The sequence below is a fragment of the Nocardia sp. NPDC052112 genome, assembly GCF_040680135.1.
Taxonomy (GTDB): Bacteria; Actinomycetota; Actinomycetes; order Mycobacteriales; family Mycobacteriaceae; genus Nocardia.
Window position 1 is genome coordinate 1 of record NZ_JBFAWD010000001.1, and the last position, 57,671, is coordinate 57,671.

The 57,671-nt window shown below is 64.0% G+C and carries 49 protein-coding genes and 4 pseudogenes (1 of these 53 running past the window's edge); 29 read left to right on the forward strand and 24 right to left on the reverse strand.

Translation table 11 applies throughout. The features are described 5' to 3' along the window. Nucleotides 1-438: 438 nt before the first annotated feature. Entirely contained in the window at nucleotides 439-1,227 is a 789-nt protein-coding gene (locus tag AB0L58_RS00005) for a lysophospholipid acyltransferase family protein (protein ID WP_364378392.1), read from the forward strand. A gap of 50 nt (nucleotides 1,228-1,277) precedes the next feature. Here AB0L58_RS00005 and AB0L58_RS00010 read toward each other — a convergent pair. Further along, nucleotides 1,278-1,916 (reverse strand): annotated as a pseudogene (locus AB0L58_RS00010) (TetR/AcrR family transcriptional regulator); the annotation flags it as partial. Between the two features lie 207 nt (nucleotides 1,917-2,123). Between AB0L58_RS00010 and AB0L58_RS00015 the strand changes: the two are divergent. The 6 genes and pseudogenes from AB0L58_RS00015 to istB all read left to right on the forward strand — a co-directional run bounded on the left by AB0L58_RS00015 (nucleotide 2,124) and on the right by istB (nucleotide 6,817). Further along, a complete protein-coding gene (locus AB0L58_RS00015; RefSeq protein ID WP_364378395.1) occupies nucleotides 2,124-3,041 on the forward strand; it encodes a hypothetical protein in 918 nt (305 codons plus the stop codon). A 6-nt stretch (nucleotides 3,042-3,047) separates the two neighbouring features. Then, the gene (locus AB0L58_RS00020) at nucleotides 3,048-4,034 is read left to right on the forward strand and encodes a hypothetical protein (protein WP_364378397.1); all 987 of its coding nucleotides are present in this window, start codon (nucleotides 3,048-3,050) and stop codon (nucleotides 4,032-4,034) included. A 120-nt stretch (nucleotides 4,035-4,154) separates the two neighbouring features. Beyond that, nucleotides 4,155-4,310 (forward strand): annotated as a pseudogene (locus tag AB0L58_RS00025) (TetR family transcriptional regulator); the annotation flags it as partial. A 35-nt stretch (nucleotides 4,311-4,345) separates the two neighbouring features. Next, the gene (locus tag AB0L58_RS00030) at nucleotides 4,346-4,645 is read left to right on the forward strand and encodes a hypothetical protein (RefSeq protein WP_364378400.1); all 300 of its coding nucleotides are present in this window, start codon (nucleotides 4,346-4,348) and stop codon (nucleotides 4,643-4,645) included. A gap of 142 nt (nucleotides 4,646-4,787) precedes the next feature. Further along, nucleotides 4,788-6,020: an IS21 family transposase gene (istA, locus tag AB0L58_RS00035; protein WP_364378403.1), complete on the forward strand. Its 1,233-nt coding sequence runs from the start codon at nucleotides 4,788-4,790 to the stop codon at nucleotides 6,018-6,020. Next, complete coding sequence (gene istB, locus AB0L58_RS00040; RefSeq protein WP_364378406.1) at nucleotides 6,020-6,817, forward strand: IS21-like element helper ATPase IstB; 798 nt, start codon at nucleotides 6,020-6,022, stop codon at nucleotides 6,815-6,817. Before istA ends, istB begins: the two co-directional genes overlap by 1 nt. A gap of 279 nt (nucleotides 6,818-7,096) precedes the next feature. Here istB and AB0L58_RS00045 read toward each other — a convergent pair whose 3' ends face one another. Continuing rightward, entirely contained in the window at nucleotides 7,097-10,372 is a 3,276-nt protein-coding gene (locus AB0L58_RS00045; protein ID WP_364378409.1) for a protein kinase, read from the reverse strand. A gap of 991 nt (nucleotides 10,373-11,363) precedes the next feature. Here AB0L58_RS00045 and AB0L58_RS00050 point away from each other — a divergent pair. The 10 genes and pseudogenes from AB0L58_RS00050 to AB0L58_RS00095 all read left to right on the forward strand — a co-directional run. Then, nucleotides 11,364-11,636: pseudogene (locus AB0L58_RS00050) on the forward strand (transposase); the annotation flags it as partial. A gap of 445 nt (nucleotides 11,637-12,081) precedes the next feature. Beyond that, complete coding sequence (locus AB0L58_RS00055; protein WP_364378412.1) at nucleotides 12,082-12,939, forward strand: ABC transporter permease; 858 nt, start codon at nucleotides 12,082-12,084, stop codon at nucleotides 12,937-12,939. Further along, nucleotides 12,939-13,790, forward strand: coding sequence for an ABC transporter permease (locus AB0L58_RS00060; RefSeq protein WP_364378415.1), 852 nt, complete (start codon nucleotides 12,939-12,941; stop codon nucleotides 13,788-13,790). The genes AB0L58_RS00055 and AB0L58_RS00060 overlap by 1 nt, the downstream gene beginning before the upstream one ends. A 4-nt stretch (nucleotides 13,791-13,794) precedes the next feature. Further along, nucleotides 13,795-14,847: a mammalian cell entry protein gene (locus AB0L58_RS00065; RefSeq protein WP_364378418.1), complete on the forward strand. Its 1,053-nt coding sequence runs from the start codon at nucleotides 13,795-13,797 to the stop codon at nucleotides 14,845-14,847. A gap of 47 nt (nucleotides 14,848-14,894) precedes the next feature. Beyond that, nucleotides 14,895-15,851: an MlaD family protein gene (locus tag AB0L58_RS00070; protein ID WP_364378421.1), complete on the forward strand. Its 957-nt coding sequence runs from the start codon at nucleotides 14,895-14,897 to the stop codon at nucleotides 15,849-15,851. Continuing rightward, nucleotides 15,839-16,873, forward strand: coding sequence for an MlaD family protein (locus AB0L58_RS00075; protein ID WP_364378424.1), 1,035 nt, complete (start codon nucleotides 15,839-15,841; stop codon nucleotides 16,871-16,873). Before AB0L58_RS00070 ends, AB0L58_RS00075 begins: the two co-directional genes overlap by 13 nt. Nucleotides 16,874-16,875: 2 nt before the next feature. Then, complete coding sequence (locus tag AB0L58_RS00080; RefSeq protein ID WP_364378427.1) at nucleotides 16,876-17,976, forward strand: MlaD family protein; 1,101 nt, start codon at nucleotides 16,876-16,878, stop codon at nucleotides 17,974-17,976. After that, nucleotides 17,973-19,073: an MlaD family protein gene (locus tag AB0L58_RS00085; RefSeq protein WP_364378430.1), complete on the forward strand. Its 1,101-nt coding sequence runs from the start codon at nucleotides 17,973-17,975 to the stop codon at nucleotides 19,071-19,073. Before AB0L58_RS00080 ends, AB0L58_RS00085 begins: the two co-directional genes overlap by 4 nt. Further along, nucleotides 19,070-20,026 (forward strand): MlaD family protein, encoded by a 957-nt coding sequence (locus AB0L58_RS00090; RefSeq protein WP_364378433.1) that lies wholly within the window; start codon nucleotides 19,070-19,072, stop codon nucleotides 20,024-20,026. The genes AB0L58_RS00085 and AB0L58_RS00090 overlap by 4 nt, the downstream gene beginning before the upstream one ends. Before the next feature lie 47 nt (nucleotides 20,027-20,073). Further along, nucleotides 20,074-20,679, forward strand: a complete 606-nt coding sequence (locus AB0L58_RS00095) for a hypothetical protein (protein WP_364378436.1) — start codon at nucleotides 20,074-20,076, stop codon at nucleotides 20,677-20,679. Nucleotides 20,680-20,789: 110 nt separating this feature from the next. Here the strand turns inward: AB0L58_RS00095 and AB0L58_RS00100 are convergent, their stop codons facing one another. Genes AB0L58_RS00100 through AB0L58_RS00110 form a run of 3 tightly spaced genes read right to left on the reverse strand, consistent with a single transcriptional unit; the run spans nucleotide 20,790 to nucleotide 22,633 of the window. Beyond that, a complete protein-coding gene (locus AB0L58_RS00100) occupies nucleotides 20,790-20,936 on the reverse strand; it encodes a DUF1059 domain-containing protein (protein ID WP_364378438.1) in 147 nt (48 codons plus the stop codon). 54 nt (nucleotides 20,937-20,990) lie between these two features. Beyond that, a complete protein-coding gene (locus AB0L58_RS00105; RefSeq protein ID WP_364378441.1) occupies nucleotides 20,991-21,509 on the reverse strand; it encodes a TetR family transcriptional regulator in 519 nt (172 codons plus the stop codon). 11 nt (nucleotides 21,510-21,520) lie between these two features. Next, entirely contained in the window at nucleotides 21,521-22,633 is a 1,113-nt protein-coding gene (locus AB0L58_RS00110; RefSeq protein ID WP_364378444.1) for a diacylglycerol kinase, read from the reverse strand. 117 nt (nucleotides 22,634-22,750) lie between these two features. Here AB0L58_RS00110 and AB0L58_RS00115 point away from each other — a divergent pair, with 117 nt between their 5' ends. From AB0L58_RS00115 to AB0L58_RS00130, 4 genes are all read left to right on the forward strand, one after another. Then, nucleotides 22,751-23,491, forward strand: coding sequence for a glucose 1-dehydrogenase (locus AB0L58_RS00115; protein ID WP_364378447.1), 741 nt, complete (start codon nucleotides 22,751-22,753; stop codon nucleotides 23,489-23,491). 69 nt (nucleotides 23,492-23,560) lie between these two features. Continuing rightward, nucleotides 23,561-24,646 (forward strand): S-(hydroxymethyl)mycothiol dehydrogenase, encoded by a 1,086-nt coding sequence (locus AB0L58_RS00120; protein WP_364378450.1) that lies wholly within the window; start codon nucleotides 23,561-23,563, stop codon nucleotides 24,644-24,646. Beyond that, nucleotides 24,643-25,296: an MBL fold metallo-hydrolase gene (locus AB0L58_RS00125; RefSeq protein ID WP_364378453.1), complete on the forward strand. Its 654-nt coding sequence runs from the start codon at nucleotides 24,643-24,645 to the stop codon at nucleotides 25,294-25,296. The genes AB0L58_RS00120 and AB0L58_RS00125 overlap by 4 nt, the downstream gene beginning before the upstream one ends. Nucleotides 25,297-25,315: 19 nt before the next feature. Then, nucleotides 25,316-25,993: a class I SAM-dependent methyltransferase gene (locus AB0L58_RS00130; RefSeq protein ID WP_364378456.1), complete on the forward strand. Its 678-nt coding sequence runs from the start codon at nucleotides 25,316-25,318 to the stop codon at nucleotides 25,991-25,993. Nucleotides 25,994-26,047: 54 nt separating this feature from the next. Here the strand turns inward: AB0L58_RS00130 and AB0L58_RS00135 are convergent, their stop codons facing one another. The 13 genes and pseudogenes from AB0L58_RS00135 to AB0L58_RS00195 form a co-directional block, all read right to left on the reverse strand. After that, entirely contained in the window at nucleotides 26,048-27,073 is a 1,026-nt protein-coding gene (locus tag AB0L58_RS00135; RefSeq protein ID WP_364378459.1) for a prenyltransferase, read from the reverse strand. After that, a complete protein-coding gene (locus tag AB0L58_RS00140; RefSeq protein WP_364378462.1) occupies nucleotides 27,060-27,791 on the reverse strand; it encodes a class I SAM-dependent methyltransferase in 732 nt (243 codons plus the stop codon). Before AB0L58_RS00140 ends, AB0L58_RS00135 begins: the two co-directional genes overlap by 14 nt. Before the next feature lie 40 nt (nucleotides 27,792-27,831). Continuing rightward, entirely contained in the window at nucleotides 27,832-29,088 is a 1,257-nt protein-coding gene (locus AB0L58_RS00145; RefSeq protein ID WP_364378465.1) for a glycosyltransferase family 4 protein, read from the reverse strand. Beyond that, complete coding sequence (locus AB0L58_RS00150; RefSeq protein ID WP_364378468.1) at nucleotides 29,079-30,701, reverse strand: GMC family oxidoreductase N-terminal domain-containing protein; 1,623 nt, start codon at nucleotides 30,699-30,701, stop codon at nucleotides 29,079-29,081. The genes AB0L58_RS00145 and AB0L58_RS00150 overlap by 10 nt, the downstream gene beginning before the upstream one ends. A gap of 21 nt (nucleotides 30,702-30,722) precedes the next feature. Next, nucleotides 30,723-31,967: a cytochrome P450 gene (locus AB0L58_RS00155; protein ID WP_364378471.1), complete on the reverse strand. Its 1,245-nt coding sequence runs from the start codon at nucleotides 31,965-31,967 to the stop codon at nucleotides 30,723-30,725. Between the two features lie 50 nt (nucleotides 31,968-32,017). After that, the gene (locus AB0L58_RS00160; RefSeq protein WP_364378474.1) at nucleotides 32,018-33,367 is read right to left on the reverse strand and encodes a cytochrome P450; all 1,350 of its coding nucleotides are present in this window, start codon (nucleotides 33,365-33,367) and stop codon (nucleotides 32,018-32,020) included. Nucleotides 33,368-34,017: 650 nt separating this feature from the next. After that, the gene (locus tag AB0L58_RS00165) at nucleotides 34,018-34,611 is read right to left on the reverse strand and encodes a TetR/AcrR family transcriptional regulator (protein WP_364378477.1); all 594 of its coding nucleotides are present in this window, start codon (nucleotides 34,609-34,611) and stop codon (nucleotides 34,018-34,020) included. 73 nt (nucleotides 34,612-34,684) lie between these two features. Continuing rightward, nucleotides 34,685-36,310, reverse strand: a complete 1,626-nt coding sequence (locus AB0L58_RS00170; protein ID WP_364378480.1) for an acyl-CoA synthetase — start codon at nucleotides 36,308-36,310, stop codon at nucleotides 34,685-34,687. Between the two features lie 158 nt (nucleotides 36,311-36,468). Beyond that, nucleotides 36,469-37,107: pseudogene (locus AB0L58_RS00175) on the reverse strand (hypothetical protein); the annotation flags it as partial. Beyond that, nucleotides 37,101-37,652, reverse strand: a complete 552-nt coding sequence (locus AB0L58_RS00180) for a nuclear transport factor 2 family protein (RefSeq protein ID WP_364378483.1) — start codon at nucleotides 37,650-37,652, stop codon at nucleotides 37,101-37,103. The pseudogene AB0L58_RS00175 and the gene AB0L58_RS00180, both read right to left, overlap by 7 nt. 31 nt (nucleotides 37,653-37,683) lie before the next feature. Further along, nucleotides 37,684-37,884 (reverse strand): ferredoxin, encoded by a 201-nt coding sequence (locus AB0L58_RS00185; protein ID WP_364378486.1) that lies wholly within the window; start codon nucleotides 37,882-37,884, stop codon nucleotides 37,684-37,686. After that, entirely contained in the window at nucleotides 37,881-38,678 is a 798-nt protein-coding gene (locus AB0L58_RS00190) for an SDR family oxidoreductase (RefSeq protein WP_364378489.1), read from the reverse strand. The genes AB0L58_RS00185 and AB0L58_RS00190 overlap by 4 nt, the downstream gene beginning before the upstream one ends. Next, nucleotides 38,678-39,883 (reverse strand): cytochrome P450, encoded by a 1,206-nt coding sequence (locus AB0L58_RS00195; protein WP_364378491.1) that lies wholly within the window; start codon nucleotides 39,881-39,883, stop codon nucleotides 38,678-38,680. Before AB0L58_RS00195 ends, AB0L58_RS00190 begins: the two co-directional genes overlap by 1 nt. A 221-nt stretch (nucleotides 39,884-40,104) precedes the next feature. Here AB0L58_RS00195 and AB0L58_RS00200 point away from each other — a divergent pair, with 221 nt between their 5' ends. The 5 genes from AB0L58_RS00200 to AB0L58_RS00220 all read left to right on the forward strand — a co-directional run bounded on the left by AB0L58_RS00200 (nucleotide 40,105) and on the right by AB0L58_RS00220 (nucleotide 44,692). Further along, complete coding sequence (locus AB0L58_RS00200) at nucleotides 40,105-41,574, forward strand: aldehyde dehydrogenase (RefSeq protein WP_364378494.1); 1,470 nt, start codon at nucleotides 40,105-40,107, stop codon at nucleotides 41,572-41,574. Between the two features lie 36 nt (nucleotides 41,575-41,610). Then, a complete protein-coding gene (locus AB0L58_RS00205; protein ID WP_364378498.1) occupies nucleotides 41,611-42,360 on the forward strand; it encodes an SDR family oxidoreductase in 750 nt (249 codons plus the stop codon). Nucleotides 42,361-42,410: 50 nt separating this feature from the next. Further along, nucleotides 42,411-42,800 (forward strand): carboxymuconolactone decarboxylase family protein, encoded by a 390-nt coding sequence (locus tag AB0L58_RS00210; protein ID WP_364378501.1) that lies wholly within the window; start codon nucleotides 42,411-42,413, stop codon nucleotides 42,798-42,800. A gap of 26 nt (nucleotides 42,801-42,826) precedes the next feature. Continuing rightward, complete coding sequence (locus AB0L58_RS00215; protein WP_364378504.1) at nucleotides 42,827-43,681, forward strand: LLM class F420-dependent oxidoreductase; 855 nt, start codon at nucleotides 42,827-42,829, stop codon at nucleotides 43,679-43,681. Nucleotides 43,682-43,813: 132 nt separating this feature from the next. Continuing rightward, nucleotides 43,814-44,692, forward strand: a complete 879-nt coding sequence (locus AB0L58_RS00220; RefSeq protein ID WP_364378507.1) for an SDR family oxidoreductase — start codon at nucleotides 43,814-43,816, stop codon at nucleotides 44,690-44,692. 36 nt (nucleotides 44,693-44,728) lie between these two features. Here the strand turns inward: AB0L58_RS00220 and AB0L58_RS00225 are convergent, their stop codons facing one another. Both AB0L58_RS00225 and AB0L58_RS00230 read right to left on the reverse strand, forming a co-directional pair. Continuing rightward, nucleotides 44,729-46,399 (reverse strand): FAD-dependent oxidoreductase, encoded by a 1,671-nt coding sequence (locus AB0L58_RS00225; protein ID WP_364378510.1) that lies wholly within the window; start codon nucleotides 46,397-46,399, stop codon nucleotides 44,729-44,731. A 47-nt stretch (nucleotides 46,400-46,446) separates the two neighbouring features. Beyond that, nucleotides 46,447-47,307, reverse strand: a complete 861-nt coding sequence (locus tag AB0L58_RS00230) for an SDR family oxidoreductase (RefSeq protein WP_364378513.1) — start codon at nucleotides 47,305-47,307, stop codon at nucleotides 46,447-46,449. A gap of 340 nt (nucleotides 47,308-47,647) precedes the next feature. On the opposite strand from AB0L58_RS00230, the gene AB0L58_RS00235 reads away from it, so the two are divergent. The 3 genes from AB0L58_RS00235 (at nucleotide 47,648) to AB0L58_RS00245 (ending at nucleotide 51,113) form a co-directional block, all read left to right on the forward strand. After that, nucleotides 47,648-48,643, forward strand: coding sequence for an alpha/beta hydrolase (locus AB0L58_RS00235; protein ID WP_364378517.1), 996 nt, complete (start codon nucleotides 47,648-47,650; stop codon nucleotides 48,641-48,643). Between the two features lie 675 nt (nucleotides 48,644-49,318). Continuing rightward, nucleotides 49,319-49,822: a hypothetical protein gene (locus AB0L58_RS00240; protein WP_364378520.1), complete on the forward strand. Its 504-nt coding sequence runs from the start codon at nucleotides 49,319-49,321 to the stop codon at nucleotides 49,820-49,822. After that, nucleotides 49,722-51,113, forward strand: a complete 1,392-nt coding sequence (locus tag AB0L58_RS00245) for a Mur ligase domain-containing protein (protein ID WP_364378522.1) — start codon at nucleotides 49,722-49,724, stop codon at nucleotides 51,111-51,113. The genes AB0L58_RS00240 and AB0L58_RS00245 overlap by 101 nt, the downstream gene beginning before the upstream one ends. Nucleotides 51,114-51,154: 41 nt before the next feature. On the opposite strand, the gene AB0L58_RS00250 is transcribed toward AB0L58_RS00245, so the two are convergent. The 4 genes from AB0L58_RS00250 to AB0L58_RS00265 all read right to left on the reverse strand — a co-directional run. Next, entirely contained in the window at nucleotides 51,155-54,115 is a 2,961-nt protein-coding gene (locus AB0L58_RS00250) for an SAV_2336 N-terminal domain-related protein (RefSeq protein WP_364378525.1), read from the reverse strand. Further along, on the reverse strand, nucleotides 54,112-54,942 hold the full coding sequence (locus tag AB0L58_RS00255) for a MoxR family ATPase (protein WP_364378528.1): 831 nt from the start codon (nucleotides 54,940-54,942) through the stop codon (nucleotides 54,112-54,114). The genes AB0L58_RS00250 and AB0L58_RS00255 overlap by 4 nt, the downstream gene beginning before the upstream one ends. A 131-nt stretch (nucleotides 54,943-55,073) precedes the next feature. After that, the gene (locus AB0L58_RS00260; RefSeq protein ID WP_364378531.1) at nucleotides 55,074-57,095 is read right to left on the reverse strand and encodes a hypothetical protein; all 2,022 of its coding nucleotides are present in this window, start codon (nucleotides 57,093-57,095) and stop codon (nucleotides 55,074-55,076) included. 176 nt (nucleotides 57,096-57,271) lie between these two features. Further along, nucleotides 57,272-57,671: the 3' portion of a hypothetical protein gene (locus AB0L58_RS00265; RefSeq protein WP_364378534.1), read on the reverse strand. The gene runs 59 nt beyond the window's last position; only the last 400 of its 459 coding nucleotides appear in the window; its start codon lies off the right edge, out of view; it ends in the stop codon at nucleotides 57,272-57,274.

Genomic DNA, 57,671 nt, shown 5'->3' on the forward strand with positions numbered 1-57,671 from the left:
TTCGGTCCTCCCTGGCTCGGATAGAGCCAGAGTCACCGACCAGATGGTCCGTTTTGAGTTGCCGCGCGGTGGTCATTTTTCACGTGCCGCCGACACGGATGGCTGATTAGAATAATTCGTACCTGCTCCGCATCGAGTATGGGCGTCCATTCGTAAACCGATTTCGGGAACGAGCGGACGCCGCCCGGCAATCGGATCAGGCCTTTGGATCTCGCAGCCGAAATGCGCTAGCGAATCGAATCTCCGGCTCCCGGCAATGACGGCGGCTCGAGCCCAGGAGAAAAGGAATAACGGAATAGACAAACCTGGAGCCGTCACATGAATCACAATGTACCTCGATCGTCGACCGCACCGAGTTCGGGAGGCGAGTGCGCGACGGTGGCCGACCCGGCACAGAGTGCTCTGGCATGGACCCAGCCAGCGGACAGCCTGCTGAACATGGCATTCGCGCCGTGGGTGCGATGGTTCTCCCCGACGTATTACGGAACGGAGAACTTGCAGCAGGACCGCCCAACTCTGTATGTGGCAAACCATGCCGTGTGGGGGACCGCGGAGGTGCTGCTCAGCCTGCACGGTGTGTACCAAGCTCGCGGCAGCATGCCCAGGTCGTTGGCCGACCGTCTGCATATGCGTATCCCTGGCTGGCGGGATCTGCTGATTACCCTGGGATCCGTAGTGGGAGATCGTGAAATCACTCGGGCCCTGATGCGGAATGGTCATGACGTCCTCGTGCTGCCCGGCGGGCAACGTGAGGTTTTCAAGACGCGCAGTGAACGATATCGGCTGGTGTGGAAGCATCGCACCGGATTCGTGCGTCTGGCGGTGGAGGAGGGGTATACCATAACTCCGGTCGGAGTGGCCGGTGCCGATGACGTATTCGAGCATATTCTGGACGCCGATGATTACCGCGGAGGCCCGTTGGGGAGAGCAATTGTTCGTGCGGGTGTCGCGGCCGGCTTGTTTCGTCACGCCGACGAATTGCCGCCGATCGTTCGGGGTATCGGGTTGTCGCCGATACCTAAGCCTCAGCCATTCCACGTCACTTATGGTGCGCCGTTGGACCTCTCCGAATATCGAGACCGGACCGACGATCCCGAGGCCATGCTGCAGGCGCGGGCGATTGTCGCGGATTCGCTCGAATCGGCGATTGCCTACGGACTCGATCGCCGGCGTGAACAATCCTCGTGTGGCAGCCCGCTTCGTCGTTGGCTCAACTCTGCGACCTGAGCATTCGGCATATCTTCGCGCAGCGAGGGAACGGCGCTGTCCGGATCCGTCTACGGCACAGCGGGTGGCGCGTTCGATCGGTCCGTCGCCGAGGCACGCGGGGCAAGCCACCCCTGACACAGGGTGGCCATCGCAGTGACCGCATCGTGTTTCGGGATCGGCCGGCCGGCCTCTGCCCAGCGCTGCGCCGCGAACCGGCTGGCACCCACCAAGGCCACGGCGAGCGTCCGGGCGCGGTGGGCGTCCAGCCCGGAATCGTGCGCGACCAGCTCGAAGATCACGTCGACACAGGCATCGGTGCCCTGCTTTACACGCCACTGCACCGCAGGCTCGCTGGTGAGGTCGGATTCGAAGACCAGCCGATACCCCTGGTCGTCGTGATCGACGAAATCGAAGTAGGCATGCACTGCGGCATGCACACTTTCGTTGATGTCGGAGGTGGAACACAGCGCCTGGCGCACGCTGGACACCAGGACATCGATGTGGCTCTGCAGCACCGCTACATATAGCTCGTACTTGCTCGAGAAGTGTTCATACAGAACAGGTTTGGACACAAGAGCGCGTCGAGAAATATCGTCCATGCAGGTCGCGTGATAGCCATGGAGTACGAAACTGTCACTCGCGGCGGCGAGTAGTTGGACGCGACGTAGATTCCGCCGCACCTGACGTGTTTCGTAGCTGTCTTTCAATGTCCATCCGATGTCGTCGACGCTGATGGCGCATCCTCCGCGTCGGTCGAAGGCGGCGATGTGTTCATCACGCGCTCAGGGTAGCCAATAATATTGATAACTGACAAGAATTAAGTTGTCAATTGACAACTTATTTACTAGGATCCGAAGCATGGTCCGGTTGGTAAACAAACAGCTACGAACGCCACGCCGCGTTGCCTCCACACGATGAGCGCCGCCGTAGTCGTCGTCGGCGGGGCCGCGTTCATCGCGGGCTTCTGCTGGCGTGAGGTCTTGATCAACTGGTCAGCGCTGCGGCGGATCGCAATACCGGATGGATCGCGGCAGCGGGTACTGCCGTCCGGGTACTACACGTGGGTCACCGGCACCATCGTGACTCGTGGCGTGCTGGGCGTAGTCGTCGCGGTGATGGGTGCGGCACTCGCGACACAGCTGACCGAGAGCGGTGGTCAGGGATGGGCAAGGCTGGTCTGTGTCGGCCTCTTGACTGTTTTCCTCGTTCTCAGCCTGTCGCGGACCTGGCCTGCGGCTCGGCAGCTTGTCGTCGGCACCGGTTCGCGCGACACCCAGATGGGGGGCGCCCGTCGTCTCCTCCGATACCACGTGGCTTACATAGCGATGATGGCGGCGATTGTTGCGATCCAGCTGGCCATGGCTGAAGAGGGCGCTGCCAGTGCGGCGATTGCTGCCGGCGGTGCCGGTTTCGTGGCCGCCACGCTCTGGAACGAGGTATTGATCGACAGACCCGCTGCGCGGCTCGAGGTCGAGCCGTCGGATAGTGACCGGTCGACCCTGGTCGGGTACTACGCCGTAATGACAGCGACTTTGGTTCGCCCGAATCTCGCTACGGTGTTCCTCGCCATTTGTGCAACAGTTGCGGCATTGGTCGTGCAGCTGCTCGGCACCGGTACGCCTGCGTGGGCGACATGGACGTCTCTCGCAATCTTTGCGGTATTCCTCGTGCTGGCAGGTCTTCGGACCTGGCCGGCCGCTGTACGTCTGGGTGGCAATTCGGAGTCTGCCGAGATGCAGATGCGATCCGGTCAGATCCTCGGTCGCTACCATCTCGCGTTTGTGATCATGCTTTTTGCCATCGCCGGTATTCAGTTGATCGCTACTGTGTGAGATGCGATGACACACATCGGAATGCTCGTCCACACGCGTCGAACTGTCGCGGCCGCAGTGACGATCGCGACTGCCGCCATCATGTCGGTGCTTCCGCTATCGCCCGCCGGCGCTGGTATCGGCTCATGCTCGATCGGATGGCAGGCCGATACGCTCGTATCGGATCTGGGCGGGCTGGAAAATCTTGAACCGGACGGGGCCGGTGGGTTCTACATCGCCGGACTGTCTACAGGCGTTCTGTACCGCGTCGATGCCGAATCGAACGTGACAACCGTGCTGACGAAGCTCGACAATCCAGCCGGATTGCGCCTGGTGGGCGACTATCTGTATTTCCTGACGGGTGACCAGTCCTCCCCGAACGGGACCGGCACGCTGCAGCGACTCGACGTGACCGACGGCGCCGTGACGACGGTTTTGAACGGGCTGGTGCAACCGAACGGTTTGCTGCTGCTACCTGATGGCGACATGCTCATCACGCACCTGACGGCCCCCACACAACCGATCGGTATTAGTCGATTCCGGCCAACTACGGGTGAGTTCATAGCGAGTTGGGCCAACGCGCAAACACCCAATGGTCTTGCGCTCACCCCGGATCTCCAGGCCATCTACGTCGACGACATGCTCGCGTCCAAGATCGTTCGCATTCCGCTGAGCACTCCCGACACCGCGTCAGTGGTGGGCGAAATCCAGGACGGGCTGTTCCCTGGGCTCGACGACCTGGTGGCAACCAGGTCCGGATCGGTGTTCGTAGCTGGCGACAACTCCGGCAGCGTCTACCAGCTCGACCCGATCACGAGTGCCAGCTGCACCGTCGCCGCGGGGTGGCTGGTTCCCGACTCGCTTCCGGTGCCGCCACGTGGCCCGACCTCGGTCCGCATCGCCCGCGACGGTGGTGGATGGGCGTTGTATGCCACCTGCATGGACGGCACGCTGCGCCGCCTACGCCCACCGCCCAGTGTCGATCTCACGCCCGTCTCCGAACCACGGTCTTGACATGCCTGAGCTACCACCCTGACCGTCGATATCAGTTCTCATCCGATCTGGCGGCCGTGATCGGGCCCGATCTGCGGTTCGCCACTTTTCGGCGGTATCGGTCTGGACTAGTTAGAACCCGTGAGGCATGTCAGGTCGACGAGTAAGCGGATCAACGCCGCAGCGATCGAGCTATTCGCTGAGCGTGGCAGTCTAGATCTCACAATGACCGAATTGGCGACGGCGGCCCAGGTGTCACACGGAACGCTTTACCGCAACGTCGAATCTATCGAGCGGTTGTTCGATCAGGCTGTCGAAGACCTTGCTGTGCAATGGCTTTCACGTATCGGGATGGCGATGGATCAGACGCCGATCCGGCCTCTCGGGTCGCCACCGGTCTGCGCATATTTGTCCGGCTCGCCCACGAGCAACCCTACTTGGGCAAATTCATCGTCCGATTCGGCCTGACCTCCGAGTCGCTACGCGGCATCCTGGTTGACCTACCGATGCGTGATATCGAGGACGGGATTGCGGCTGGACGCTACGGCATCGGCGGCGCGGGCATCGCCTCTCTCGTCGTCTGCATGGTGGTAAGCAGTCTGTGGATGGTTCTGGAAGGGCATCGGGGTTGACGGGAGGCGGGATCCGCTGTCGCCGAACTACTGCTGCGGTCGTTGGGCATCGAGGCCGCGGCGGCGACATGGTGTCGGTGACGGTCCAATACTGACCCGGTGACGCCGGGCGAATCTGGACCCCCCTCGTGACGATCATGAGGTGTTGAACGTGGAGGACTGGGCGGAGATCCGTCGGTTGCATCGGGCCGAAGGGATGGCGATCCGGGCGATCGCTCGCCGGCTGAGGATCTCGAAGAACACGGTGAAGCGGGCGCTGGCTTCGCATGAGCCGCCGAAGTATCAACGGCCGCCGAAAGGTTCGATTGTGGATGCGGTCGAGCCGCAGATCCGGGTGCTGTTGGCGGAGTTCCCGGACATGCCGGCGACGGTGATCATGGAACGAGTCGGCTGGCAGCGCGGCAAGACAGTGTTCTGTGAGCGGGTCGCGCAGTTGCGTCCGCAATACAAGCCGGCGGATCCGGTGTCGCGGACGATGTATGAGCCCGGCGAGCTGGCGCAGTGCGATTTGTGGTTCCCGCCGGTGGACGTGCCGCTGGGTGCCGGGCAAGTCGGGCGGCCGCCGGTGCTGGTAATGGTCAGCGGGTATTCGCGGGTGATGACCGCACGGATGTTGCCGTCGCGGCAGAGCCCGGATCTGCTGGCCGGGCATTGGGCGTTGCTCTCGGGGTGGGGACGGGTGCCGCGAGCATTGGTGTGGGACAACGAATCCGCGATCGGCCAGTGGCGAGGCGGTCGACCGCAGCTGACCGAACCGATGAACGCGTTCCGGGGAACGCTGGGCATCAAGGTGATTCAGTGCCGGCCTGGTGACCCGGAAGCGAAAGGGCTGGTGGAACGAGCCAACGGCTATCTGGAGACATCGTTTCTGCCGGGTCGGGTGTTCGCCGGGCCGGCCGATTTCAACGGTCAGCTGGCGGATTGGCTGGTGCGCGCCAACCATCGTCGTCACCGGCGGCTCGAGTGCCGCCCGGTGGACCGGTGGGAGACCGACCGGGCGGCGATGCTGGTGTTGCCGCCGGTGGATCCGGTGACGGGCTGGCGGTCCTCGACCCGGCTGCCGCGCGATCACTACGTGCGCGTGGATTCCAACGACTATTCGGTGCATCCCAGCGCGATCGGGCATCGGGTCGAGGTCCTCGCTGGTCTCGACCAGGTCGTGGTCACTCTCGCCGGGACCGAGGTCGCCCGGCACCCACGTTGCTGGGCCGACCATCAGACCCTGACCGACCCGGCGCATGCCGCCGCGGCGGCGGAGATGCGCCGCGCCCGGCATTTGACGGCGGTCCGGCCGGTCGAGACGACGGTCGAGCAGCGCAGCCTCGCCGACTATGACCGCATGTTCGACCTCGACCTCGGCGGGGAGATCGCGTGATGGCTGCCAAGACTGCAAACACCAACGGCCGCAACATCACCAGCGAGCTGGCGTTCCTGACCCGCGCATTGAAAGCACCGACATTGGCCGGCGCAATCGAGCGCCTGGCCGAACGGGCCCGCGCCGAAAGCTGGAGTTACGAGGAGTTCCTGGCTGCCTGCCTGCAACGCGAGGTCGCCGCCCGCGAAGCCCACGGCGGTGAGGGCCGCATCCGCGGCGCCCGGTTCCCGGCGCGGAAATCTTTGGAGGAGTTCGACTTCGACCATCAGCGATCACTCAAACGCGACGTTATCACTCACCTCGGGACGCTGGACTTTATCACCGCCATGGAGAACGTGGTCTTCCTCGGACCACCCGGAACCGGCAAAACGCACCTGTCGATCGGGCTGGGCATCCGAGCTTGCCAGGCCGGGCATCGGGTCGCGTTCGCCACCGCCGCGGAATGGGTCGCCCGCCTCGCCGACGCTCACCACACCGGCAAACTCCAGGACGAGCTGGTCAAACTCGGACGGATCCCACTGATCATCGTCGACGAAGTCGGCTACATCCCCTTCGAAGCCGAGGCCGCCAACCTGTTCTTCCAACTCGTGTCGTCCCGCTACGAACGCGCCAGCCTCATCGTCACCAGCAACAAGCCTTTCGGCCGATGGGGTGAGGTGTTCGGCGACGATGTCGTCGCCGCCGCAATGATCGACCGCCTCGTCCACCACGCCGAAGTCGTCTCGATGAAAGGAGACAGCTACCGACTCAAGGACCGAGACCTCGGCCGCGTCCCCGCGGCCAAAACCAACGACTAACCAACCAACCCGGGTGGGTCAAAATTCACCCGGAACAACAAGGGGTGGGTCAGTTTTCACCCGGCACCAGTCCGGTGGGTCCATTTTCGGCCGATCGGAGTGGGTCAGCAATGGACCGACGTTGACAGAAACGGATCGCGGCGGCCGATCTGCCTACCATGCTGCGGGGTTGATCGCTGACGGTACGGGCGCGGCCGGCCGGGTCCGTGACCCTCCGGTGTGTGAGTGCAACCGGTCCAGTTGCCTGCACCGGGCCTGACATGGGCAGTCGCCGACAGTTTATTGCTGTGCTTCCGCTGTTATCCAGGCTGCGATCTGTGCGCGTGAGGTGAATCCGAGTTTGGTGAGGATGTGTTCGACATGGCCTTCGGCGGTGCGTTGGGAGATCACCAGCTTGGCGGCGATCTGCTTGTTGCTGAGTCCTTGGGCGACGAGGTCGGCGACCCGCCGTTCGCGCTTGCTCAACGTGTTGTATGTGCATGATGTCGGGTGGGTGTGCTGTTCCCCGAGTGCGTAGGCGACTGCGGCGTCCATCCCCATCGCCTGGCCGCGACGGAATGCCGCGTCAAATTTTCGGGCGCCGAGAATGTGACGCGTCGTCCGCTTCCATGCTTCGTGGAAGGGGGACGTGTTGGGGAAGGTTGTTACTACGTCGCTAGCTGCGGGCCAGATACTCTGTGCGGCTCCCATCAATACGGGGGAGCGCTCACCATTTTCTCCGCCCCCGACAACCCAAGCCAGTGCCTGAAGACTGAACGAGGCCGCGATTGGGCTCTTCAGCCTGCGGTTGAGCCGCAGTGCGTTCTGGATCAACTGCTCAGCACGGTGTCCGTCGCCCTGCTGCCACGCGGCCACACCCATGCCTCTCAGGGCAGCGCAGCGATAGAACAACTCGCCACACGGTTCAGTGATGGACAGCAGTGTCCGGTAGTACGTATCCGCTCGCGTTAGATCACCGCGCACTTCCAATGCCCAACCGAGGTAGATCAAGGCATTGACGTGTAGTGCGGATGTTGCCTGCGAGCTGAGTATCTTGACCGCGCGTTCGAGAGAAGAGCATGCGCGGGTGACATCGCCGCGACTGAGAGCCAAAGTGCCGTCGGCGTGGGCGATCTGTGCCTGGATCGTGGGGGTAGGGGATGCTTCGGCGAGCGCATGCGCCTCTTCCAAGGGGGTTGCCGCAGCGCGGAAGTCGCGGTGTGCGGCTGCCATTTGGATGAATGCCCGGAGTGCTTTGACGCGGTCGGGTATTGACTGAGCGTCGGAGTGGGCGAGGGCGCGTTCGAGCCAGGACCGCCCTTCGCCGTACAGTCCGCGAAACAACCAGAACTCGTACAAGGCTGCAGTGGTACGTAGCCCTGCTCGGGCGGCTTCTGCGGTGTCCTCGGAGAGGAAGGATTCGAGTGCTTCGCGGAGGTTGGGTTGCTCCCGGTCGAGGCGGGCTATCCAGTCTGGTTGCCGGTGGCTGATCCACTCGGCTTCGGCGTCCACTGCCAACTGTTCGTACCAGTCACGATGTCGCCGACGCAGTTGCTGGTATTCGCCGGACTCCCGCAGCTTTTGCCGACCGTAATCACGCAGTGTTTCGAGCATCCGGAAACGCACGACCGAGTCGGCCTCGTCCCGGACCAGGATCGACTTGTCCACTAGAGCGGACAGCACATCGAGCACATTCTGCGGTGTCAGGTCGGCGCCGGATATCTGCTCGGCGGCGTCGAGTTCGAAGCCGCCGGCGAACACCGATAGGCGAGCCCACAGCCGCTGTTCGGCCGGGGTGCACAGCTGATAGCTCCAGTCGATACACCATTGCAGTGTCTGTTGCCGCGTTGGCGCACTGCGACTTCCGCGGGTGAGCAAGGAGTAACGGTCATCGAGGTGCTGCAGGATCTGTTCTGGCGACATCGAGCGCAGGCGTGCGGAGGCCAGCTCGATCGCGAGGGGCAGGCCGTCCAAGTGGGCGCAGATCTGGGCGATTGCCGTCTTGTTGCCCTCATCGATTTGGAATCCTGGCACGGCTGCGGCGGCGCGGTCGGAGAACAACGTCACCGCGTCGAAGCGGGGCATGCCCCGCAGTGTGGGCTTCTGATCTTGGTGTGGGACCGTCAGCGTCGGTACCCGGACTACTGATTCTCCGGCGATATTGAGCGGCTCGCGGCTTGTGACGAGGATCCGTAAATCGGGGCAGCTTCGCAGCAACGTGTCGGTGAGCTTTGCGACGGCGTCCACCACTTGCTCGCAGTTGTCCAATATGAGCAATGTTTCCCGTGAGCTCAGGAAGCGTGTCAGAACTTCTAGCAGGGGCATAGCCGAGTCGTCCCGGACACCGAGGGCGGCTGCCACTACGTCGACCACGAGCGAGGCATCGGACACATCAGCTAGTTCGATCAGCCATGCTCCGTCGGCGAAGTCGCGTCGCTGGGCCGACGCAGCTCGCATGGCTAGCCGCGTCTTTCCGACTCCTCCGATGCCGGTCATTGTCACCAACCGGGATGCCGACAGTCGATTCTTCGCCTCCGCCAGCTCTGTGCGCCGGTTGATGAAGCTGGTCAACTCCAGTGGCAGATTTCCGCCACCTCTGCCACTGCTCTGAGCAGCCATCGCGGGAAGGACCCGCGCCGGTACTCGATCTCTCTCGTCATGGGCTTCGAGATCAGGTTTAGCCGGAAGTGCCATATCATCCACTGCGAATCCGTGGTGCTGTTCGATCTGCCGGATGGTCTCGCCCAGATCCGCGGCGGAGGGGCGGTCGTGGCTGTTGCGGTTCATCGCCGTTGCCACAAGCGCGGCCACGTCGTCGGGTATGCCGCTGGCCTTCAAGTCCGGTACCGGCTGGGTGGTGATCCGCAGAAACTGTGTCACCACGTTCTCCCCGCTGCGGCGTTCGTATGCGGCATGTCCGGTGAGTGCGCAGAACAGGGTGGCGCCGAGTCCGTAGACGTCCGCAGCGCTGGTCGGTGTCTCTCCCTCGAGAACCTCTGGTGCGGTGAATGCCGGTGATCCGGTCAACGTGCCTGTGGACGTCCGGAATCCACCTGCGATGCGGGCGATGCCGAAGTCGGTCAATGCCGGTTCGCCATACTCGGTGAGCAGGATGTTTCCCGGCTTCACGTCCCGATGCACGATGTCGAGGCGATGCGCACTCTCGAGCGCACCAGCGATCTTCACCCCGATCGACAGTGTCTTTTCCAAGGAAACTGGACCGTGCTTGCGGATCCATGCATCCAGGGAATCCCGCGGGTGGTACGGCATGACCAGGTACGGGCGGCCGCTCGCGGTGGCACCGGCCTCGAGGACCGTCACGATGTTCGGATGGCCGGTCAATCGGCCCATTGTCCGCTGCTCGCGAATGAATCGTGCCTGATTGTCGGGATCCAATTCCGCAGTCAGAACCTTCACCGCGACGGTTCGGTCCAGTGCCGCTTGCCAGCAGCGATACACGACCCCGAAACCACCGTGACCGATCTCCACGGCGTCCTCGAAACCGACCGCGTCCAGCTCCGCTGTGAGAGGGGTTACCACCTCACGGCGCGTCCGCAGCGGATCCTCATGGGTCATCAGTCGTTGCGCAACTCAACAGGTCGTATGCCAGGTGCTTCGCTCACCCTTCGCCAAAACTAAGCGTATCTCCGAAAGATGCCGAGCTCATCAATGGGCATTCATGGGAGGGCGAACAATACCTTTGGTGGTACCGACGTTTCGCAGATCATTACCGCCATCGCTGGCGAGTCGGGCAAGTAGGTGGGTTCCCCAACCGGTCCGGGCCACTGCACGACCGGACCGGCCTGTCAGCTCGGTGACCGTCAGCCGACAGTTCCGAGCTTGCCCTCGGCTTGATACAACGTCCTACATCGCACCGCTGATCGTGCCGTCCGAAGCGCCCTGGACCGCGGCAAGCGGTAATGGACCCTTCTCGATCTCCCGACCGATAGGTACCGCTCAGTCCAGCACCGGGTTCGCCTGGCCTCCCCCTGTCGGGACGCGAACCACTTGGTGATCTTGCAGAGGCCGTCGGCTTGGCACCGCGTGAGCGTCTCACCGTCGGAGCCGTCGGCGATGACGATGTCGAAGACTGCGTATAGCGGCACCTTGATCGCTGCGAGCGTCATGCCTCAGCTTGCCCTGCGGATCTCGGGTAGATCGCGGCGTCGCTATGCCGGGGCATTCACAGGCCGCGGACAGCCCCGTCCGTAACGGGTTCGAGCTGGCCGCGCTGATTCACGATGAGCTGGCTCACCGAAACGGAGACCGCCTACCTGTCGACATCGTGATCCCGGACGACAGCGTGGCCGTCACGGGCAGTCGAACCCAACTCGCCGGGTCCTTGGCAATCTCGTCGACAGTGCAAGCACCGCAGTAGCTGTGGCGCGTCGTCGAGAATCGCGAGCAGCGGTACCTGCAGCGCGTTGCTGCGGGACCGGGTCGCGTGCCGCCATGCCACATCCACGATGGCTTCGGTGAGTGCGCTGATCAGTGGTGCCGCTGTTCCGCGGCCGGGCTCGGACAGGGCATACAGGGTGCCGTTGCTCTGGAGGAACTCGAGCTCGCCCTGGTCTGGGCCGACGGCGCCTACGCCGGCAAGCTCGTCGGCTGGGCCCGCCAGCACCTCGCACTCACCCTCGAGGTCGTCAAACGCAGCGACGACACAACCGGATTCGTTGTACTACCCCGACGTTGGGTCGTCGAACGCACCCTCGCCTGGATCACCAGACGCCGACGATGCGTCCGCGACTACGAACGCCTACCCGAGCACCACGAAGCGATGGTCACCTGGTCGATGACCCAACGTGAGGCCGGATACCAATTGCGGGCAGCCCACTGAGCATCCTCAGCGAATATGCCTGAGGAGCACTAGGCCGGCTCATGGTCGGATCCGGGACCGTCAGCGGCGATACCCATACCGTCGCCTCCCCGGCGATATCCAGCGGCTCGCGGCTTGTGACGAGGGGCGTTCCTCCGATCGAGACGTCGTGAAACCCATTGCGCTGCCGAGAATAAGGTGGCGGGTCGCACGAGGCCGGGGGCCTCCGGATCGCTGCCGCCTCGAGTCGCTCATCAGCGGGGAGGAGGCTCGGGCCGTTGCCGTCTGAAATAGATAAGTGAACGAGCACATTTCCGGAATAGTGTCTGGAATGTGGTCCAATTCATATGGTAGCGTCCCCCGAGCACGGATTGAGTTGGTTCGCACGGCCGGGCGGTAGGGCCTCCGTGCCCGCCGTCCAGCTCACCCTCGAAGGGGCGAGAACCCGGCCGAACAAGGAGGTTCGATGTCGACGGCAGATCTGTCCGCTCGTCCGGATGTCGACAAGATGTCAGCGGCGGAGGTTCTCCGCCGGAATTTCGCCGAAACTGTTTTGTCGAGCCTGTCCACGTTCGGCCGCGCACTGCGGATGGGCGCCGCGGCGGGCCGCGTCGGAGTGACGGACGCGATTCGCCTGCGCTTCCAGGTCCATGAAACCCTCACGCAGGCATGGTTTTTGATAAGAGTTACCGCTTTCCCGAGTGTTCTGATGGCGATTCCGTTCGGTGTCATCGTTTCCGCGCAGGTCGGAAACATCGTGTCTCAGCTCGGCGCTGATTCGATGATCGGAGCGGCCGGTGGGCTCGGTGTGGTCAAGCAGGGTGCCCCCATGGCCACCGCCATGCTGCTCGGGGGTGCGGGTGCTGCCGCCATAGCGGCCGACCTCGGGGCGCGGACCATACGCGAGGAGGTCGATGCCATGCGCGTCATGGGCGTGGATCCGATACAGCGCTTGGTCGTTCCCCGTATCGCGGCGATGATGCTCGTAGCTCCGCTGCTCAATATCCTGATCATCTTCATCGGAATTGCGTCGGGGTTCGCCGTCGCGGTGTCCGCGCTCGGCGTCACGCCGGGCAGCTACTGGCAGTCGTTCGGTTCCTTCACTACGCCGATCGACATCTGGGTTTCCCTGGTCAAGGCGTTGATCTTCGGCTTCCTGGTGGTCGTCATCGCGTGCCAGCGAGGTCTGGAGGCCAAGGGCGGACCGCGCGGCGTCGCGGATGGCGTCAATGCCGCGGTGGTGATGTCCGTCGCCGCGGTCGCCGTGCTGAATACCGCGATCACTCAGGTGGTCACCATGTTCGTCCCCGTGAGGATGGCGTGATGACGGCGACCCCGTACTTGCCCGCCGGGCTGCGATGGGTGCGCCGGATTCATCCGCTGCGCTCAGTCGAGTCGATCGGGTTCGTGATCGGATTCTGCTGGCAGGTGCTGTCGTCGCTGCCCTACACGCTGGTGCACTACCGGCGCCAGACGGTTGCGGTCATCACGGATATGACGTGGGGGCGCGGCTCGATCATCATCGGCGGCGGCGTTGTGCCCCTCATGCTGTTGCTGGGCGCCGCGATGGGCGGGTCCATCGGTATCGAGGCCTACAGCGCCCTGAATCTGTTGTCGCTCGGTCAGTTGAGCGGTCTCATCTCGGCATTCGGGGTCACCCGTGAGCTCGCGCCGATCGCCGCGGGCGTCGGGTTCGCGGCGCAGGCCGGCTGCCGGATGACGGCGGAGATCGGATCCATGCGGATCTCCGAGGAGATCGACGCACTCGAGTCGCTCGGCATCCGATCGGTGCCGTTCGTCGTGACGACCCGCGTCATCGCCGGAATCGTCGCCGTCGCACCGGCATTCGTTGTCGCGCTGATACTCAGCTATTTCTCGTGCGCGGTGATCGTGACCACCATCCACGGCACGCCGTCGGGAACCTACGACCATTATTTCGATCAGTTCGTGGTGGGCTGGGACGTGATCGCCGCGACCATCAAGGTAATGGTGTTCGCGGTGGCCGTCGTGCTGATCCATTGCTATCAGGGATATTTCGCCACGGGTGGGCCCGAGGGGGTCGGCATCGGCTCGGGGCGTGCCATCCGGGCGAGCCTGGTGTCGATCATCGCCCTCGACATGGTTGCCACCATCGTTCTGTGGGGATTCCAGTCTCCCATCTCGTTCACCGGGTGAGGTCATGCCTGCTTATGCTCTGCCCGGAACGGAAGTCGGACCTCGCCGCGCCCGCGTGCTCGGCGCCTGCGCCATTCTGTTGACAGTACTGACCGCCATCGGCTGGCGCGTATGGCCGGATAGCGCGCCAGCGGATGAGATTCACGTCGCGCTGCTGGTCGGCCAAGTGGGCGAGGGCGTCGGGCCGGGAACGGATGTGCGCCTCGACGGTGTGCGCATTGGATCGGTCGCCACGATCGACTCCGCAGCCCCCGGTCGACAGCGAATCGAGCTGAGCCTGAGTGGATCCCAGCTCTTCGGTCTCACCGACGCTGTGAATGTCGACTACGCGCCGGGAAACCTGTTCGGAATCAGTGCCATCGAACTGCACCCCAGCCAGGGCGGCGCGGTGCTGGCCAACGGATCGATGGTCGATCTGACCCGCGACACCGATCGGGTGCGGGATGCCACGCTCGCCACCCTGCTGAAGTCGACGGGCAGGCTCACCGGCGACGTGCTCACACCCGAACTCGTTGAGCTGCTGAGCAAATCGTCGCGCGACCTCGATGCGTTCACTCCGCTGTTGCAGGCCGTCGGTGCCACCGCGCGGTCGTTCGCCGAGACCCAGCAACTGCCGCCTTCGCTGCTGCTCGATCGGTTCGGCTCGGCGCTGGCCGGACTCCCGCCGATGCTGACAGGTGGATTGGCGGTGTTGGAGGCGACTTATTCGAACGAATACATGAAATCCCCTGAGCGCCTCACACGATTCAGTGAAATGTTCACCAATGTCCGGACAGAACTGCTGCCGACCGCCACGACCTTGCTCGGCACCTCGCAACAGTACTTTGCCGGGCTATTGCCCATCGGCACAACGATCCTCGATCAATTGTCCGCGTCGGTCAGCGCCCCGAACCGATCCGCGCAGCAGTTGAGCGAACTGCTCACGCGGCTCAGCGCGGCATATCACGACACACCGGAGGGGCCGGTGCTCAACGCCGCCGTCGAACTGGATGTGGTGCCCGGCCTGGCCGCGCCGCTGTCGGCCATGCTCGGGCATTCCACCACGGAGGGGCGCTGATGACTACCCGTGCCCTGCTATTGCGCGTCGGCGTCGCGGCACTGCTGATGGGTGTGGTGCTGGTGGGTGTGTTCCGTTTGATCGAGCGACCCGTCAGCGCCGAAACCCACACCTACACAGCGATGTTCACCGACGCGAACGGATTGCGCCTCGGTGACGACGTGCGCCTGTACGGGGTTCAGGTCGGCAAGGTGCGAGAGGTCAGCCTGGACGGCACGCTCGCGCGGGTGCGCTTCACTGTCACCCGCGAGCATCCGGTGTTCGCCAACAGCAAGGTCGCTATCCGATACCAGAACCTCACCGGCTTCCGGTATCTGGAGATCCAGCAGCCCGACCAGCCGGGCGCGCGCCGCGACTCGAAATCGGTATTCGGCACGTCGGAAACGGTGCCGACCTTCGACATCACGACCTTGTTCAAGGGGCTGCGGCCGGTCCTGGCACAACTGTCGCCTGATGATCTCAACCAGTTCGCGGCCAGTATCCTTGCCGTCATCCAGGGTGACGGCACCGGGCTGGGACCGGCGCTGGGCGCCATCGAGAAATTGAGCCACCATGCCTCCGATCGGCAGGCGGTGCTGTCGACGCTGGTGGGCAATCTCTCCCAGATCTCCGATCACCTCGGCGGCAAGTCCGGCAACGCCATGAAGCTGCTGACGAACCTGACCGACCTGTTCATCACCATCAGCGATAAGCTGCCCGGACTCGTCAGCTTCTCGATCGAGATTCCGCCTGTGCTGCAACCACTTCGGAGCATGCTGACCGTTCTGGGCGTCACCGGTGACCGCGACAGGGATCTCGACGCCGTGCTGAAACAGGCATTTCCGGACCCGCAGGAGGCCGTGAACGTCTTCGACCGCCTGCCCGGCCTGATCCAGGCGATCACGGCAGCCGTTCCGCAAACAGGGCCGGGGGCCGACCTCACCTGCTCGCACGGTGCAACAACCGCACCCGAACCCCTTCGAATGCTGATCGCCGGACAGAGGATCGTCTTATGTCACAAGTGACACTCTGGCGGCGATTCGCCGATCGCCGCAGCGAACGCGCCGCGAAACGATTGCCCGCCAACGATCTTCGGTGGGGGATCGCGGGCATAGGCGCCGTGGTAGTGCTGATCATCGCCATCGGCGCGGTGTATGTCACCGGAACTTCCCCGGAGCGAACGTATTCGGCGGATATGGCACAGGCCGGGGCCGTCCGCCCCGGTGATGATGTCCGCATTGCCGGGATTCCTGTCGGGAAAGTGAAATCGCTGACTCTGCTCTCCGATCGGGTCCGGATGGAGTTCACCGTCGCGAAACAGGCATTCATCGGAGATCAGACCACGCTCGACATCCGCATGCTGACGGTGGTCGGCGGCTACTATGTGGCGGCCGAACCCGCAGGAACGAAACCGCTGGGAGCGGCGGTGATACCGCAGGAGCGAGTCATGCTCCCGTACAACCTCACCCAAGCGTTCCAGGATGCCGTTCAACCGGTCCAGAAGATCGACGGGGATATGCTGCGGCAGGATCTGGCAGCGGTGTCGCAATCGATCGGCAACAGTCCGGATTCCCTTCGCGCAGCCGTACAGGCGGCCGGTGACCTGATCGGAATGCTGGACAAGCAGAACGCGGACATCTCCCGCACCTTGTCCATCGCCGACGAGTATCTGACGGCTTTGAACGAGAACTCCGATGTGCTGGCAAACCTGCTGATGACGCTCGGCACTCTCGAGACGATCGTCCAGAACAACAAGGTGCAGGTAGCGCAGTCCCTGAACGATCTGGCGACGATCCTGCACGATCTGACACCGCTGGGCCGGGCGTGGGACGAGTCGTTGAAACAGCGAGTCCAGCCGCTCGCCGACGCGATCCCCAAGCTGCAAGAGCTCGGCGGCCGCCTGGGCGCGCTCGTCGATTCCCTGCGCGGCTTGGAACAGCGCCTGCTTCCGCTCATGCCGGCGGGGGGTGGGGTGAGCGTCGATCAGTCCGCCGCCACGATCGCGCTGCCGGCGGTATGCGTGCCCATTCCCGGAGGGGGGTGCTGATAGTGAAGAGAATCCTCGGATCGAGAGGTCTGATGTCGGCCGCCGTGGTCATCACCCTCGTGTTGGCCGCCGCGATCGGCTTGAAACTGACCAAGCCGAGCCCGCAGATGCGCGGATACTGCGCCGAAATGCCCGACAGCATCGGGCTGTACGAGGGGAGTGCGGTCACGATTATGGGTGTGCCGGTCGGCCGGATCACCGACATCCGACCCGACGGCGCCTCGGCCCGGGTGCAATTCACTATCCGAGCCGACCGTAAGCTCCCGCCGGACGTCGGCGCCGTGACCGTCAGCGATACGCTGGTCGCAGACCGGAAGCTGGCTCTCATCGGAGCCGAACCGTCGGGTCCGGGTTGGGACGCCGGTCAGTGCATCACCAAAACCCTGACACCCAAGAGTCTTTCGCAGACCTTCCAGGCGCTCTCTGGCCTCGTCGACCAGCTGAACAGCTCCGGAGACGGCGCACAGCGCAACGCGCTCGCCGACGGACTCGACGCACTCGACAACGCGACCGCGGGATCCGGTGATCAGATCAACGGCATCATCCTGCAACTGTCCAAGGCGCTCACCGCACCCGACGCTGCCATCGGCCATATCGGGAAGCTGCTCGACGCGCTCACCGAACTCACACACCGGGCCCGCGGTGGATGGCCGCAGGTGCAGACGATCGTGACCGGGCTGCCCCAAACCTTCGGTGACATCGTCACCATCGCGTTTCCGCCCATCATCCAACTCGTCGCCGCGCTAGCCGATCTGCTTCCACAGGGCAACGACGCCATCATGATGTTCGGGTCGCCGGCACTGCGAGCGCTCGATTCGATCCCCGATCTGGCCCATATGATCGCCTCCGGGGTCGGTTCGCTCTCGGAGGTCATTCGGATGGCGCCGGCCGTGGCGACCGGATTCGCGACCGCACTCGATCCGGTCTCGGGCAAGCTGACGATCGGCTACGCTCCGCCGAAACTCGCACTCGCCCAACAAGATACCGATCGAATCTGCGCAGCCGTGCAGACGATCAGCGGGCAGCAGTGCCAGCGGTCCGACGGCGGTGTGGTGACGGTGCCTGCCGTTGCGGCGCTCCTGGCAGCGGTGAGCGCGCGATGAGGGCATTCCACCGCGTATCGCGCCGCCTCGGTGTGCACGCAATCGCTTGTCTCACTGTGGTTTTCGCCGCAACGGGATGCGACTTCCAGCCCGCCGACCTGCCCGTGCCCGGATCCGGAGTAGGCGGGCCGACCTATTCGTTGCGGATCGAGTTCGCCAATGTGCTCAATCTTCCGCAGGGCGCCAAGGTCATCGCCGACGGTGTTCGGGTGGGCCAGCTGACCCGGGTCACCCTCGTCGACCCGGTCGCTGCCACCCCTGACCGGGCTGCGCGCCGGGGGTATGCGATCGCCGACATCGTAATCCGGAAGTCGGTGCGGCTGCCGGTCGGAACCACCGCGGAACTGCGTCAGGAGACTCCGCTGGGAGATGTGCACATCGCCCTCACCGAACCGGCGCAAGCCGGCTCGGGCGAGCTGGAACCGGGTGCGACCATCCCACTGTCGGATACCGTTCGATCAGCGTCGATCGAAGACATCCTGGCCGGGCTGTCCACGTTCGTCGGCAGCGGAGCCGTTTCCGATTTCCAGAACATCGTCCGCAAGATGAACGCCGTGATGCCGAAGGATCCGGCCGACACAGCTCGGATCGCCGGAATCCTGGGTTCTGATCTTTCCGACCTGGGCGACCATCTGAACTCGGTCGACGCTCTGCTCGACGGACTGCAGACCACGGTGGACGACGGCCTGCAGAAGAACGTCCCGATCTTCGAGGATCTCCTCACCCCCTACGGCGTTCAGCACACCACTGATGCGGTGAACGCTCAGATCGGCGTCATCTTCGTGCTGACGTCGCTGGGGCCGCTCGGACCCGCTGCCAAGTGGCTGGGTCCGCTGCTGCAATCGCTCGACGGCACCACACGGGCCCTAGTGCCCATGCTTTTCGGTAGCCACCCGCTCGACACCGATTCGCCGTCGAATATGAAGCAGCTCGTCGATCTCATACAAAACAAGATCATCCCGTTCGTCGATCGAGGTCCGAAGGTCAACATGGTCGATATCACGCTCGCCCCCTCGGCGGGGGCCGCGACGATGTCCCCGGACGAGCAGACCGGCCGCATCGTCGACACCCTCCGGATGATCGGAGCGGTTCGGTGAATCTCCGTGCGACAGTGTCACTTTCGGCGATCGTCGCGGTACTGGTTCTCGGTGTCGGCTACATGACGGTCGGCGTGCTGCATTTGGACCCCAGGCGGACATTTATCACTGCCGACATGCGTCTGGACAACTCGGGTGGACTGGGTCCGAACGCTCCGGTCCTCTTGTCCGGTATACAGGTCGGGCGCACCGAATCGGTCAGCAAACAAGCTACCGGCGTCCTCGTGCGGCTGCGTATCGACAACCGCTACCACATCCCTGTCTCCAGCGATGTCCGCATCGAGCAGCTATCTGCGCTCGGCGAGCCGTACATCGAGTTCGCACCGCAGACCGGCGCAGGCCCGTATCTCGAGAACGGGCAGGTCATCGCGGCGGATCGGGTCAGGACGCCGACGACCATCACGACCCTGTCCGCCCGGGTCGTCGCATTGCTGAAGCAGATTCATCCCGAGTCCGTCGCGCGCTTGGTCGATACCTTCAGTCGCGCACTGGCCGGAACGGATACGGCGATGCAGACACTGCAACGATCGACCGACCTACTCGCTGCTGCCCTTCTCAGTCGCAGCGCGTCCATCCGGCAGCTGTTCGCCGATGTGCAGGCATTGGGCGGCAACATGGACTGGTTGGGGCCCTCACTCGCCGACGCCGGTCCGAGATTCGGCGAGTTCGGCGTGACGCTGAACCGAATTGTGGAGTCGGGTGCGGCGCTGTCGGAAAGCCGGCCGGTGTCCGACTATTTCACGGGTGACGGGCTCGTTCCGTTTCTCGGCAACCTGACGGCACTGGTGAACAAGATCGGTCCCGGTATCGCCCCGCTGGGACCGGTCTTGGAGCCGGTTGTGAAGGATGCGGTGCGCCGAGCGCCCGCGATCGATATCAGTGCGTTGATCGAACAAGCGCTAGACGGCGTTGGAGACGACGGCGCAGTGCATTTCCGAGTCGGCGTCAAATAGCCGGAGTAACTGCCGGACACGGCAGAATCGGTGGAAGGACAAGGAATATGAGCACGATCACCGACGAAGACACCGCCCGAACCGAAACCGCAAGTGAATCAAAGGTTTCCGGCGAAGGGGGCAAGCGGCCGCGTACTGTGTCGATTCGACTGTCGACGGTACTGGTCACAGCGGCGATCTGCGTTGTCACAGCCGCCGCGGTGACGTTCGCGGCGCTGTACTGGTCGGCCAGATCCACCATCGCGGACCGCGATATGAAGGCCACCGATAACCGGCATGCCGAACAGGTCGCGATGGATTATTCGCTGGGCGCGTCGACGATCGACTACCACGACGTCAAGGGCTGGCTGGGGCGTCTGCGGGCCGGTACGACAGCCCAGCTCTCGGCCAAGTTCGACGCGACGGCCCCGCAGCTCGAGCAGATCCTGCTGCCGTTGCAATGGACATCCAAAGCGACACCGCTGTCCGCGACCGTGACCTCCGAGTCCGGCGGGATATACAGGGTCAACGCCTACCTCGATGTGACCTCCAGCAGTGCGCAGACGCCGGACGGAGCCCAGACCACCGTCACCTATTCGCTGACCATCGACCGCAATTCGGGCTGGAAGATCACCGACGTCGGGGGACTGCAGAACGCGTTGCCGTCGAAGTGATGGTTGCCGCCAGGTGATTCGCCCTGCTGCTCCTCGCAGCGCGGCGGTCCTTGTTCATGTGCCGTCTGCTTCGCCGTGATCGCCGCGAATTTCTGGATGATCTGATCGAATCAGTATGCGATGAAGAGGATTTCGTCGCGGGTGTACTCGTGGTCGGGGTGTTTCTCCGCCAAGTGGGATCGAGTCTGCTGGACCAGGTCATCCTCGTCCGTGCCGCGGATGTACTCGCCGCACGGGCAGCTGAGGCGGGTCTTCATCATCATCTCCATGTCTGACGTGCTCGGATTGCCGCGCAGGTCGACGCCGCTCAGTCAGCGACGGTCGAGTATGCGCTGTACGAGCTGTTCGGGTGAGCGGGCGCTGGGGGAACCGGCGGCGTACCCGGCCGCGGCGTCGAACAGGGCGGCGGTATAGATCGCCTCCAGGTTCTGGATGACCGCGGTATCGGGGTGCGGTCCCAGCGCGGCGCGGATTCTACGCTGCACCGTACCCGCTGTCCGCGCATGCAGGCGAAGCGCGTCGAGGGGGTCGGATCTGAGATCGTTCCCGCTTCTGGACTTCATGCTTCCGGGAATCGCCGGTGTTCGCGGCGCCGAGATCAGTTGGCGCCATAGTGCTTCCGAGATCAATTGCGCATCGCATCCGAAGAATGCGTGCGCGGACGAGACGGCGACGCCGGCCTCGTCGGCGATGGCCTGAATGGTCAGGCCCCCGAAACCCTCGCGGGTGATGACGGTCCGCGCCGAATCGAATAGCCGGTCGAGTATCTCGGCCCGATCCGTATCGGAGTTGTCGGGCGGCTGGCCTTCGGTAGACAATAGATCGGACATGTGTCCGAATGCTAGTCCAGTCTGATGTGTGAGGCAAGGGACGGCCTGGTCGGCGTCGTGAACACGCCGGGTGTGGTGACCAAGGGGAGGTCGAGCATGGTGCGGATGCCGGATGCTGCGGCGACCACCGCAGGAATGGCGTTCACGATGCGTCCCGCTGCCGCCACGATTGCGGCGTGGTTGTGATCGCCTTTGCGGCTGCTTGGGCAGATGTCTACGAAATAGGATGGCTCGCCGCTGATCTCGACACGATACGAGCCGCCCGCCTGTACGGGTTGTGGCCAATCCGGGCACAAGTCCTCGCGCAGGCGAGTGACGTGCTCGATGACGATCGCCGGCCGCCCGCCGACCATGCCGCACAGTTCGAATCGCAGTGCGGCCAGACTGTCCTTGGGGATGTGTCCGGCGGCGATGTCGAACGCCTCCACGGCCGGTATCCGTTCGTAGCGTTCGGTGATCGTGTCCACGGTGACGCCGAGCCCGACGGCGAGCTGCCGGATCGCGGGCCCCCATGCGATGCTCAGCACGCCCGGCTGCAGCAGCATGGGGATTTCGTCGAGGGGCTTTCCGAAGCCCATGACGTCGAACATGACCGTCGCGCCATCGTAGGTGGCGTAGTCGGCGATTTCCATACAGCGGACCTGCTCGACTGTCTGGCACGTACCGGTCAGCGCGAAGGGCAGTAGATCGTTGGCGAATCCGGGATCGACGCCGGTGATGAACAGGCTCGAATCACCTTGCCGCGCAGCCTCTTCAACCCGATCTATGTATTTCTGGGGTAACACTTGCCACGGGTATTGCAACAATCCGGGGGCCGAGCCAACGACGTTCACCCCGGCCGCAAGGATCCGCTGGCAATCCTTGATCGCCTCTTGTAGACGGGTGTCTCCCATCGCGCAGTAGACAACGCACTCCGGTTCGGTCGCGAGCAGTGCATCGATGTCGCTTACGGCCGCTATGCCGGTCGCAATGTCGAGACCCGCGAGCTCGCCGGCGTCTCGTCCGACCTTGCCGGGTGTCGACACGCATACGCCGGTCAGCTCGTAGCGGGGGCTTTCGATGAGGCCGGTGAGGGCAAGGCGGCCGACATTCCCGGTGCCGACATGGGCGACGCGGATGGGCATGGATTCTCCTCACGAATCGTGGATCAGTGCCGGTCAACGGGATCTGTTCCAGAGTCTGATCATATATCCGGACAGTAGTCTGGATTGTGTTCCAGTCGATATGTTAGCGTGGCCGCCATGGGACGTGTAGACGGCAAAGTTGCACTCATCAGTGGCGGGGCGCGCGGGATGGGCGCCGCACACGCGGAATTGCTTGTGGCCGAAGGGGCCAAGGTTGTCATCGGCGACATACTGGACGAGGACGGTAAAGCGGTCGCCGAATCACTCGGCGACGCAGCGCGTTACGTTCATCTCGATGTCACCGAGCCGGTTCACTGGGAGAAGGCGGTGCACGAGGCGCTGCAAGCGTTCGGGAAGCTCGATGTCCTCGTGAACAATGCCGGCATCGTCAACGGCGGTCCGCTGGGAAAGTTCGATCTGGGCAAGTGGCGTCAGATCATTGATGTGAACCTGACCGGCACCTTCCTCGGCATGCGAGCCGTCGTGGAACCGATGGTCGCTGCGGGCGGGGGGTCGATTATCAATGTCTCCTCGATCGAGGGCCTGCGCGGCGCGCCCTGGGCGCACGGCTACGTCGCGTCGAAGTGGGGTGTGCGCGGCTTGGCCAAGTCGGCCGCACTCGAGTTGGCGTCCCACAACATTCGCGTCAACTCGCTGCATCCGGGGCTGATCCGGACGCCGATGACGGAGAACATTCCCGACGACTTGGTAACGATTCCGATGGGCCGGCCTGCGCAGCCGTCGGAGGTCGCGACTTTCGTGCTCTTCCTGGCCAGTGACGAATCCTCGTACGCGACGGGCGCGGAGTTCGTCATGGACGGCGGGCTCGTCGCCGCTGTACCGCACAAGACCTCTTGAGAGCCAGGAGGCATCGATGACTTTCGCCGAACCATTCGAACCCGATTGCACGACACTGCCGGTGGGACGATGACCGAGATCGTGCGCGGCGTCATCGCCCGGACGGCCGACCTGCCCGTCGAGTTGGCTGACATCACCATTCCCGATCCCGGCCCACACGATGTAGTCGTCCGGGTGCTGACGTGCGGGGTGTGCCACACGGATCTGACCTACCGAGAGGGCGGTATCAACGACGAGTTCCCATTCCTGCTCGGGCACGAGGCGGCCGGGATCGTGGACCGGATCGGCGATTCCGTCACTCAGGTCGGGGTCGGCGATTTCGTGGTGTTGAACTGGCGGGCGGTGTGTGGGCGGTGCCGGGCGTGCCGTAGAGGACGCCCCTGGTACTGCTTCGACACCTACAACGCCGAGCAGCAGATGACCCTCGGCGACGGAACCGTGTTGACACCAGCGCTCGGGATCGGCGCGTTCGCCGACAAGACTCTGGTGCACGAAGGTCAGTGCACCAGAGTGGATTCCACGATCGACCCCGCGGTCGCCGGTCTCCTCGGCTGCGGCGTGATGGCCGGACTCGGAGCCGCATTGCACACCGGACAGGTGGGGCGTGGTGACAGTGTCGCGGTCATCGGCTGCGGCGGAGTCGGAGCAGCCGCCGTCGCCGGGGCCGTGCTGGCGGGAGCGGCAACGATCATCGCCGTGGATCGCGACCCGGCCAAACTGGCCGCCGCGGCGGGCTTCGGCGCTACACATACCGTCGACGCGTCCGTCGAGGACGCGGTGGCTCGAATCCAGGAGTACACCAACGGGTTCGGCGCCGACGTGGTCATCGACGCGGTAGGGCGGCCCGAGACCTGGAAGCAGGCGTTCTATGCGCGCGACCTCGCAGGGACAGTGGTCCTGGTCGGCGTGCCGACCCCTGACATGCGTATCGACATGCCGCTGCTGGACTTCTTCTCCCATGGTGGAGCGTTGAAGTCGTCATGGTACGGCGACTGCCTGCCGGAGCGCGATTTCCCGACCCTGATCGAGCTCTACCGGCAGGGACGGCTGCCGCTGGAACTGTTCATCTCCGAGCGGATAGCTCTCGACGAGGTCGAAAAGTCCTTCGACACCATGAAATCGGGGCGGGTACTGCGGTCGGTGGTCGTGCTGTGACCGCGGAATCCGTCCGCAGCGTCGGTGCGGTCCGTATCGAGCGAGTCGTCACGTCAGGCACCTTCGCTCTCGACGGTGGCAGTTGGGACGTCGAGAACAATGTCTGGATCATCGGCGACGACAGCGAGGTCGTCGTCATCGACGCCGCGCACGACGCCGAGCCGGTCCTGGCTGCCGTGGACGGGAGGACCGTGCGTGCGGTCGTCTGCACCCACGGGCACAACGACCACATCGGTGCCGCCGAAGAGCTCTCGGGTCGCACGGCCGCACCCGTCCTTCTGCATTCCGGTGACGAAATGCTGTGGCGGCGTGTGTATCCGGAGTTCGCGTTCGGAAATCTGGCGGACCGCGGTCGTATCCCGGTGGCGGGCACCGAGCTAGAGGTCATCCATACTCCCGGGCATTCACCGGGGTCGGTGTGCCTGTGGGGCGCGGAGCTGAAGGTGCTCTTCAGCGGCGACACGCTGTTCTCCGGCGGACCCGGTGCGACGGGCAGGTCGTACTCGGACTTTCCCACCATCATCGATTCGCTGCGCGACCGCGTGTTGACCCTCGCCGGAGACACGGTGGTGCTGACTGGGCATGGGGTGGGAACCGATCTCGCGACCGAGAGTCCACACCTCGACGAGTGGATCGCCCGCGGATGGTGATCCGTAGAAAGGTTTTCATATGATCCAGGCCGATCTCACCACTCGTGCCGAGGACCTGTTCGCTCTCGCCGAGCAGGTCCCCGGATTCATGCCGCCAGAGGAAGGCCGCGCGCTCTACGATGCGGCCCGCGCCTACGCCGGTGACGGCACCATTCTCGAAATCGGTACCTACTGTGGCAAATCCGCCATCTACCTAGGTGCGGCCGCGTCGGAGACCGGCGCCACCGTCTTCACCGTCGACCACCATCGCGGATCCGAAGAACACCAGCCTGGCTGGGAGTACCACGACACTTCGCTGGTGGATCCGGAGACCGGTGTCTTCGATACGGTGACGGCCTTCCGGCGCAGCCTCGTGCGCGCCGGACTGACCGATACCGTCATCGCCATCATCGGCTCCTCCGTGGCCACAGCCCGCATCTGGCGCACGCCGCTGCACATGCTCTTCATCGACGGCGGCCACACCGAGCAGGCCGCTCAGCGCGATTACGACGGCTGGGCGCACTGGGTGGCGATCGGCGGTCTGCTGGCGATCCATGACGTCTTCCCGGACCCGGCCGACGGTGGCCGGGCCCCGTTTCACATCTATCGCCGCGCGCTGGATTCCGGTGAGTTCCAGGAACTCTCGGTGACCGGTTCGCTGCGTATCCTGCGGCGCACCGCCGTCCGTGACCAGGCCGTCGCGGGCAACGGGCACTAACCCGAATCGTTCACCCCGCCGGCCATTTCACGCGGTGAGTGAGAGTGGTCCGCGTCAGTGGGGGAGCGCGTCGCGGAAGATCCCATTGGCGGCCGTGGTGCGCGAGAGTGCGTCCGCGGCCAGGATGACCGCGGCGGCGGTCCAGGTGGTGCGCTCCTCGGGCCAGCGTTTGCCGTCGGTGAATACCATTCCGGTCCAATATGATCCGTCCGATTCACGCAGATGCTGCATCTCGGTGAAGAGTGTCGCGGCGGTTGTCGTATCACCGTCGGCCTCGAGCGCCAAGACCAGTTCGCAGGTTTCGGCGCCGGTGACCCACGGGGCGTCGGACACACAGCGGATGCCCAGGCCCGGAACGACGAATTCGTCCCAATGGCGCCGGATACGGTCGCGGGCCTGCGGGCCGCGCACCACGCCGCCGAGGATCGGGTAGTACCAGTCCATGGAGTAGCGGCTCTTGTCCAGAAAAGCTTCTGGGTGGTCGCGCAAGACCCTGCCGAGACGGCGGCGGGCCGCGACCCAGTCCGGCCTGGGATCGCCGAGGCGCTCGGCCAGGGTCACGGCACAGCCGAGGCTGTGGAAGATGCTGGAGCAGCCGGTGAGCAGGGCCTCGCCAGAAGTGCCGGATTCGCTTGCGGACCAGTGGATCTCACCGTGCTCACCCTGCTGCAGGTCCAGCACGAAGTCGATCGCGGCGCGGACGGTGGGCCACATCTCGGCGGCGAATCCGGAATCGCCGGTGACGGTGAGGAAATGCAGGATACCGGTGGCCAGGTAGGCACAGAAGTTGGTGTCGGCGTCGTGGTTCTCGATGACGCCGAGCCGGAACTGCATGGGCCAGGAGCCGTCGTCGCGTTGGGTCTTGGCCGACCAGATGTAGGCGTCGCGAGCCTGATCCCGCAGTCCGGCGACGGTGAGCGCCATGGCCGACTCGATGTGATCCCAGGGGTCGGTGTGACCACCGGTGAACCAGGGCAGCGCGCCGTCGGGTTCCTGTGTGGCGGCGATGGATTCACCGCTGTGTCGGATGTCGCGGCCGGTGAGGACGCCGGGCACGGCGGGCAGCTCAGCGTGCGGCACTGCGCACCGCCGGTTTGCTGAAGTAGAGGGCGACGGACTTGCCGATGAGCGGGTTGAGCAGCCGTTCGGCCGTGCGGGTGAGCCTGGGTGCGGACATCATGTCCCAGACCAGCATCCGGTGATAGGCCGTCACCGCCGGATGCGTGTCGTTGGTGACACCGACCGCGCATTTCAGCCACCAGAACGGGGAGTGCAGGGCGTGCGCGAACTCCTGGCGCAGGTAGCGCATGCCGCGCGCGGTGATCTGGTCGCGCAGCTCGTCGGCTCGGTAGATGCGGACATGGCCGCCCTCGATGGCGTGATATTCGTCCGACAACGCCCAGCAGACGCGTTCGGGCAGCCAGCGGGGGACCGTGACGGCCAGTGCGCCACCAGGTTTGAGGACACGCACCAGTTCGGCGATGGCCTGCCCGTCCTGCGGGACGTGCTCGAGGATCTCCGAGGCGATGACTACGTCGAATTCATCTTCGCCGTAGGGCAGGTCGAGCGCGTCGCCGCGCACGGTCTCGGCCTTCGCGTACTCTGGCGCCTCGCCGGCCGCGGCCATGGCCGCGAACATGACGTCGACATCGGCGAGGTCGGCGGAGTTCTGGTCGAAGGCCACGATGTCCGCACCGCGCCGGTACACCTCGAAGGAGTGGCGCCCGCCCCCGCACCCGACATCGATTACGCGGACTCCCGGACCTACGCCCAGACGATCGAAATCGACGGTCAGCATGTGACCTCCTGTCTGCTGGTAATGAGTGTCGAACGATGAATCAACGGTTCGTTCCGGCCGAGTCGACCGGTACTCGGCGGCCGTGCCGCTCGATTGCCTGCTCGTAGACCGCGACGGTCTGCGCACCGACGGCGGCCCAGCTGAACACCTCCAGAGCGCGCCGGCGTCCCGCATTTCCCATGTCGTGCAGGCGATCCGGATCGCGAAGCAGCTGGCTCAGCGTGCGAGTCAGGGCTGTCGCATCGCCGGGCTCGACCAGCTCCGCGCAGGTGCCGGTGACCTCCGGCAGTGCCCCGGCGCGGCTGGCGACCAGGGGCGTCCCGCTGGCCATGGCCTCCACGGCCGGCAGCGAGAATCCCTCGTACAGGGACGGAATGCAGGCGATCTGCGCCGAGGCGAGCAGTTCGGCGAGCTGCTCGTCGCTCAATCCGCTGACAGTGGTGACGATGTCGGCCAGCCCCAGTTCGGCGATGAGCTTCTCGGTCGGCCCGTTGGGCTCCAGCTTCGCCACCAGCCGTAGTTGGATATCGTGGGTATGACGCAGCTGGGCAACGGCTTCGAGTAGATGCGCGATGCCCTTGAGCGGTTTGTCCGCACTGGCTACCGCGACGATGCGGCCCCGCACCCTGGGTGTCTCGCGCGGTGTGAACAGCTCGGTGTCGACGCCGAGCGGGACCGTATGCAACTGCCGCGGCGACACTCCGAAGTCCTCGGCGATATCGGCGGCCGATGACGAGGACACGGTGATCAGGTCCGGAATCCGCCGAGCCACCCGCTCCTGCATGCCGAGGAACCCGTACCACCTTCGGACGAAGGGCTTGCGCCGCCACGGTGCGGCCGCCAAGTCCAACGCCCGGTCGCGGGTGATGGGATGGTGGATCGTCGCGACCACCGGCAGGTGTCGGGCGACGTCGAGCAACCCGTAGCCGAGGCACTGGTTGTCGTGCACGACATCGAAAGCTTGTGCACGCGACCACAACAGCCGCGCGGCACGCAGACTGAACGTCCTGGGCTCGGGAAATCCTGCGGTCCACATGGTGGCGAGTTCGAGTAGGTCGACCCGGTCGCGGATCTCGCGCGGATGGGGTGTGCGGAAAGGGGCGTCGTCGCGGTAGAGGTCCAAGCTGGGCACCTGCGTGAGCCGTACCCGCGGATCGAGATGTTCCGGATAGGGCTGTCCGGAGAAGACCTCGACCTCATGGCCGAGCTCCGCCAGCCCCTGACTCAAATATCGGACGTAAACCCCTTGCCCCCCACAGTGGGTCTTGCTGCGATAGGACAGCAGGGCTACGCGCATCGGCCCTCCGCCCCCAGCAGTTCCGCGCACTTCTCGCCGATCATCATCGACGGCGCGTTGGTGTTGCCACCGGTGATGCTCGGCATGATCGAGGCGTCCGCGACGCGCAACCCCTCGATGCCGCGCACTCGTAGCGCGGGGTCCACCACGGCCCGCTCGTCCACGCCCATGCGGCAGGTGCCGACCGGGTGGTAGATGGAGTGCACGCGATTGGGCAGCAGCCGCCGCAGCGCGGCCTCGTCCGCGAAATCCCTTCCCGGCGAGTACTCCTCGACGATATCGCCAGCAATGCTCTTGTGCGCCATGACTTCCCGAATGGTATTCATACCCGCGACCAGAAAGTCGGTGTCGTGCGGGTCGTTCAGGTACCCCGGGTCGATGAGCGGCGAGGCGAACGGATCCGCGGACGCGAGCTTCACTTCGCCGCGGCTTTTCGGGTAGATGAGGCTGGGCATGACGGTGAGCGCCGGCCGGCGCTCGACCAGATACATCTTGTCCTCGTCCTGATTGGGTACCGGGTAGCTCCACGGCAGACTGTGAATCTGCATGTCCGGGTGGGAGCCTTCGGCGAATTCGGTCCTGACGAAGCCGACGCCTTCGAAGACCGTGCGACCCATCCAGGAGCTTCCCGGCTGTCGCAGCTCCCGTGCCAGGGCGCGCGCGAAATAGGTCGGAATGCCGCGGTGGATGGCCTTTTTCGACACGAAGGTCATGGGCACGAACAGGTGGTCGTGCAGGTTCTGCCCGACCGGCAGGTCGGCCTTCACCTCGATGCCGAGCTCGCGCAGGTGCGTGGCCGGGCCGACGCCGGAGAGCATGAGCAGTTGCGGCGAGCCGATCACGCCGCCGGAGACGATGACCTCCTTGCCCGCGCGGATGACGTGGTGCGCGCCGCTCGTGTCGGTGATCTCGACGCCGGTGGCGCGGCCGTTCTCGATGACAACGCGAGTGGCGTGCGCGTGCGTTATCACCGTCAGGTTCGCGTTCGGCAGGTCGGTGATGTAACCGCGAGAAGAGCTGTAGCGCAAACCGTTGCGCACGCTCTGCTGGAAGATCGAGATGCCTTCCTGCGATTCGCCGTTGTAGTCCTCGATGATCGGCGTGCCGAGGGTCTCGGACGCGGCGATCATGAATTCCTGGGTGATCGGGGTGAGGTCCTGCTGGCGGGTGACCTCGATGGGGCCGCCGGTGGCGCGGTAGTCGTTCGCACCGTCCTGCCAGTTCTCCAGGCGCTTGTAGCCGGGCAGGACTTCCTCGTAGCTCCAACCCTGGTTGCCCTCGGCGGCCCAGGAATCGAAGTTGGCGCGGTTGCCGCGTACGAAAAGCATGCCGTTGACCGAGCTGGATCCGCCGAGCACCTTGCCTCGGGTCATGGGGATTCTGCGGTCGTTCGCATGCTGCTGCGGGACCGAACACTGCTTCCAGCACACCCGTTTCTTCAACTGCGGAATCGTGTGCACCATCGTGATCAGACCCGGGCTGGTGACCAGGCGGGTGTCGTCCTTGCGTCCGGCCTCCAGCAGAATGACGCTGGCGCCGCCTATGGCCAAGCGGCCCGCGACGACCGCTCCCGCACTGCCCGCGCCTACGACGATGTAGTCGGCTTCGCTCATGATCTTGCCTGTCGTCGCCCGCTACTCGTACCGCACTTGCCAGTGCTTGATGCCGTTGATCCAGCCCGAACGCAAGCGCTCGGGCTCGGACACCTGGGACAGGTTCGGCATCGCGTCGGCGATGGCGTTGAACATCAGATCGATTTCCAGCCGGGCCAGATTCGCGCCGACACAGTAGTGCGCGCCGGTGCCGCCGAAGGCCAGATGCGGATTGGGGTCGCGCAGGATATCAAAGCCGAACGGGTTGTCGAAGGCGTTCTCGTCGAAATTCGCCGAGCCGTAGAACAATCCGACGCGCTGGCCCTTGCGGATCAGCTGTCCGCCGAGTTCGGTGTCCGCGGTCGCGGTGCGCTGGAACGCGGTCACGGGGGTCGCCCAGCGCACGATCTCGTCGGGCGCGGTGCGCGGCCGCTGCTGTTTGTACAACTCCCACTGGTCCGGATTGTCGACGAAAGCTTTCATACCGTGGGTGATGGCGTTGCGAGTGGTCTCGTTGCCCGCCACCGCCAGCAGGATGACGAAGAAGCCGAATTCGTCCGATCCCAGGGCTTCCCCGCCAACGTCGGCGTGTACGAGCTGGCTGACGATGTCGTCGAGCGGGTCGGTGCGGCGTGCTTCGGCCATGTTCCAGGCGTAGCCGAGGATCTCCACCGACGCGTTGGTGCTGGTCGTCGTAGTGATGGCGTCGCCGTATTCCGGGTCGTCGTAGTTGAGCATCTGGTTGGACCAGTTGAACAGCTTGCGGCGGTCCTCTTGCGGCACGCCGAGCAATTCGGCGATGGCCTGCAGGGGAAGTTCACACGCGACCTGTTCGACGAAGTCTCCGCTGCCCTCCTTCTTGGCCGCGTGCACGATGGCGGCCGCTCGGTCGGTCAACGCGGCGCGCAGACTTTCCACGGCGCGCGGACTGAAGCCTTTGGAGATGATGCGCCGGATCTTGGAGTGCTTCGGCGGATCCATGTTCACCAGCAGTGCGCTGGTGAGTTCGATCTGCTCGATGGTGATCTGCCCGGGCAGCCGGATGATGGAGCCCTTCTGCTGGGAGGAGAACAGCTCCGGTTTGCGCGAGATCTCTTTGATGTCCTCGTGTTTGGTGACCACCCAGTAGCCGCCGTCGCGGAATCCTCCGGACTGCGCATCGGTCTGCGGGTTCCACCACACCGGTGCGGTGCGGCGCAACTCGGCGAATTCCTGGACGGGGTTGCGGGTTTCCCAGAGCGCCGGATCGGTGAAATCGAATCCGGCGGGAATGGACGGCGCTGACACAGCTTCCTCCTGAAAGGCCGACGTCTTTGTGGACCGGGAATATGCGGGGCTCACCGCCGCCGGCTGTAGCGGACGCGGCACGGCTGCTGCAGCTGCACCACCATCTTGGAGTGATCGTTGCGATAGGTGTCCGAAGGTTGCGCCAGTTCGAACTCCCAGTCCCGCAACAGAATTGAGAAGATCGCCTTGAGCTGCATGAGCGCGAACGGCGCCCCGACGCAGCGATGACGGCCCGCGCCGAAGGGGATCCACGTCCAGCGATTGACGATGTCCTCTTGCCGTGGATCGAGATAGCGACCCGGGTCGAAGGTGTCTGGATACGGGAAGTCCTCCGGAATCCGGTTGGAGATCGCCGGAGTCGCGGCCACCATATCGCCCGGCGCGATCCGGTTCCCGCACACCTCGAACTCGTCGCGGGCGATGCGCATCAGGATGATCAGCGGCGGATGCAGGCGCAGCGTCTCCTTGAGCGCCGCCTCGAGGTTCGGGATCTGCCGCAGCGCATTGTGACTGACCTCCGAACCGTCGGCGTACAGCTCGTCGAGCTCGGCGACAACGGTCGCCAGCGTCTCGGGGTGGCGCAGCAGTTCGATGATGGTCCAGGCCGCGGTGCCAGAGGTGGTGTGATGGCCGGCGAACATCATGGAAATGAAGATGCCGGTGATCTCGCTGGCGGAGAACCGCGGCGACCCGGTCTCGTCCTTCACCGAGATCAGGACATCGAGCATGTCGCGATCGTCCTTGTCGGTGGGTGGGTTCGCCTCGCGCTGATCCATGATCGCCTGCACCAGTTCGACCAGTTCGACACGGGCTTCGTCGCGGCGGCGGAAGCTCTCGATCGGCGCGTAGGGATCGACGTAGGCCAGGGCGTCGGTGCCTTGCTCGAGTTCGTGATACAGATGCGCAAAGCGCGAGTCGAGTTGGTTGCGGAACTTCACGCCGATCAGGCACGCGGAGGAGGTGTAGATGGTCAGCTCGGCGAAGAATTCGAGCAGATCGATCTCGCCCTCGTCGTCCCAATTGGCCAGCATGTGGTCGACTTCGCGCGCGATGGTGGCGGCATGCCCGCGCATGTGGTCGGCGCGCAGCGCCTGATTGTGCAGCATCTCCTTGCGGCGTTCGGGCGGTGCGTCGAACACGACTCCCTCGCCGAAGATCGGCTTCATGAAGGGGTAGGCCGCGCCCTGGTCGAGGTCCTCGTCGGTGGCGCGGAAGAAGAACTCGTTGGCCTCCGCGCCCGACAGCATGATCACATCGCGCCCGGCGAGCTCGAACGAACCGACATCGCCGCATTCGGCACGAACGCGCCGCATCAGCGCGATGGGATCAGTGCGGAACTCTTCCAGATGCCCATGCTCGTCCTCGCCTCCGGACACTCGCTGTGGCTTGACCAAGGTCATTGGAATCCTTCCCGGGATACATGTCCGGACACATGATGGACATGTGTCCGGACAGTACTACGGTTCCGGCTGCGCGACAAGACTCCCGCTGTTCTGCCGCCCCGGAGCCAGCTACTGGCGCTTGACGATGGTCGCCGGTGCGCCGATCTCGTCGGCCATGGAATCGATGGCCTGCTGTTACGAAATCCGCCCGCGGCCCAGCTGTCGATTGCGTCGGCCACCCGTACGTGTGCGATGCGTGCGGCGCGCACGACGAGCACCGGGGTATGCCGTCACGTTGCGCACGTTCGAAAAGTCGTCGGGAGGGGAGGGCGCTCGCGGGTTTGCGACGCCGCGTTTTTCAGGGCACGCCTCTCGAGCCGATAGGAAGACGACGAGGAGTCCGCGGCGGCGAATCTCGAAACGCGGCAGGTGATCCCGTGGTCGTCGCCGGTGGCTGACGCGGGTGTCGTTGTCTCCTCATGCGATCGGCCCCGATGCCGAACGCAAGAGCAGGGTATCGAGACACATTGACCGCAACAGTGCCGGCCATCGTTCCGGCCTTTCTCTACGCCTGGGCAGCACTTGCCGCGCTGAACATCATCGCGTGCGAGCATTCGGACACGACGAGCCGCAGAGATGAAGAACTCGTCGCCGCGATCGTCCGACGATCAGTTGCTGGAGTCTGGATCGGCCAGCAGGCGCCGCGCAGAGATTGCCAGAAGGTCGGCGCCCTCTTCGTATGACAGCAGGCCCATTCCTGCCTGTAACAGTGCGCCGGCGTAGAGCAGCTCCAGCATCGAGAGACGTTCGGAGTCATGCGATCCGAGCGCATCGGCGAGTCGGCTTCGAATCTCCCGGCCGATGCGCACCCGCAGATGCTGTACGTCGGGATCGTCACCGAGCAGGGCATTGCTGACCGCGCTCGCCAATGCCGGCTCGTTGGCCACCAACATGGAAACCTGACGCAGGACCGCGACCACACGCGTGGCTGGGTCCTCGTCACTGGTCTCCAGTGGTGGGGTGGCGATCAGGCGGCGCCAGTACACCTCCGAGATCAGGTGCTCCTTGGAGGAGAAATACGTGTAGGCCGTGGCGGTGCCGACACCTGCAGCCGCGGCGACCAGTCGTATGGTTGTGCCGGAGTATCCTTCGCGAGCCAGCACGTCGACTGCCGCCGCGGTCAGGCGGTCGACGGTGTCGGCTTGCTTCTCGGTGAGACGCCGTCGAGTTGCTTCGATGCCGGTAGATGCGAGTTCGGACATGTGTCTGGATCCTACTGTAGTCTCGTGACCAGGACAAATGAGGTGGGGTCTGTGTCCTGTCTGGCGCGGTTCGCTACAGATCGTCTCTCGATCCGCCCCGGTGGTCCGGGATGTGAGTGGCGGCATAGTCTTTGGCCCACCGGTAGTCGGGCTTGCCGCTGGGGGAGCGGGTGATGGCGTCGGCGACCCAGATGGCGCGAGGCACCTTGTAGCCGGCGAGGTGGTGGCGCACATGGGCGGTCAGCGCGCCGAAGTCCGGCGTGCTGTCGTCCACGACCGAGACCACCGCGGCGACCTGCTGCCCCCAGCGCTCGTGCGTGATGCCGACGACTACCGCGTCGAACACCGAATTATGGGATTTCAGAACGCCTTCCACTTCCTCGACGAACACCTTCTCACCGCCGGTGTTGATCACCATGTTGCCGCGGCCGAGCAAGGTGATCGAGCCGTCGGCCTCGACACGGGCGCGGTCGTCGGTGACCACCATGCGCACTCCGTCGACGGTCTTGAACAGCCGCTCGGTCTTCGCGGTGTCCTTGTAGTAGCCCAGCGGCACCGAGCCGGTTTTCGCCAACCAGCCCTGCGCACCGGCCGCGACGGGCTGCCCGAGGTCGTCGACCACCACCGCGCCGCGGCCGGTCTGCACGCGCGGCCCGCGTCCTGGATCATCGTCCTTGGTGGCGAAACCGATTCCGCCGAAGCCCGTTTCGGATGATCCGATGGAATCGGACACCACCGTGGACGGAAATCTTTCCAGCAGAGCGTTTTTCACCGGCTGCGACAGCAGCGCCGCGCCAGAGGCGATGGCCAGCAGCGAGGACGCGTCCACTGGGTCGGCGGTATAGGCGTCGAGGAGCGGCCGGGCCATGGCGTCGCCGGTGATCACCATGACCTGGGGCCGTTCGCGTTCCACCGTGCACCACACCTGCCGGGCGTCGAACTTCGACTCGAACACAACGGTATTGCCGGTCCACAGGGCGGTGAACGTGGGCAGCATCGCCGCGGCGTGGATCAGCGGCGGCAGGATCAGCCAGGCGCTGGGATCGGTCTGCGAGCCGACCCGGGATTGCTGGAATTCGTCGGCGACGGGCTCGCCCGTGTAGAAATCGATGCCGCCGCCGAGAACCCGCCACATGTCCTCCTGCCGCCACATCACGCCTTTGGGCATGCCGGTGGTGCCGCCGGTGTACATCATGAACAGGTCGTCGGCGCTGCGCTCGATCTCGCGTCGCGTGGGTGACCCGGCGGCGAGGGCCGCCTCGTAGAGCCGGGCTGTGCTGTCGGGGTGCTCACTGCACAGATCGTCGTCCACCACGATCGCGTGGCGTACTCGGGGCACGCGTGAGACGGCCTGCGCCACGACGGGTTCGTAACTGCGGTGGTGCACCAGGACTTCGATGTCGGCGTTGTCGTAGAGGTAGCACAGCTCCTCGACGCCGTAGCGGTAGTTGACGTTGATCGGCACCGCTCGCAGCTTGAAGCAGGCAATGAGGGTCTCCATGGTCTCGATGCTGTTGTGCATCTGGAAGCCCATATGGACGCCGGTGCCGACACCGATCGTGGCGAGGTGGTCGGCCAATCGATTGGCCCGGGCATCGAGTTCGGCGAAGGTGATGCGCCGGCCGCCGTGGATCAGCGCTGTGCGGTCGGGCATTGCGTCGACGGAATGTTCGAAGAGGTCAGCGAAATTGCGCGCCATGGGAATTCGTCTTTCAGTGGTGTTCAGACCACGGTCAAGGGCAGCGGGATGCCGCGGTCGGCGAAGCGAAAGCCCGCTCCGGTGCTGAACCGGGTGATCGCGACTTCACCGGCCTCGGCGAAGGGCTTGTCGGCCAGGAGGAAAGCGACGGCCAACTCCTCGCCGGGGTCGATGGGGTCGAGATGTACACGGGCCGCGTTGGAATCGGCCACCTTGTCGGTATTGGGCGGAATCGGCGGCGGTACATTCGCGGGATCGATGGTGACAGTCCACGCGCAGACCGGATGCCGGTCGGCCGGCACCCGGGGCGGGCGGTGGATCGGCCGCACCTGCGCATGTGGATTGGTCGCCAGCGCGGTGGCATCGAAGGTGGGGTCCTCGATGTCGTGGCACATCGATTTCACGTAGTCCTCGCCCATCGGCTCCACGTCGGCGAGCGCGCCGCAGTGGTCGAGCCAGAACTCGCCGTGATCGTGATCGTCCACCCGGAATCGGAAGTCCATGAACTGCGGTGGCGCGCCGATATCGAGTTGCAGCGATTTGAATATCGTCTCGACGGTGTCACCGGTGAAGCCCAGCGCCTGCTGCATACGGCGGGTGTAGACCGGGCTGGCCACCTGCCACTCCTCGATGGCGATCGCGGTCATGCCCTCCCGGCCGAACGCGGCGATGCTGTGCGCCATTCCGGAGCGGTCGATCAAGTGGCCGCTCAGCAGGAGTTCGGGGACCAAGATGGCCAGCTCGGCTCGGGTCAGGTCCGCGAAACCGCTGGGACGCTCGGTCTTCGCGCTCACCACAGTGGTACCGGCGCTTCGCCGATCGGGTACCAGCCGGGCAGCTTCTCACCCGAGGTGGCGCGTTCGATGCGCTTGTTCATGCCGTCCGACAGCGCGTTGTTGGTGATCATGTCGAGGAACAGCGCGCTGACGTTGCCGAAGTCGAAGAAGTCGCGCTGCCACGACCATTGGAAGTTGCCGCCGTAGCGGAACCAGCTGCCGCCGATGCCTTCTGGAGAGTAGTTGCCGCCGTCGGGTCGCTTCTTGTCGCTGATCTGCTTCCACAGGCCGATGAGGTTGCCGCTGCGCTCGTCGATGACCCAGTCTTGGTAGGGGTAGGTCCAGCCGTCGAGTCCGTCCATCTCCAAGCCGATGGCGATGTCGCGGATCTCGTCGCGTCCGACGGCCATGAATTCCTGTGTGGGGCCGTAGTTCCAGCCGTAGGTGGCATCTTCGGTGTAGAACTGCGCGAGGGGTCGCCAGTTACCCTCGGCTTCGCATTCCCGGTTGGCCTGCAGCCAGCGCCGCACCATCTCGTCGAGTTCGGCGCGGTCGAAATCGGCCATGGCAGTATTCCTTTCGGTTCTCGGTCGGTGGTCAGTCGGCGCTGTCGGTGATCGACAGCGCCTGGGTGGGGCAGTAGCGGACGGCCTCCGCGAGGGCGGCACGGGCAGCGGGTCCCGGATTCGGGTCGAGGATTTCGACCTTGCCGTGCTTGGGCACGGTGAAAACCTCCGGCGCCTCGGCCTGGCACACCGCGTGGCCTTGGCACAGATCCAGATCGACGGTGATCTTCATGAGCCGCTCCCTGAGTCGCCGGATCGCACCCGAGCCTCGGGTTGGACTTCGGTGAGCTGAATATGGGCGCCGCGCGGTGCGGAGACGACCGCGACGATGGAGGTGGCCAGATGGGCGGCGCGCAGCATTTCGGGATGCCGCGCGAAACCCGACTTCGACCAGTCCTCTAGCACCGGGCCGATGATTTCCGCGGTGGTGTCCATGCCCATGCCGGTGAGCGTCGGGCCGGGCCGCACGAGCGAGGCCCGAACGCCGGTGCCTTCCAATTCCATCCACATCTGCCGGGCCATGACCTCCACCGCGGTCTTGGCGGCGGGGTAGGCGCCCATACGTGGCCGGGGATTGTTCGCGGTGTCGGAACTGATCATGACGAAATCGCCGCGCTGTCTGGCGATCATGCTGGGGATGACGCGCTCGGCCAGCCGTTGCACGCCGACCAGGTGAACGTTGATCTGCCGCAGGAAGTGCTCGGGAGTCATCTCGTGTACGAGGGAGAAGGACAGGTCGCCGGCTCCGGATACCACGATCTCGGCCGGGCCCAGCGCGGCCTCGGCGGCGGTGACGAAGGCGTCGACCGATGCGGTGTCGCCGACGTCGAGGTAGTGCGCGAACGCTTCACCTCCGTTGCTCGCGATCTTCGCCGCGAGGGCCTCGCACTGCTCGATACGGCGGGCGCCCAAGGCAACGGGATAGCCGAGTTCGGCGAGTGCTTCGGCCGTGGCCGCGCCGATGCCGGAGGAGGCTCCCGCGATCAGGGTGGGCCTGCGGTCGGGGTGGGGTTCGAACCGTGGCATTACCGGACCTCTACGGTGATGGGAAGTTTGGCGAATCCGCGGACGTTCGTCGAGTGCACCCGTTCTATGCCTTCCTCGGCCAGGCCGTAACCGCGTACGCGAGAGGCGAATTCGCGCAGTGCGATCGTGGTTTCCAAGCGCGCCAGGTGCGCGCCGAGGCAGAAGTGCACTCCCGCGCCGAAACTGGCGAGGTTGCCTTTGTCGGGACGGTCGATCCGATAGGAGTCGCCATATTCGAACACGTCCGAGTCTCGGTTGGCCGAGCCGATGAGCAGCAGTACCTTCGAACCGGCCGGAATCGTCATGCCGTGCATGTCGAGATCGGTCGCGGCGCTGCGCGCCACGATCTGACTCGAGGTGTCATAGCGCAGTGTCTCTTCGACCCAGTCCGGCACCAGGTGGAGGTCGGCGACAACCTTGGCGTATTCGCCCGGGTTGCGTGCCGACCAGTACAGGGCGTTGCCGAGCAGTTTGGTGGTGGTCTCGTTCCCGGCGACCACCATCAGGAACATGAATCCGATGATCTCTTCGTCGCTGAGTCGATCGCCGTCGATCTCGGCGTCCAACAATGCGGAGGTGAGATCCTCAGTGGGCGTGCGCCGCCGTTCGGCGACCATGTCGGTGTAGTAGCCGATCAGCTTCAGCGCCGCTTCGATCGCCGCGCCCGGCACATCGAGCACGCCCTCCTCGCGGTGGACCACCAGATCGGCGAGCCTGCGTACCTCGGCGCGATCGGATTCCGGCACGCCCATGAGCTCGGAGATGACGTCCATGGGCAGCTTCCCGGCGAAATCTTCGATCCAATCGAAGGTTCCGCGCGCCAGCGCCGGCTCCAGGTGCTCGAGGGTCAATTCATGGATCCGGTTGTCCATTTCGGTCACCCGGCGCGGTGTGAAGCCCTTGTAGACCAGCCGCCGCATGCGCACGTGCCGCGGATCGTCCATAGCGAGGAACGACATCGTCCGGTGCGCGTGCGGGCCCCAGGCGGCGGGATCCAGCGATACTCCATTGGCGCTGGAGAGCCGCACATTGTCCCGGAAGGCAGCGATGACGTCGGAGTGCCGAGACAGCGCCCAGAAGTTCAGCTCCCGATTGTGGTACAGCGGGGCGTCGATGCGTAGGCGCTCGTAGGTCGGGTACGGATCGTCGTGGAACCGGTAGTCGTAGGGGTCGAACGTGAACGGCTCCAGTGAGGCCGAAGTCATTCCGTCCCCCTCCAGGAAGACACATAGCTGGACATGTGTCTGGACGGTATCACCGACTTTCGTGCATCACAATGATCAACTCCGAATGCTGCGGGTTTCAGCGCGACTGAGGCATTCGTCGTCGAGAGAGAAGGTCGTCGCGGGGGTGACAGCCTTGCGCTCAAACGCTCATCCGAACTATATTCCGAACACATGTCCAGACATGTATCGGAGCTTGCGTTGTGAATGGCCTCGTACCGCCCGAGGGCACGCCCCTGCTGATCGGCGGCAAGCTGGTCCCTGGCGGCTCGGGCGTGTTCGCGACGATCAATCCCGCGACCGAGGAAGTCCTCGGCTACGCCGCCAATGCCTCGGCCGAGGACATGGACGCGGCCATCGGTGCGGCACGGACCGCCTTCGACGAGACCGATCGGTCCCGTGAGCCCGCCTTCCGTGCGCACTGCCTGCGTCAGTTGCGAGACGTCATGCGCGACCACATCGAGGACCTGCGTGCGATCACGGTCGCGGAGGTCGGCGCGCCCGTCATGCTCACCAGCGGTCCGCACCTCGAGGGACCGATCGGCGATCTGTCGTTCCCCGCCGACTTGGCCGAAACCTATTCGTGGGAGACCGATCTCGGCACCGCCGAGCAAATGGGCATCTCGAGCCGGCGCGCGGTCCGTCGCGAGGCGGTGGGCGTGGTCGCAGCGATCACGCCCTGGAACTTCCCGCACCAGATCAACCTGGCGAAGATCGGGCCCGCACTGGCCGCCGGAAATACGGTGGTGCTCAAGCCCGCGCCTGACACGCCCTGGTGCGCGGCGGCACTGGGCCCGCTCATCGCCGAGCACACCGACATCCCGGCGGGCGTGCTCAATATCGTCACCTCGGACGACCACACGCTGGGTTCCCGGCTGGTCGAGGACCCACGGGTCGACATGATCACCTTCACCGGATCGACCCGAACAGGTCGATCTGTGATGGCGGGTGCGTCGGCCACCCTCGAGCGAACATTCCTCGAGCTCGGCGGGAAGTCGGCCGCCATCGTGCTCGACGACGCCGATATCATCGGCGCCGCGAGCTACACCGCGTTCTCAGTCGCCGTGCACGCCGGACAAGGCTGCGCGCTGACAACCCGCATGCTGGTGCCGCGGGCGGCCTACGACGACGCGGTCGCCGCGGCGGCCAAGGCGCTGTCCGGCATCCGGGCCGATGATCCGACCAAGCCAGGAACCGTGTGCGGGCCTTTGATTTCCGCGCGCCAGCGCGATCGGGTAGCGCGTTATCTCGACATCGCACGCGCCGAGGGCGGGCGCATCATGGTCGGCGGAGGCCGGCCCGAGGGCAAGGACCGCGGCTACTTCATCGAACCGACGCTCATCGCCGGGCTCGGCAATACCGCCACGGTCGCCCAAGAGGAGATCTTCGGTCCGGTGCTCGTCGTGATTCCGTACGACGGCGACGCCGATGCGATCCGGCTGGCCAACGAATCGCCCTACGGCCTTTCGGGTTCGGTGTGGGGCACCGATCCGGAACGCGTCGACCGGGTGGTCTCAGGCGTGCGCACCGGGACCGTGAGCGTGAACGGCGGGCTCTGGTACCACGCCGACGCGCCGTTCGGCGGTTACAAGCAATCCGGTATCGGCCGAGAGATGGGCGTCGCAGGATTCGAGGAATACCTCGAAACCAAATTGATCGCCACCCCCGCCTGAATCCACCGACATCCAGCACAAGGAGCTGAACACACCATGGCACGTTTTGCCGGTCGCACCGCGATCGTCACCGGCGCGGCACAAGGCATCGGCGCGGAGTACGCCAAAGCGCTCGCCGCAGAAGGCGCCAACGTCGTCGTCGCCGACCTCAACATCGGGCGGGGCGCGGAGGTGGCCGAGCAGATCACCGCGGACGGCGGCATTGCGGCTTTCCATCGCGTCGACGTCTCCGATCCCGAATCCGCCACCGGACTCGCAGAATTCACCGTCGCCGAGTTCGGGACCATCAACCATCTGGTGAACAACGCCGCCATCTACGGCGATATGAAGCTGGACCTACTGCTCACCGTGCCTTGGGACTACTACAAGAAGTTCATGGGTGTGAACCTCGACGGTGCGCTGAATGTGACGCGCGCGGTGTGGCAACCCATGACCGCCGCCGGCGGTGGGTCCATCGTCAATCAGTCCTCCACGGCCGCCTGGCTGTACTCGGGTTTCTACGGTCTGGCCAAGGTCGGCATCAACGGTCTCACTCAGCAGCTCGCCACCGAGTTGGGCGGTTCGAAGATTCGGGTGAACGCCATCGCGCCCGGGCCGATCGACACCGAGGCCACCCAGACCGTCACCCCAGGAAACATCGTGAAGGACATGGTGTCCCGCATTCCGATCAAGCGAATGGGTACGCCGGAGGATCTGGTGGGCGCCTGCCTGTACCTGCTGTCCGACGACGCGGGTTGGGTCACCGGCCAGATTCTCAATGTCGATGGCGGGCAGATCATCCGATGACGACCGAATCCTCCAGTGTCCCGGTGGGATTCATCGGGAAGTAGGGCATCATGACCGCTAACGAAAATATCAACGGCGACACCAGCATCCGGCAGCGTGGACTGGCGAAGATGGGTGAAGTGTACGGCTGGGATTTCGCTGACGGTCCCGGTGACCTCTTCAGCGTCACCGCGGACCACCTGTTCGCCGAAATCTGGTCGCGTCCCGCGCTGACCATTCGCGACCGGCGGCTGCTGCTGCTCGGAGCGCTCACCGCGCAAGGACTGTTCGACGTCGCTGAGATCCAGCTCGGCGCCGCGCTGCGCAACGGCGAACTCTCCGAGGAGCAATTGCGCGAGGTCGCGCTGTTCCTGTCTCACTACGTCGGATGGGCGTCGGGCACCAAGCTCGACAATGCGGTCGGCGCGGTGCTGGCGCAGGAGCGCCGCAAGCAATCGTGAGTGAGTACGAAAGAGGTAGCCCCCGTATGCGATTCGGAATCGTACTATTTACCAGCGACCGCGGCATCACACCCGCGGCCGCCGCCAAAGCCGCCGAAGAGCGTGGCTTCCGGTCGTTCTTCGTACCGGAACACACCCACATTCCTGTCAAACGCGAAGCAGCACATCCGTCGACCGGCGATGCCTCCTTGCCCGACGACCGCTACACCCGCACTCTGGATCCCTGGGTGTCGCTGGCCATGGCGGCAGCGGTGACCGAACGCATCGAACTGTCCACCGCGGTCGCCCTGCCGGTGGAGCACGACCCGATCACGCTGGCCAAAACCATCGCGACGCTCGATCACCTTTCCGGCGGCCGCGTCAGTCTCGGTGCCGGATTCGGCTGGAACACAGATGAACTCACCGATCATGGAGTACCGCCGAACAAGCGGCGCACCGTATTGCGCGAATACGTCGAAGCCATGCGGGAGCTGTGGACACGGGAGGAAGCGAGCTACGACGGCCAGTATGTGGGCTTCGGTCCGAGTTGGTCCTGGCCCAAGCCGGTGCAGCCGCACATCCCGTTGCTGATCGGGGCCGCCGGCACCGAGAAGGCCTTCCAGTGGATCGCACGCAGCGGTGACGGCTGGATCACGACCCCGACCGAAACCAACATTTCCGCTGGACTCGAGCTGCTGCACAAGATCTGGGCCGATGCCGGCCGATCCGGACGGCCGCGGGTCGTCGCGTTGGACTTCAAACCTGATCCGGACAAGCTCGCGCGCTGGTCCGCCGAGGGGGTCACGGATGTGATCTACGGCCTTCCGGATCGATCCACCGAGGAAGTCCTGCACTATCTCGATCGTCTGAGCGCGAAGCTGGCCGCCTTGGATCTGCCGTAGCCGGAAGGCTGCCATGCCGATGAAGCCAGCCGAAAGGTCTGAACTCACCGATCCCGGTGGTGATCCTCTCGCGTGTCAGGCGCTGACAATTCCATATCGCTGCGTCGAACGCGCGGCAGTGAGGAGCCGGAGATGTCCGAAGAACAGATACTTGCCGGGCGCGGGGCCGTCGTCGTGGGAGGTGGCAGCGGCGTCGGCTTGGCCGTCGCGAGCGCACTGGCCGCCCGCGGCGCGGGCGTCGTGGTCAATTCGCGCAGCGAAACGGCGGTGCGCGAAGCGGTCGAAACCATTACCCGCACCGGGGGAAAGGCGGTGGGCATCGCGGGTTCCGCGGCGCAGGAGGTGGTCGCCGAACGGCTCGTCTCGACCTGCGAGTCGGCTTACAGCGGCGTCGACATCCTGGTGAACTGCGCGGGAATCGCCGAGCCGCTCGGATCATCTATCCGCACCGTGACCACCGCCGAGTGGCGCGAACTCCTCGATTCCCATCTGACGACGGTCTTCACGACCTGCCGCGCGGCGGCGCCATCGATGGTGGCACGCGGCGCGGGTTCGATCATCAATACCGGATCGTTCGCCTACCTCGGCGATTACGGGGGCACAGGCTATCCCGCCGGCAAGGGCGCGGTCGCGAGCCTGACCATGGCGATGGCCGCCGAGCTGAAGGAATCGGGCATTCGAGTGAACGCTATCTGCCCAGGGGCGAAGACCCGACTGTCCTCCGGACCCGATTATGAAGCCCACATTCGTGATCTGCATCGGCGAGGGCTGCTCGACGAGGTGAGTATGCGCGGATCGCTCGATGCGCCACCGCCGGAATACGCCGCCGCACTGTACATCTACCTGGCCTCCGACGCCGCTCGCGCTGTGACCGGTGAAATCTTCATCGCCGCAGGCGGATTCGTCGGCAGGTTCGAACGCCCCGTGGCGGCGCCGCTGGGCTACCGCGACCACACGCACGAGCGGCCGTGGTCGGTCGAGGAGTTGAACCATATGATCGGCCAACACTGAGCCCAAGGCGGGCCGACTGCGATCGGCCCGCCTCGGTCATCGGCCGCGGCGGGCAGTGGAGACCATCTCGTTCATCCGGGTGAACTTGACCCGCGGGCGCTTGGTCTTCGCGCCGTTCGCTCGCTCGGCGGCGTCGATGAGTCCCCAACCGGTGCGGTCGATCAGATTCGGGCACCGCTGAGTCAGTAGCGCTGACAGGGCCTCTCGATCGCGGCCGGGCGGAGTCAGGCGTCCGGCGAGGAAGTCGTCGATGAGTGCCGCCACGGTCTCCTCCGCGTCGCGCCGGTTGGTTCCGATCACACCACGGGGACCACGTTTGATCCAGCCCGTGGCGTAGACGCCCGGTATGACGGCTGCCGCGCTGTCGACTACTCGGCCGCGCTCGTTCGGGATGATTCCGGCTGCGGGATCGAATGGCACGTCGGGGACGGGTGCGCTGCGGTAGCCGACCGCCCGCAGCACAAGTGTGGCGTCCAACTGTTCGGCATGGGCCGTCGGTTTCGCGATGAGCCCGTCCGGTGTTTCGCGGAGTTCGTTGCGGACCAGATGCACCGCCTCGACTCGTTCCCGCCCACTCAGGCTTGTCGGTGAGACGAGGAACCGGAACGTAATTCGCTTACCGGCTCGGGAACGCGCACGCGTGGCGTACTCCTGGGCCAGGGTCAGTTTGAGCCGCGCTGCTGGATCCGTGCCCGGATTCGAAAGCGCTTCCCGCACGGTGTCATCGAGATCGGCGGAGTCGATCACGATGTCGGTGCCGGGCAATTGTCCCATGGCCAGGAACTCCGGGCCGGTGAAGGCCGCCTGCGGCAGCCCGCGTCGGCCCAGCAGTACGACCTCCCGGATACCGCTGTGGCGCAACGCCTCCACCGTGTGATCGGCGATATCGGTGCGTGTCAGGACATCCGGGTCAGCGGTGAGCACCCGGGCGACATCCAGCGCCACATTGCCGTTGCCGACGATCACCGCACGCTCACCCGACAGGTCGAACTGCCGGTCCGCGTAGTCCGGGTGGCCGTTGTACCACGCGACGAACTCGGTGGCGGAGAAACTTCCGGGCAGGTCCTCGCCGGGGATGCGTAGACGCCGGTCGCCGGACGCGCCGACCGCGTAAATGACTGCGTGGCAGTGTTCCAGCAGTTCGCGATGCGAGATATTCCGTCCGACATCGACATTCAGGTGGAACCGGATGGAATCTCGTTTGAACGCGGCGCCGAACATATCGATGATTCCTCGTGTTTCGGGGTGGTCGGGCGCCACGCCGTAGCGCGCCAGGCCCCACGGCGCTGGGAGCCGGTCGAACATCTCGACTTCGACGTCGCCACGAGCGAGCAGGTGTTCGGCGGCGTAGCACGCGGCCGGGCCCGTGCCGACGATGGCCACACGCAGCAGCCCGCGATCGCGGGGAAGTCGCGTCGTGCTCGGCGCAGCGGTGATCCCGGTGTCGAGTGGATGGTGACGGAACCAGGCCGCGTTGATCTCGGCGTAGCGGGCCAGTTCAGCGGGCAGATCGTCATCGCCGTATATCGCGTCCACAGGGCAGGCTTCGACGCACGCCCCGCAATCGATGCAGGTGTCGGGGTCGATGTGCAGCATCTCGGCGGTGGCGAAGCCCGGATCACCGGGGCGGGGCCGGATGCAGTCGACCGGGCATTCCGCGACGCAACTTGCATCGTTGCAGCAGCGTTGTGTGACTACGTAGGCCATGGTGTTGTCCCTTATGAGATATGAACCGGGGCAGTGGTTTTCGTTGATCAGTGCTGGTTCAGCCGGTTGTCGTAGGCGCGGCGAGCGTCACGGTCGACGTGGTCGACGAAGGTGCTGTGCACGCCTAGCCGCCGGGCGATGTATTCGCCGAGAGGGCGTGGAGTGAGTTTGTTGAAGGTCGCGAGGATGCCCGCGGCACGGGTCACGGTGACACGGCGCCGGGGACGCGCGATGAGCGCGGCCACAGCCGCGGCGACGTCCTCGGGTTCGGCCAGCAAGCCCAGCGGAGCACGCGTTCCCGCGATCAGTTCGGTGCGGGTGAAAGTCGGCAGGACCGCTGAGAATCGGATGCCGCTTTCCCGGTATTCCAGGCGCATGGCCTCGGTGAATCCGAGTACGGCTTGCTTGCTCGCGCAGTAGGCGGCCATGCCGGGGGTCGGGTTCTCGCCCGCCAGCGAGGCGATGTTGACGATGTGGCCGTGCCCGCGGTGAAGCATGCGGGGCAGTGTCAGTTTGGTGCCGAGCATGACGCCGTAGACGTTGATATCGAGGATTCGGCGCGTGATCTCGTCGGACTCCTCGGTGAACCGTCCGATCGGCATGATTCCCGCATTGTTGATCAGCACATCAATGGGGCCGAGGTCGGATTCGACGCCGTCGAGGAATGCCGCGAAGGACGTGGGATCAGTGACGTCGAGCTGAAGTGCGATGGCGGGTGCGAGCTCGGCGCCGGCCTGGGTGATCGCGTTGCGGTCGATGTCGCCGACGGCGACCCGCGCTCCGGACCGTGCGAGCCGCTGCGCGATGGCGCGTCCGATGCCGCGGGCGCCACCGGTGACGGCGACGACCTTGCCGGTAGTGGGGCGGGCGGCATTTTGGGGCGGGACTGGAGGGTGATTGTCGGACATGTGTCTGGATACTATTTCGGACAGGCTTCCGGATCAACACCCCGGTGCGGTGGATCGGAGCTGATCTGCCCGGACCATCCCTTCTGCGAGAGTCGCGCGGAGATGGAAACACCTGACCATGTCGGTTCGCTCATCCAGGCACCGCTGATCGTCGTCTTCGGCTGCGCGGCAGCACAAGGCGATCGCATGTTTCTTTCCATGCGCTAGCGCAGCGCACGGGCGATCGACGATTTGGTGTCCGGCACGCTGCATCAAGAGTCTCTGGTCAGCTGTCTGGAAGAGTGTCTGCACTACGTTCCAGTTCTGTGGTAGCGTCGTCGCACCTTTCGAAAGGTGCGGCATGAAGATCAGCGATGCAATGATGGACAGGCAGTTGCGCGGCGCCGGCGTGTGGATGCGCCGGATGCTGTCCGAACACGGCGAGTGCAGGCTGCGCGCCGCGAGCAGGCTCGTCGACGTCCTCTTGTGGATCGTGCGGATCAGGCGACCGAAGACGATGCGCGTGCGCGAATTCGGGATCGAGCGAGCGGACGGAACCCGGCTGCGCGTGATGGTCTACGCCCCGCTCGAACCGGCACGCGGCGCCACCGGGCTGCTGTGGCTGCACGGCGGCGGCTACTTTCTCGGCCGGCCCGAGCAGGATGTGCCGATCTATCGGCGATTGATGGCCGGCACCGGGTGCGTGGTGGTCGCACCGGACTATCGGCTCAGTGTCGATCATCCGTATCCGGCGGCACTCGAGGACTGTTATGCCGCCCTGATCTGGTTGTGTGACAACGCGAACCGGCTCGGGATTCGCGACGATCAGATCGCGGTCGCGGGGGAGAGCGCCGGCGGTGGGCTGACGGCGGCGCTGACCCTGCTGGCCCGCGATCGCGGGGAGGTGAACATCGCCTTCCAGATGCCGATCTACCCGATGATCGACGACCGAGTGTGCACCGAGTCCGCGCTGGACAACGACGCGCCCCTGCTCGACGCTGTGACCCTTGTCTCGGCGTGGAAGCTGTATCTGCGCAGTCTGTATGGGACACAACAGGTTCCGGCCTACGCGGCACCCGCGCGATCGACCGATCTTCGGGGCCTGCCGCCCACATTCACCTATGTCGGTGATCTCGAGCCCTTCCGCGACGAGACGATCGCCTACGTGGACAGGTTGCGTTCCAGTGGTGTGTCCGTGGATTTCGACATCTACCCCGGCTGCTGGCACGGCTTCGACCGCATCGTGCCCGCTGCGGAAGTGAGCCGGCGCGCCATGCGATCACGTGAGCGGTGGTTGCGGCACGCGGCCGACACCTATTTCGCCGCACAACCCGAAATGGACAGGGACCGGGCCTGAGTCCGGCTCGTTCCGAGGAAAGGGATTGCCGAGTGGAGGCAATGGACGCCTCGGCGCAGGTATCGGTGCCACGAGTCAGCATCGGGGTCGCCGGCGAGAGTGCAGGGTGTTGTCTCGCCAGCGTCGTGATCTGCGATGAACTGCACAACATGTCGCTGGCCAGGCCGGAGCCGAGGTCGCCGACACCCTCACCGCACAGTCGGCCCCCTCGCCGTCGCGTGAGTTGAGACTCCGTGTCGCGTCAAGTGAGCTATACGTCGGACTTCGGCGTGCACCCACGCGAAAGATGCGTCTGAACTGCGTCTTTACGCTAACCACGCAGCAGCACTGACCCACCCGCCACGTCGAAACACGCTCGAGTCGGTAGTGGAACCACGGTGGCCTGCTGTCGAGAGGGAGCATCCAAATCATTCACGGTCGCTCCTTGCGATTGGTATCCGACGAAGCAGGGAATTGATCTATGCAGTAAGTGTTTCGGTGGATCGAGATTGCGCCTACTGCCTCGACCGGTACCCGAGAACCGTTGCGGCACTGCTCCGGGCAATCTGAGCGCCCAGCAATCTGCAGTCCCACAACAGGCTTTCAGAGCTCCGGTGTCGATCGTGTGCGCTAACCCGTGGCGGACGCCGAAAGAACGACCGTATCGATGCCACTGCGGCGGCATATGTCGCAGCGTTGCATGGGGATGCCCGACCAGCGCAGGCGGAGACGCATGCTGAGTCTTTGGGGCTGCTGCATAAGCGGCGAAAGAACCTGTCCAGCAGTAGAACTCGATCGGTGAACCAGTTGCATGCTTTGCTGCGTGAGTTGCTGCCTGGTGGTGTGCCGACCGATCTGACAGCGCTGAAAGCGGCAGCGGTTGTGCGGGGTCTGCGTCCGGGTCTCCGACACCGATCGAGTGCGAAAATCACTGGCCAAGGATCTCGTTGCCGATATCAAACGCTACGACGCCCAGCTGGCCGACAACGTGCCTTACGACGGAAACCGAAAGTTGACGTGTCGATGTGGGACCGGCCCAGTCCCGGGCCGCTCAGGGACTGCGGGTGGATGGGAGAATTTAGCGATGGTTCGCCCCGTAATGACCACGGAGACAGTTCACCTTATTGGTTGCTTGGGCCAAGGGATGATGCCACTTGCGCGTCTGTATGTGGCGCTGGGAGTGCAGGTTTCGGGGTGTGATCGTCGAGCGACTACAGACCTCGGATATGTCGAGGCTGACGTCTTACGGCGTGATGGTGTTTCGGTCGATGTCCATGACGAGCGGCATATCAGTCGAAACGTGAGCCTTGTCGTGCATAGTGTTGCTATCGGTGACGACCACAGTGAGTTGATGGAAGCGCGTCGTCGTGGTATCCCGGTCATCTCGCGGCCGGTTGCGCTCGCGCGGTTGGTTAGTGCAATCGCGGATCGGATGGTTGCCGTATCGGGCGTGACAGGCAAGACCACCACCACGGGTTTGACCAGCCAACTGCTCCGTCAGTTGGGCAGTGACACTTTGACCTACATCGGCAGTCCGTTGCAAGGCATGCGCTCAGACATCGTGGGCCCGTATGCCGATATCGCAGTCGTCGAGGCCTGTGAATACAACTTCGGGATGCTTGAACTCGAGCCGGACGTCGCAGCGGTTATGTCTATGTATTGGGGCGAGCACTCCAGTTGCTACCTTGATCTCGATTCCGTACACGAAGCATTTTTCAGGTTCCTCGCGCGAGCGCCAGTTGGGGTGGTGCCAGCTGGGGAAGTCGAGCTTGCGGCCAAGGTTCGGCGAGCTAATCGAGCGACTGAGATCCTGACATTCGGCTCTGACTCCACAGCTGACGTGCAATTGACATCTGCCAGGATTGGTCCGGAAGGAACGATAGCTGAGTACCGCGTCCTTGGCACCGAGATACGTGCGCACCTCAGCTTTGCGGGCTTGCATAACATGGATAATTTGGGTGCCGCTATGGCCTGTATTACCGGGAGCGGTAGTTCAGTTGACGCACTCCGTGATATCGACTTCTCTCGACTTCGGTTGCCACGCAGGCGTTTCGAATTCGTCGGAAAACGCAGTGGTACGGACTACTTTGACGACTTCGCGCACAATCCAATGCAAATCGACGCCACCTCATCGATGTTGCGGCAGCTGTACACAGGCAAGCTGGGAGCGTTCTATCTTCCCAGCGGCTTTGGTCGGCTCCACGCTTTTGGCGACCAATACGTCGATGCACTGGGCCACTTCGATCGGGTTGTGCTCGCGCCGTCATGCCGCGTCTTCGAAGACGCTCCAAATGTTCCGGATGAGTCTCGCTTCGCCGAGATCACTGTGGCCAAGCTATGCGCGAGAGGAGTGGATGCCGAAGTCGTAGGGGTCGACGAAGTTACGCTTGACATGTTCGAAGGTTGCGCCGCCGCGTGCTTCTGTGGCGCATTGCGGCTCGCGGGGGTGCTCCGGAGTCTCTTTCGCATTGACGACCGAAGCTCCACGTGATCCATCGTCGAGCATCGGTCTCATGTGCGGCCCATCGGGCACTATCGCCAGGTTCTCGACTCGAACGAGCGTCGCAAAGCGATCCTGCTCTGGCGGATGCTCGCGTCCCAGGACACCGAACCTTGTGTGATCCGGCGACGGAGGTTGTCGACTGCGACGCTGGCATCCAGCCATCTCTGAAATGGCGACATGCCATTCTTATGTGCCGAGCCCCGGCTTCGGCGGCTAAGCCCATCGATGACGTTGCGTCGACTGATACAAGCCAGGATTCCTGCGTCATGTCCGTTAGTGATGAGGTATGCCGTTATTGCGCTGACGTCCAATGTCGGCCAATACAAATCGGGTGGTCGAGGGGGCAGTGGTGCCTGCAGTGCGGCCGGTAATTCGGCGTCGTGGGCTGGCGACATGAATCGCATTCCGTTGAGAAACGCGTAATGCATTGCTACACGGGCTAGTTCGTTGTGCTGGTCCTGTGTCAATGCGAGTCTGGTGGTTTCGCGATAGAGATCGGGAACCGCGTCGAGTAGCGCCTGCAGGCCTGCCTCAACGGTGTCCGAGCTCGCTCTGCTTTCGGAGGCGTCGATCGTTGCCTGCAGCAACATAGTTCGCATGTGCATGGATCGGGTGTTTACCCGCCACGCATCGCTGGCCGCTCGTTGGCGTTCTTTGATCGCGGGAAGTGGACCATTGAGTTCGAGGTCGACCAGCTCGCCATATGCGAACGCGCCTGATCGCAGGGCCAGATCGGCGAGCCCTCGTAGTTCGTCGGCATCGGTTGAATCTCCGAGGCCTTCGTGGCGCCTGTGGCCCGGGTCGGCAAGACGGAATTCGAGTATGCGGCTGTAGAGACCGGCCGCCTGCAACGCGACTTGCCAGATCGCCTCCCGTGCACGGATATTATTCTCAGTATCGACTGGGTATCGCTGTACGGCGTTGCGTGCGTAACTCCATCCGTCGAGCAGCCATTGCTCCGCTTGGTCGTATTCGTGGCGTTTCGAATGGACGAGTGCAATCGATCGCTGCAGGAGGGCGACGAACGGGCCGCCGGTCCCGTGAGCGAGCAGATTCTCGATTATCGGAACCACAAGCTCCGGCACAGAATCAGGGTCAACTGCAACGATCTGTGAAACAAGAAGATGCAGGCTGTCCAGAAGATCGCGGATGTATTGCTCATCATCAGAAGATTCCGCTATTTCGACAGAAAGTAGCTCCACCAGTCGGCGCGCACGACGCGCACCTAGAAAATCGTTCTTCGATTGTCGCATCGCCATGGACACACGGTGCAGCTCCTCGGCGTCGCGCAGCCAGCTCGGAACACTGCCGCGGGCGAGGTCGCCATCGACTCTTTCGAGCACAGCATCAATCTCGTCTACATGGTCCGTCCTGGCAGGATTGCGACCTGGTAAAACATCCGAGGTCCGTTCTTCACCGAAGTGAAGAACGGAAGACCGTTCGTCGCGATGGCTCTGTGCTTTTCGGTTCATTCCTTCGCGGAGTTCGGCAACACTGTCATAGGGGCGGGTATCCAACCCGAGGCGGCGAACTAGACGGGCAGCGATTTCGGTCAACGGATCGGCGTAATCGGCCACGTCGGCTCCGTCAAGCAGCCGCGAGAACGGTGGAGTCCGGCCGGTCGATGTCTCGAGATACGGCGACAATGTCCGCCATACATCTATCGTCGCGCTCGTCGTGAGCGAGCGCCACAGAATCTCTCGCACTCCGGGGAAGAAGTCGTAACTGTCGGGGCCTGTTTGCTGTAGGAGGCCGCCGATAAGAACTTCGGCGAGGTGAACGCGACTGCCGCTGCCGACAAGCTTGTTTAGGATTATCTCAGCCACAGGGAGGGTTACCTCGACGGCTGACAAAAGAACTGCCAACTTGTTGGCTTCCGTGGAAACGGAGGCTCGGAACGTGTTCACGCGCGTATCCGGTCCCGCTGTGGCCGGGCGATCTGCTGATGCGCCGTGCAACGAGTCGGTCAGCACACCGGGTACTGCAGTTCCGTCCAGTGCCATTACCATTCGAGCCCACCGGTGCATCCGGACCGGGTCCAGTGTGGTAACCGGAATCGGATTGCTCGGCGAGCGCATTTCGGTCCACCACCATGGTGCTGTGACCTTGAGCCGACTGTTGGCCTGACCTCGGCTGCTCGATTTGATCTCGACATCTGCGTCGCCGAGTGCTGTCCTTGACCAGAGCCGTGGTGGAAGCATATGAACGACAACTACCGGGCCGTGCATACCCCAGCCACGCAGTTCTTCCCAGACCTTGGGGCGGTGCCACATCGGGCCGACACAGTCAGTGACGACTATGACGAGCTGGCGCAAGTTGGGGCTCGGAAGCTGGGCCGAGGTGACGGCACGCACGTCGGAGACCGCGACTACTCTTGTCCCGTCGGCTCGAATTACCAGGCGGTCGACGGTCTGAATGGCACGTTGCCTACGTAGGGTTCGTTCGAACGTCGCAACAGCATTGCGCCACACTGCCATTGTGGGGCTTCCATCGACAACGAGCACCGCTCTGTTGAACCAGCTTTCGCTCACCGGGACTTGGATTGGAACCAAGACGGAGGTTTCGCAGTAGTACTTGATCGACGCATCAATATCGATCTCAGACCGGGAGCGAGAACGTCGCCGACGGCGTAAGGGGCGCAAAGCTGTTTCGATCCCGAGCGGCCAGGTTCTCGCGGAGGGGTCTCGAGCGCGGATATCAAGAGGTACGTCGGAGGAACCCAAGGTTCCCGTACGGTGGACAGGGCTCGACGGGAGGCGGTATCGGGGCTTCTCATTCGCCTTGGCCGGTGTAGATGTCGCGACCTGCGCGGGCAGTCTGCTAGTTGGCTCTGGTTCGCGCCGTCGGCCCGGTTCCAATCGTGAGGTGCTGTTCCCGGGTGCGGTTGCCGGCGTGTGTGTTGCGCGAAAGAGCCACAAAATGTCTGCAAGTTCCCGCCAGTCGACATCGATATCTGCCGCTTGCAGCGCGGTGATCAAACGATCGATCATGTCAGGTCAGTCGTCAGTTCGGTGAACAGCAGCTCGATGACCCTGTCTCGCTCGGCACTCTCTGGCGCGGCCTTGCGAGTGAGGATAAATACTGCATTGAGTAGCTGATCCGTCGCATGGGCTTTGCTGCGGTCGGCTCGATCAGCGAATTCGCTGATCAGTGCGCTACATGCGTCGGCGACGTCTGCGCCGAGGTGTGCGGTGACGATCTTCTTTAGCTTGGCTGCGTCAGGATCCGGCATCCGGTGCCGGATACAGCGGCGCAGAAAGGCTGGTGGAAATTCGCGCTCTCCATTGCTGGTGAGAACCACGAACGGGAACTCGCTGCACTCTATCCTTCCGCCCGTTATCGCGACGGGAGTGCCCGTGCCGTCTTCCCTGATATCGAACGATTGCTCGCCTAGCCGGGAAAGTTCTGGTATCTCATATTCGCCGCGCTCGAAAATGCTGAGAAGGTCATTCGGTAGATCGATATCTCCTTTGTCGATTTCGTCCACGAGCAACGCACGCGGGCGGCGACTCGGGAGCAACGCGGTGCCCAACGGGCCCAGGCGTAGGTACTCACTGATGGCCGGGGTCCGGTCGTCGAGACTCCGTGCATGCAGGCGGCCGATAGCATCGTATCGGTACAGAGCATCCACAAGGGTGCTTCGGGATGTGATGTGCCACCGCAATACTGGGCCCAGGCCAAGTTGGGAGGCGACAGACTCGATCAGCGATGACTTACCGGAGCCGGGCCGTCCGGTCAGGAGTAGAGGACGGCGCAGGATCAACGAGGCGTTCACCGCCTCGACAGTTTCAGGGTCTGGCAAGAATGGTGGCGTCACATGCGGAGATTCGGACAAGGATTCTGCGGCAGAAACCGAAGAGGAACGAAACCGCCTCCAGGGTGGTGCTATCGGCAGCTGAGCGTCGCCTGGTGTGCCGTCAGCTGTATAGAGTTTCCAAGCAGGCATGGTCAGTCTCCGGCAGTTAGTCCGAGCAAAGGTTCCATGGGGGGAAGGATCGCTGGGTGATCCCAGATCATCCGTATCGTGCTACAAGGGCCGGTGGCTGTTGTGCGGACGTTGTGGATCCGTATGGGAAGGTCGTCGAACGCGCCGTGTACCACAAGATTTCCGAACAGCGCTTTGGTGGCGTGCCAATCCTCTGGCTCGTAGTTTGTCCACATCACGTACGGTGCGCCCGCCGCAACGGTGGCGATCAGTGGGTCACGCTGGATGTTGTCGCCGAAGGCGTCGGTGACGAAAGCGAGGCCGAAACACGCGGCGCTTGTTGTCTGAACAACCCTGCGGATAGCTGCCGGAGTATCGCGGTGATGGCCGTCGATCCAAACGGCCTCCGGGAGATGGGCGTCCAAGTGGTTGTGGATCGCGGCAACTTTCTCGACCCACCGCGCTCGCGCGGCAGAGTTACCCAATCGTTCTGCGCTATGGAGGACCATCGGATGTAACAGCCAGGCTTGCGACGATTCGACAAGAGCATCTCCGTACAACCATGTTTCAGGGACCTCGTCCACCATGGATCGCGACACGATGAGACCTAGTGTGAAAGCGGCGACGCCGTATTGGTGGGCGCGGTCGATGAAAAACGCAATGGCATCGCGCGCACCTTGAGCGGATGGATCTGACTGTGTACTCGATGTTATCCAGCCCCGGTCTCGGACAAACAGATGCCCGGTAATAGTTCGCGGCCATGAGTGACAGCCAAAGGGGGCATCGTGGTCACGAAGGTCTACGACAACGCGGGCATTGTGGGCGGACGCGGTTGTCACGTGGCGGCGCAGTTGATGAAGAGTGTTTGCGGATAATCTGAACCAACTGTCCTCGATCTGCGTGCCTGTGAGGTGTTCGAGGATTGCGACGAACCGGTGGAGCGGCAACGGCTTGTTGCCGCGAAGCCCGTAGTCGGCGATGTGATCCATGGCCTCTTCGAGATCGCTGGGTGGGGTGTAGTCGACGTTGTCGCCTGGAGGATGCGACCTGTAGTACGAGTTTTGAATCTGCTGAATGGTAGCGGTCTGAAATGCGTTGAGTACCGGTGCGATCCGCTGTTGGCGATGCCAACATTCGCGGGCAGCGCGTACGCTCAGTCGCTCCGTCTCATTGACTGCTCCAGCATCGAGCGCGGCGAGTAGGCCGTCGGCGCCTCGGGAACCGAGATGATCGAGCAGCGCATCCAACAGGCTTGTCTCGTCGTCGACTGCCAACCATGGATCGTTTACCGCCTCGGAAATCATTACCCGTCCGGTCGGATCCATCATTGCCGGTACAGCCAGGATAGAACGTCCCAGGCGTAGCAGTTGCGGACCCGACAATCCAGACGTTGCGCTATAGGCCTGCGGCGGCAGGACATGATGTGCGGCATCGTTGCTTGGATCGGCCCGGGAAGCATAGAGATGAATGCTGACGTTACCGCTGACGTTTTCAATTGCAGTGCCATGGTTTGATGCCGATATTGCTGACCTCGGCACGACTGGCTCGGAGGTGATTGGTGTATCGATCCCATCGGTCACGTCGCTGGGCAGAGAATCTAGCCGCGGAGGTGCCGCTTCGCGAGAATCGCGGACACTCGTAGAGACATTAACGTCGCCGTCGACCACCAATGCTGCCACGCCACTGGCGGTGGCTGTAAGCGCTACATCTCCACTCACTATCGCGGCATTCAGTGAATCAGCATTCGTCTTCTCGATCAGATCAACAGCATTCCCGACCTCCACCGCGAAGTCTGGATCACGGAGAAACTCCTGCTGTACTGCGTGCTGGGCGCGAATTCGACTCTGGGTGGAGGCAACACCATGTACGCGTACTTCTACATGCAGGGTGATCAGGCCGGTGTGCCAGCCGAGTTGCTCTTGCACGAGTTCGGTCAGGCGCTGTAGAGCGACTACACGCGTCCGACCTGGCGTGATGCGACCCGGTGAGTGCCGGAGCGAACCACTCTCGATCAAGTATTCGATGACTTTAGTGGGTTCGACCACCTTGCTCGGAACCTCCTTTGGTCATCACGGTCATACCGCAAGACGCCCCCTGTTGGTTCGCTCAGGCGGAACCATCGAATCGTATCAAGTTCGAAAGTATTGGCGCAGTAGAGAATTCGCATCCACGCCCACGGACGCCAACGAATCCCTCGATTCGAGGTCAGCTACTCCACCAGCTAGGGGCGTTCCAGCTTTCCTGTAGTGTTCACGCCGCCAGCGATCGTGATCGCGGCGACGCCGCCGGACTGAGCGTTGAGATCGGCATCACCACCGATCGCAACGGATCCGGTACCCGACGCGACCGCAGACGCTTGGCCCGCTTCAGCCACCTTGATCTCGGCGAGGATCTTCGCGATCTGCGCAGCGAATTCGGGGTAGGTGGTGGAGGCGGCTGCGATCACCTCCTCCGCACGACGTTGGGTGCCCTCAGTCACCTGGCCGAACTCTCCAGCCTGTTCTTCTATGTCGCGCAACGAATCCGGACCTAGCTTGCTGGAAATCGCATCGTGCAGCCGGTCCAATCCGGCATCGACCGCTACATCGAACTCGCCGTCGAGTCGTTCACCCACTCGACGG

Coding starts and splice junctions, on each gene's coding strand:
- AB0L58_RS00250 (WP_364378525.1), bottom strand. CDS start 54,115: ATGATCGATCGTTTGATCACCGCGCTGCAAGCGGCAGATATCGATGTC.
- AB0L58_RS00065 (WP_364378418.1), top strand. CDS start 13,795: ATGCCTGCTTATGCTCTGCCCGGAACGGAAGTCGGACCTCGCCGCGCC.
- AB0L58_RS00130 (WP_364378456.1), top strand. CDS start 25,316: ATGATCCAGGCCGATCTCACCACTCGTGCCGAGGACCTGTTCGCTCTC.
- AB0L58_RS00045 (WP_364378409.1), bottom strand. CDS start 10,372: ATGACCCATGAGGATCCGCTGCGGACGCGCCGTGAGGTGGTAACCCCT.
- AB0L58_RS00170 (WP_364378480.1), bottom strand. CDS start 36,310: ATGGCGCGCAATTTCGCTGACCTCTTCGAACATTCCGTCGACGCAATG.
- AB0L58_RS00015 (WP_364378395.1), top strand. CDS start 2,124: ATGAGCGCCGCCGTAGTCGTCGTCGGCGGGGCCGCGTTCATCGCGGGC.
- AB0L58_RS00195 (WP_364378491.1), bottom strand. CDS start 39,883: ATGACTTCGGCCTCACTGGAGCCGTTCACGTTCGACCCCTACGACTAC.
- AB0L58_RS00140 (WP_364378462.1), bottom strand. CDS start 27,791: ATGCTGACCGTCGATTTCGATCGTCTGGGCGTAGGTCCGGGAGTCCGC.
- AB0L58_RS00115 (WP_364378447.1), top strand. CDS start 22,751: ATGGGACGTGTAGACGGCAAAGTTGCACTCATCAGTGGCGGGGCGCGC.
- AB0L58_RS00055 (WP_364378412.1), top strand. CDS start 12,082: ATGTCGACGGCAGATCTGTCCGCTCGTCCGGATGTCGACAAGATGTCA.
- AB0L58_RS00105 (WP_364378441.1), bottom strand. CDS start 21,509: ATGTCCGATCTATTGTCTACCGAAGGCCAGCCGCCCGACAACTCCGAT.
- AB0L58_RS00020 (WP_364378397.1), top strand. CDS start 3,048: ATGACACACATCGGAATGCTCGTCCACACGCGTCGAACTGTCGCGGCC.
- AB0L58_RS00005 (WP_364378392.1), top strand. CDS start 439: ATGGCATTCGCGCCGTGGGTGCGATGGTTCTCCCCGACGTATTACGGA.
- AB0L58_RS00205 (WP_364378498.1), top strand. CDS start 41,611: ATGGCACGTTTTGCCGGTCGCACCGCGATCGTCACCGGCGCGGCACAA.
- AB0L58_RS00030 (WP_364378400.1), top strand. CDS start 4,346: ATGGCTTTCACGTATCGGGATGGCGATGGATCAGACGCCGATCCGGCC.
- AB0L58_RS00185 (WP_364378486.1), bottom strand. CDS start 37,884: ATGAAGATCACCGTCGATCTGGATCTGTGCCAAGGCCACGCGGTGTGC.
- AB0L58_RS00100 (WP_364378438.1), bottom strand. CDS start 20,936: ATGAAGACCCGCCTCAGCTGCCCGTGCGGCGAGTACATCCGCGGCACG.
- AB0L58_RS00215 (WP_364378504.1), top strand. CDS start 42,827: ATGCGATTCGGAATCGTACTATTTACCAGCGACCGCGGCATCACACCC.
- istB (WP_364378406.1), top strand. CDS start 6,020: ATGGCTGCCAAGACTGCAAACACCAACGGCCGCAACATCACCAGCGAG.
- AB0L58_RS00210 (WP_364378501.1), top strand. CDS start 42,411: ATGACCGCTAACGAAAATATCAACGGCGACACCAGCATCCGGCAGCGT.
- AB0L58_RS00085 (WP_364378430.1), top strand. CDS start 17,973: ATGAGGGCATTCCACCGCGTATCGCGCCGCCTCGGTGTGCACGCAATC.
- AB0L58_RS00165 (WP_364378477.1), bottom strand. CDS start 34,611: ATGTCCGAACTCGCATCTACCGGCATCGAAGCAACTCGACGGCGTCTC.
- AB0L58_RS00145 (WP_364378465.1), bottom strand. CDS start 29,088: ATGCGCGTAGCCCTGCTGTCCTATCGCAGCAAGACCCACTGTGGGGGG.
- AB0L58_RS00070 (WP_364378421.1), top strand. CDS start 14,895: ATGGGTGTGGTGCTGGTGGGTGTGTTCCGTTTGATCGAGCGACCCGTC.
- AB0L58_RS00220 (WP_364378507.1), top strand. CDS start 43,814: ATGTCCGAAGAACAGATACTTGCCGGGCGCGGGGCCGTCGTCGTGGGA.
- AB0L58_RS00110 (WP_364378444.1), bottom strand. CDS start 22,633: ATGCCCATCCGCGTCGCCCATGTCGGCACCGGGAATGTCGGCCGCCTT.
- AB0L58_RS00190 (WP_364378489.1), bottom strand. CDS start 38,678: ATGCCACGGTTCGAACCCCACCCCGACCGCAGGCCCACCCTGATCGCG.
- AB0L58_RS00095 (WP_364378436.1), top strand. CDS start 20,074: ATGAGCACGATCACCGACGAAGACACCGCCCGAACCGAAACCGCAAGT.
- AB0L58_RS00225 (WP_364378510.1), bottom strand. CDS start 46,399: ATGGCCTACGTAGTCACACAACGCTGCTGCAACGATGCAAGTTGCGTC.
- AB0L58_RS00120 (WP_364378450.1), top strand. CDS start 23,561: ATGACCGAGATCGTGCGCGGCGTCATCGCCCGGACGGCCGACCTGCCC.
- AB0L58_RS00230 (WP_364378513.1), bottom strand. CDS start 47,307: ATGTCCGACAATCACCCTCCAGTCCCGCCCCAAAATGCCGCCCGCCCC.
- AB0L58_RS00245 (WP_364378522.1), top strand. CDS start 49,722: ATGACCACGGAGACAGTTCACCTTATTGGTTGCTTGGGCCAAGGGATG.
- AB0L58_RS00060 (WP_364378415.1), top strand. CDS start 12,939: ATGACGGCGACCCCGTACTTGCCCGCCGGGCTGCGATGGGTGCGCCGG.
- AB0L58_RS00180 (WP_364378483.1), bottom strand. CDS start 37,652: ATGGCCGATTTCGACCGCGCCGAACTCGACGAGATGGTGCGGCGCTGG.
- AB0L58_RS00150 (WP_364378468.1), bottom strand. CDS start 30,701: ATGAGCGAAGCCGACTACATCGTCGTAGGCGCGGGCAGTGCGGGAGCG.
- AB0L58_RS00160 (WP_364378474.1), bottom strand. CDS start 33,367: ATGACCTTGGTCAAGCCACAGCGAGTGTCCGGAGGCGAGGACGAGCAT.
- AB0L58_RS00075 (WP_364378424.1), top strand. CDS start 15,839: ATGTCACAAGTGACACTCTGGCGGCGATTCGCCGATCGCCGCAGCGAA.
- AB0L58_RS00235 (WP_364378517.1), top strand. CDS start 47,648: ATGAAGATCAGCGATGCAATGATGGACAGGCAGTTGCGCGGCGCCGGC.